This window comes from Cupriavidus phytohabitans (assembly GCF_017815025.1).
Classification (GTDB): Bacteria; Pseudomonadota; Gammaproteobacteria; order Burkholderiales; family Burkholderiaceae; genus Cupriavidus.
Genome location: NZ_JAGIQB010000033.1, coordinates 1 through 57671 on the forward strand (window position 1 = coordinate 1; position 57671 = coordinate 57671).

The 57671-nt window shown below is 57.7% G+C and carries 51 protein-coding genes; 24 read left to right on the forward strand and 27 right to left on the reverse strand.

Annotated features, from left to right (window positions below; translation table 11 throughout):
- Window positions 1–1081: 1081 nt before the first annotated feature.
- On the forward strand, window positions 1082–1525 hold the full coding sequence (locus tag J8I34_RS21625) for a GNAT family N-acetyltransferase (RefSeq protein WP_209806967.1): 444 nt from the start codon (window positions 1082–1084) through the stop codon (window positions 1523–1525).
- A gap of 271 nt (window positions 1526–1796) precedes the next feature.
- A complete protein-coding gene (locus J8I34_RS21630) occupies window positions 1797–3539 on the forward strand; it encodes an SNIPE associated domain-containing protein (RefSeq protein WP_245176057.1) in 1743 nt (580 codons plus the stop codon).
- Window positions 3540–4053: 514 nt separating this feature from the next.
- Here J8I34_RS21630 and J8I34_RS21635 read toward each other — a convergent pair.
- Window positions 4054–4494 (reverse strand): GNAT family N-acetyltransferase, encoded by a 441-nt coding sequence (locus tag J8I34_RS21635; protein WP_209806968.1) that lies wholly within the window; start codon window positions 4492–4494, stop codon window positions 4054–4056.
- 430 nt (window positions 4495–4924) lie between these two features.
- Between J8I34_RS21635 and J8I34_RS21640 the strand changes: the two genes are divergently transcribed.
- The 4 genes from J8I34_RS21640 (at window position 4925) to J8I34_RS21655 (ending at window position 6887) form a co-directional block, all read left to right on the forward strand.
- Window positions 4925–5365, forward strand: a complete 441-nt coding sequence (locus J8I34_RS21640) for an Hsp20/alpha crystallin family protein (RefSeq protein WP_209806969.1) — start codon at window positions 4925–4927, stop codon at window positions 5363–5365.
- A gap of 16 nt (window positions 5366–5381) precedes the next feature.
- A complete protein-coding gene (locus tag J8I34_RS21645) occupies window positions 5382–5789 on the forward strand; it encodes an Hsp20/alpha crystallin family protein (RefSeq protein ID WP_209806970.1) in 408 nt (135 codons plus the stop codon).
- A gap of 107 nt (window positions 5790–5896) precedes the next feature.
- On the forward strand, window positions 5897–6463 hold the full coding sequence (locus J8I34_RS21650) for an Hsp20/alpha crystallin family protein (RefSeq protein WP_209806971.1): 567 nt from the start codon (window positions 5897–5899) through the stop codon (window positions 6461–6463).
- Between the two features lie 40 nt (window positions 6464–6503).
- On the forward strand, window positions 6504–6887 hold the full coding sequence (locus tag J8I34_RS21655) for a hypothetical protein (RefSeq protein WP_209806972.1): 384 nt from the start codon (window positions 6504–6506) through the stop codon (window positions 6885–6887).
- Window positions 6888–8479: 1592 nt separating this feature from the next.
- Here J8I34_RS21655 and J8I34_RS21660 read toward each other — a convergent pair.
- The 7 genes from J8I34_RS21660 to J8I34_RS21690 all read right to left on the reverse strand — a co-directional run bounded on the left by J8I34_RS21660 (window position 8480) and on the right by J8I34_RS21690 (window position 16331).
- A complete protein-coding gene (locus J8I34_RS21660; RefSeq protein WP_245176058.1) occupies window positions 8480–9175 on the reverse strand; it encodes a type IV toxin-antitoxin system AbiEi family antitoxin in 696 nt (231 codons plus the stop codon).
- Window positions 9176–9593: 418 nt separating this feature from the next.
- A complete protein-coding gene (locus J8I34_RS21665; RefSeq protein WP_209806974.1) occupies window positions 9594–10301 on the reverse strand; it encodes a haloacid dehalogenase type II in 708 nt (235 codons plus the stop codon).
- Between the two features lie 4 nt (window positions 10302–10305).
- Window positions 10306–11646 (reverse strand): MFS transporter, encoded by a 1341-nt coding sequence (locus tag J8I34_RS21670; protein WP_209806975.1) that lies wholly within the window; start codon window positions 11644–11646, stop codon window positions 10306–10308.
- Between the two features lie 184 nt (window positions 11647–11830).
- Window positions 11831–12709, reverse strand: a complete 879-nt coding sequence (locus J8I34_RS21675) for an NAD(P)-dependent oxidoreductase (RefSeq protein WP_209806976.1) — start codon at window positions 12707–12709, stop codon at window positions 11831–11833.
- Between the two features lie 104 nt (window positions 12710–12813).
- Window positions 12814–14193 carry a 3-oxo-isoapionate kinase OiaK gene (gene oiaK, locus J8I34_RS21680; protein ID WP_209806977.1) on the reverse strand — a complete coding sequence of 460 codons (1380 nt, stop codon included), beginning with the start codon at window positions 14191–14193 and terminating at the stop codon, window positions 12814–12816.
- The gene (locus J8I34_RS21685) at window positions 14190–15434 is read right to left on the reverse strand and encodes a ribulose-bisphosphate carboxylase large subunit family protein (protein ID WP_209806978.1); all 1245 of its coding nucleotides are present in this window, start codon (window positions 15432–15434) and stop codon (window positions 14190–14192) included. The genes oiaK and J8I34_RS21685 overlap by 4 nt, the downstream gene beginning before the upstream one ends.
- Window positions 15435–15500: 66 nt before the next feature.
- Window positions 15501–16331, reverse strand: a complete 831-nt coding sequence (locus J8I34_RS21690; protein WP_209806979.1) for a phosphogluconate dehydrogenase C-terminal domain-containing protein — start codon at window positions 16329–16331, stop codon at window positions 15501–15503.
- Between the two features lie 487 nt (window positions 16332–16818).
- Here J8I34_RS21690 and J8I34_RS21695 point away from each other — a divergent pair, with 487 nt between their 5' ends.
- From J8I34_RS21695 to J8I34_RS21705, 3 genes are all read left to right on the forward strand, one after another.
- On the forward strand, window positions 16819–17121 hold the full coding sequence (locus J8I34_RS21695; protein WP_209806980.1) for a hypothetical protein: 303 nt from the start codon (window positions 16819–16821) through the stop codon (window positions 17119–17121).
- Between the two features lie 76 nt (window positions 17122–17197).
- Window positions 17198–18640 carry a hypothetical protein gene (locus J8I34_RS21700; RefSeq protein ID WP_209806981.1) on the forward strand — a complete coding sequence of 481 codons (1443 nt, stop codon included), beginning with the start codon at window positions 17198–17200 and terminating at the stop codon, window positions 18638–18640.
- A gap of 327 nt (window positions 18641–18967) precedes the next feature.
- Window positions 18968–19354, forward strand: a complete 387-nt coding sequence (locus J8I34_RS21705) for a hypothetical protein (RefSeq protein ID WP_209806982.1) — start codon at window positions 18968–18970, stop codon at window positions 19352–19354.
- Between the two features lie 185 nt (window positions 19355–19539).
- On the opposite strand, the gene J8I34_RS21710 is transcribed toward J8I34_RS21705, so the two are convergent.
- The 6 genes from J8I34_RS21710 to J8I34_RS21735 form a co-directional block, all read right to left on the reverse strand.
- Complete coding sequence (locus tag J8I34_RS21710) at window positions 19540–20268, reverse strand: transcriptional regulator NanR (RefSeq protein WP_209806983.1); 729 nt, start codon at window positions 20266–20268, stop codon at window positions 19540–19542.
- Between the two features lie 160 nt (window positions 20269–20428).
- Complete coding sequence (eno, locus tag J8I34_RS21715) at window positions 20429–21718, reverse strand: phosphopyruvate hydratase (RefSeq protein ID WP_209806984.1); 1290 nt, start codon at window positions 21716–21718, stop codon at window positions 20429–20431.
- A gap of 140 nt (window positions 21719–21858) precedes the next feature.
- A complete protein-coding gene (gene pyk / locus J8I34_RS21720) occupies window positions 21859–23283 on the reverse strand; it encodes a pyruvate kinase (protein WP_209807029.1) in 1425 nt (474 codons plus the stop codon).
- A gap of 424 nt (window positions 23284–23707) precedes the next feature.
- Window positions 23708–24661: a D-2-hydroxyacid dehydrogenase gene (locus J8I34_RS21725; RefSeq protein ID WP_209806985.1), complete on the reverse strand. Its 954-nt coding sequence runs from the start codon at window positions 24659–24661 to the stop codon at window positions 23708–23710.
- Window positions 24662–24663: 2 nt separating this feature from the next.
- Window positions 24664–26661, reverse strand: a complete 1998-nt coding sequence (tkt, locus tag J8I34_RS21730) for a transketolase (RefSeq protein ID WP_209806986.1) — start codon at window positions 26659–26661, stop codon at window positions 24664–24666.
- A gap of 160 nt (window positions 26662–26821) precedes the next feature.
- Window positions 26822–27709 (reverse strand): LysR substrate-binding domain-containing protein, encoded by an 888-nt coding sequence (locus J8I34_RS21735; protein ID WP_209806987.1) that lies wholly within the window; start codon window positions 27707–27709, stop codon window positions 26822–26824.
- Window positions 27710–27918: 209 nt separating this feature from the next.
- Here J8I34_RS21735 and J8I34_RS21740 point away from each other — a divergent pair, with 209 nt between their 5' ends.
- Complete coding sequence (locus J8I34_RS21740; protein WP_209806988.1) at window positions 27919–29217, forward strand: glycerate kinase type-2 family protein; 1299 nt, start codon at window positions 27919–27921, stop codon at window positions 29215–29217.
- A gap of 42 nt (window positions 29218–29259) precedes the next feature.
- On the opposite strand, the gene J8I34_RS21745 is transcribed toward J8I34_RS21740, so the two are convergent.
- Window positions 29260–30222, reverse strand: coding sequence for a LysR substrate-binding domain-containing protein (locus J8I34_RS21745; protein ID WP_209806989.1), 963 nt, complete (start codon window positions 30220–30222; stop codon window positions 29260–29262).
- 672 nt (window positions 30223–30894) lie between these two features.
- Between J8I34_RS21745 and J8I34_RS21750 the strand changes: the two genes are divergently transcribed.
- From J8I34_RS21750 to J8I34_RS21765, 4 genes are all read left to right on the forward strand, one after another.
- Entirely contained in the window at window positions 30895–31740 is an 846-nt protein-coding gene (locus J8I34_RS21750; RefSeq protein ID WP_209806990.1) for an alpha/beta fold hydrolase, read from the forward strand.
- A gap of 44 nt (window positions 31741–31784) precedes the next feature.
- Complete coding sequence (locus J8I34_RS21755) at window positions 31785–32801, forward strand: TRAP transporter substrate-binding protein (RefSeq protein ID WP_209806991.1); 1017 nt, start codon at window positions 31785–31787, stop codon at window positions 32799–32801.
- 22 nt (window positions 32802–32823) lie between these two features.
- Window positions 32824–34683 carry a TRAP transporter large permease gene (locus J8I34_RS21760; protein WP_209806992.1) on the forward strand — a complete coding sequence of 620 codons (1860 nt, stop codon included), beginning with the start codon at window positions 32824–32826 and terminating at the stop codon, window positions 34681–34683.
- 233 nt (window positions 34684–34916) lie between these two features.
- On the forward strand, window positions 34917–35618 hold the full coding sequence (locus J8I34_RS21765) for a GntR family transcriptional regulator (protein WP_209806993.1): 702 nt from the start codon (window positions 34917–34919) through the stop codon (window positions 35616–35618).
- Window positions 35619–35635: 17 nt separating this feature from the next.
- Here J8I34_RS21765 and J8I34_RS21770 read toward each other — a convergent pair whose 3' ends face one another.
- From J8I34_RS21770 to J8I34_RS21780, 3 genes are read right to left on the reverse strand one after another with little or no spacing between them, the layout of a single operon-like run.
- A complete protein-coding gene (locus J8I34_RS21770) occupies window positions 35636–36478 on the reverse strand; it encodes an ImmA/IrrE family metallo-endopeptidase (RefSeq protein WP_209806994.1) in 843 nt (280 codons plus the stop codon).
- A complete protein-coding gene (locus J8I34_RS21775) occupies window positions 36475–36867 on the reverse strand; it encodes a hypothetical protein (RefSeq protein WP_209806995.1) in 393 nt (130 codons plus the stop codon). Before J8I34_RS21775 ends, J8I34_RS21770 begins: the two co-directional genes overlap by 4 nt.
- Window positions 36864–37448 carry an RNA polymerase sigma factor gene (locus J8I34_RS21780; RefSeq protein ID WP_209806996.1) on the reverse strand — a complete coding sequence of 195 codons (585 nt, stop codon included), beginning with the start codon at window positions 37446–37448 and terminating at the stop codon, window positions 36864–36866. The genes J8I34_RS21775 and J8I34_RS21780 overlap by 4 nt, the downstream gene beginning before the upstream one ends.
- Window positions 37449–37612: 164 nt before the next feature.
- Here J8I34_RS21780 and J8I34_RS21785 point away from each other — a divergent pair, with 164 nt between their 5' ends.
- The 7 genes from J8I34_RS21785 (at window position 37613) to J8I34_RS21815 (ending at window position 44349) form a co-directional block, all read left to right on the forward strand.
- Window positions 37613–38557, forward strand: coding sequence for a hypothetical protein (locus tag J8I34_RS21785; RefSeq protein ID WP_209806997.1), 945 nt, complete (start codon window positions 37613–37615; stop codon window positions 38555–38557).
- 352 nt (window positions 38558–38909) lie between these two features.
- A complete protein-coding gene (locus J8I34_RS21790) occupies window positions 38910–40031 on the forward strand; it encodes an isocitrate/isopropylmalate dehydrogenase family protein (RefSeq protein WP_209806998.1) in 1122 nt (373 codons plus the stop codon).
- Between the two features lie 20 nt (window positions 40032–40051).
- A complete protein-coding gene (locus J8I34_RS21795; RefSeq protein ID WP_209806999.1) occupies window positions 40052–40378 on the forward strand; it encodes a putative quinol monooxygenase in 327 nt (108 codons plus the stop codon).
- Between the two features lies 1 nt (window position 40379).
- On the forward strand, window positions 40380–41099 hold the full coding sequence (locus J8I34_RS21800; protein ID WP_209807000.1) for a haloacid dehalogenase type II: 720 nt from the start codon (window positions 40380–40382) through the stop codon (window positions 41097–41099).
- Between the two features lie 28 nt (window positions 41100–41127).
- Window positions 41128–42102 (forward strand): Bug family tripartite tricarboxylate transporter substrate binding protein, encoded by a 975-nt coding sequence (locus J8I34_RS21805; RefSeq protein ID WP_209807001.1) that lies wholly within the window; start codon window positions 41128–41130, stop codon window positions 42100–42102.
- A 289-nt stretch (window positions 42103–42391) separates the two neighbouring features.
- Window positions 42392–43696 (forward strand): 3-oxo-tetronate kinase, encoded by a 1305-nt coding sequence (gene otnK, locus J8I34_RS21810; protein WP_245176059.1) that lies wholly within the window; start codon window positions 42392–42394, stop codon window positions 43694–43696.
- Window positions 43693–44349: a class II aldolase/adducin family protein gene (locus J8I34_RS21815; protein WP_209807003.1), complete on the forward strand. Its 657-nt coding sequence runs from the start codon at window positions 43693–43695 to the stop codon at window positions 44347–44349. Before otnK ends, J8I34_RS21815 begins: the two co-directional genes overlap by 4 nt.
- Window positions 44350–44437: 88 nt before the next feature.
- Here the strand turns inward: J8I34_RS21815 and J8I34_RS21820 are convergent, their stop codons facing one another.
- The 5 genes from J8I34_RS21820 to J8I34_RS21840 all read right to left on the reverse strand — a co-directional run bounded on the left by J8I34_RS21820 (window position 44438) and on the right by J8I34_RS21840 (window position 49942).
- On the reverse strand, window positions 44438–45436 hold the full coding sequence (locus tag J8I34_RS21820) for an aldo/keto reductase (protein ID WP_209807030.1): 999 nt from the start codon (window positions 45434–45436) through the stop codon (window positions 44438–44440).
- Window positions 45437–45737: 301 nt separating this feature from the next.
- Window positions 45738–47060: an MFS transporter gene (locus J8I34_RS21825; RefSeq protein ID WP_209807004.1), complete on the reverse strand. Its 1323-nt coding sequence runs from the start codon at window positions 47058–47060 to the stop codon at window positions 45738–45740.
- Between the two features lie 103 nt (window positions 47061–47163).
- Window positions 47164–48012: an NAD(P)-dependent oxidoreductase gene (locus tag J8I34_RS21830; RefSeq protein ID WP_209807005.1), complete on the reverse strand. Its 849-nt coding sequence runs from the start codon at window positions 48010–48012 to the stop codon at window positions 47164–47166.
- 14 nt (window positions 48013–48026) lie between these two features.
- Window positions 48027–49058, reverse strand: a complete 1032-nt coding sequence (locus tag J8I34_RS21835) for a transketolase family protein (protein ID WP_209807006.1) — start codon at window positions 49056–49058, stop codon at window positions 48027–48029.
- Complete coding sequence (locus J8I34_RS21840) at window positions 49055–49942, reverse strand: transketolase (protein ID WP_209807031.1); 888 nt, start codon at window positions 49940–49942, stop codon at window positions 49055–49057. The genes J8I34_RS21835 and J8I34_RS21840 overlap by 4 nt, the downstream gene beginning before the upstream one ends.
- Before the next feature lie 1217 nt (window positions 49943–51159).
- Between J8I34_RS21840 and J8I34_RS21845 the strand changes: the two genes are divergently transcribed.
- The gene (locus J8I34_RS21845) at window positions 51160–52389 is read left to right on the forward strand and encodes an MFS transporter (protein ID WP_256441843.1); all 1230 of its coding nucleotides are present in this window, start codon (window positions 51160–51162) and stop codon (window positions 52387–52389) included.
- Window positions 52390–52425: 36 nt separating this feature from the next.
- Here the strand turns inward: J8I34_RS21845 and J8I34_RS21850 are convergent, their stop codons facing one another.
- From J8I34_RS21850 to J8I34_RS21860, 3 genes are all read right to left on the reverse strand, one after another.
- Window positions 52426–53343, reverse strand: a complete 918-nt coding sequence (locus tag J8I34_RS21850; RefSeq protein ID WP_245176061.1) for a LysR family transcriptional regulator — start codon at window positions 53341–53343, stop codon at window positions 52426–52428.
- Between the two features lie 277 nt (window positions 53344–53620).
- Window positions 53621–54301: a hypothetical protein gene (locus J8I34_RS21855; RefSeq protein ID WP_209807008.1), complete on the reverse strand. Its 681-nt coding sequence runs from the start codon at window positions 54299–54301 to the stop codon at window positions 53621–53623.
- The gene (locus J8I34_RS21860) at window positions 54298–54486 is read right to left on the reverse strand and encodes a hypothetical protein (RefSeq protein ID WP_209807009.1); all 189 of its coding nucleotides are present in this window, start codon (window positions 54484–54486) and stop codon (window positions 54298–54300) included. Before J8I34_RS21860 ends, J8I34_RS21855 begins: the two co-directional genes overlap by 4 nt.
- Window positions 54487–54897: 411 nt before the next feature.
- Here J8I34_RS21860 and J8I34_RS21865 point away from each other — a divergent pair, with 411 nt between their 5' ends.
- Window positions 54898–55260 carry a hypothetical protein gene (locus J8I34_RS21865; RefSeq protein ID WP_209807010.1) on the forward strand — a complete coding sequence of 121 codons (363 nt, stop codon included), beginning with the start codon at window positions 54898–54900 and terminating at the stop codon, window positions 55258–55260.
- 791 nt (window positions 55261–56051) lie between these two features.
- Here J8I34_RS21865 and J8I34_RS21870 read toward each other — a convergent pair.
- A complete protein-coding gene (locus tag J8I34_RS21870) occupies window positions 56052–56579 on the reverse strand; it encodes a DUF6471 domain-containing protein (protein ID WP_371748119.1) in 528 nt (175 codons plus the stop codon).
- Between the two features lie 186 nt (window positions 56580–56765).
- On the opposite strand from J8I34_RS21870, the gene J8I34_RS21875 reads away from it, so the two are divergent.
- Window positions 56766–57296, forward strand: a complete 531-nt coding sequence (locus tag J8I34_RS21875) for an HAD domain-containing protein (protein WP_209807011.1) — start codon at window positions 56766–56768, stop codon at window positions 57294–57296.
- Window positions 57297–57671 lie beyond the last annotated feature (375 nt).

Sequence of the window (57671 nt, forward strand, 5' to 3'; positions counted from 1 at the left end):
GAAAAATAGCGAGCCCTTCAGCCTTGTAGAGGCAAGCTTCGCTTTTTGCGCGGCTAGTACTTCAGCAGCCTGCTAAGAGGCGATATTTTTACTGCTCCTTTTTATCGGTTTTGGAGGTCCGTAGTGATGGGACGGCGCGCAAAGAAGCTTCGTCGGCTCAGCCGTTGCGGGTTCGGCGGCCACTAGCCTGGCACCGGCCCTCGAAAGTAGCGCTGTGCGCTCGCTGTTTCCAGGTTGGCGGAAGACCACCAAATGCATTCGTGTCATCCATCTTCACGCCCTGCCGGAATTGTCTGGCAGGGTGGTAAATGGGGACTGGCAGCGAGCCGCTCGGCACGACGGGCGCTGCACCGAGATGGTGGCCGACCTTGAGCTGCGCCGAACACGACGATAGAACTCCTGTGATTCGACACCGGTGTGCAATTCCAGGACAGCCCGTTTCCGACTTGCCGGCGGCTTGCGCAGCTGCGAGCATCGGCGTCAACTGTCGCTGCAGAGAGCTGAGGGGTCTCTCTCCAACCTGAGGCCCAGAGCTTTGACGTGTAGCTGCGCTCGCAGTGCTTACTCAGACGGGTAGGGATGCGAGCTTAGTTTCTGCGTTACTCGTGCGACACGCTGGATAATGAAATCAATCTCATTCTCAGTGAAGTCCCCATACTCGTACGCATCTCGCGCCTCGTTCAAGTAGGCCTCCCGTACGTATTCAGGTAGGCCCAAAGGCCAGGACAGAAGTGATTGTGCATGCCACTTCAGCCAGCGTTGTCTCCATGAGTTGCAAGCTTCGTTCACGGCTTTCCCCTACCCGCTCTGCTCTTGTCAGCACCGCTCACACCCGTAAGAGCGGTGCGTTTGAGCTTGAAAAAGCATCATACCGTGATTAAATTTGCCGCAGGCATGCGAGCCTTGCCCCCTTGGGGGGATGGCATGAACCCAACTCCATGCCAAAGAATCGCTGGCGGGGTGTTCCCTCGTAGAGTCCCGCGGGATTGCCCACAAGCCAGTTGATGAACTGGTATGTCGCATTGCAACATTCGTTCTCTAGACTGCTTGCTCTTGGGACAGTTGAGGTACCTGAAGAAAGATGCAAAAAGACTTGCGAATCCGAGCTGCAAACTTTGCCGACAAGCAGGCCGTCTCCGACGTGTTCCAGAATTGTGGTTTGCCGAGCAGCGATGTAGACCACTCGACTCGGCTTTACCATCTCGCGGTACATGGTGACGTAGTAATTGGCTGTGCCTGTGGTGAGCAATATGGCCGGACTATTGTGGTCCAGTCCGTTGCTGTGCTCCCTGAGTACAGGGAACAGCAGGTTGCCATGAATCTCGTTGGGGCTCTTCTGATTCGTGCCAGTTCCAACGGATGCACGAAGGCGGTATTGCTCACTGCTGATAATCCTACATTCTTCACTCGCTATGGATTCATACCCCCATCCCCGGATGACATGCCGCAGGAGGTGTCGATGTCGAAGGAATTTCTGCGACGCTTTGCGGCCAGGACTCATAGCCTGTGTAGTCGCTTAGAGTGACAGGCAACGATTGCGGAAAGGCGCCGTGGAGACCGCGCGTTCGCTGGCAGCGTCGGCGATTTTCGCTAACCCCTGTCTGGGTTCCTCAATTGCCGCATCTGGGACAGCTAACCGTCTGCTTGAGTCCGGCGAGCGCCGGTCAGGTTTCGCGCACCAGGTCCCTCTAAGGTGGGGTGTGAACACGAGGTGGTGCGAGCCACCCTCCGGTTAATATTCTCCCGCTGCTGGCACGGTACGTCGCCTGCGCAGATATAACATATAGGGAGAGAGTATGGAGCTGTTCGTCGTATTGTTGCTAGGTGCCGTCATGTTTCTGGCTTGGCAAGCCAAGAAGCTCGAGGCCTCTGTCAAGCAGTCAAAGACAGCACATGACGACGTGAGTCGCCGTTTTGAGGAGTTGCGTCTTGCAAAGGAGCAACTCGATTTGCAGAACGCAGAGGTCATCAACCGGCTCACCGAACGAGCCGAGGCGGCTGAACGCGAACGAGACTCCCTAGCGGCATTCTCCCACGTTCGTGATACGGCAGCGGAAGCCGAGCGACTCATCGCTGACGCGGCAGCCAAGGTCTCAGTGGCGAATCAGCAAGCTGCTGATGCCATAGAGAAAGCGAGACTCGAGGCATCAAGTCTTCTGTCGGATGCGGCCACCGACGCGAAGTCCAAACGTACTCAGTCCGAGCAGATGTTAGCCAGAGCGAGCGCGCAAGCCGCCAAAGTCATTGAGGACGCTCAAAGGCGCGCGCAAGAGGTGGCGGGCGACGCGATGCGGGCAGTCCAGGAGGCAGACAAGCTGGAAGCCATCAGCGTTGCCATGCGCAACGTTATCGAGGGCTACGGCGACCAGTACATGATTCCAAGTCATAGCCTTCTCGACGAGCTGGCGGAAGAATACTCCTTCACAGAGGCAGGAAAGCGACTGAAGGTTGTACGCGAGTATTCGAAGGTTATGGTATCGCAAGGGCGCGCTGCAGCTTGCGACTATGTCGAGAATAATCGGCGAGTTACGGCTATCCGGTTTGTGGTGGATGCGTTCAACGGCAAAGTCGATTCCATTCTTTCCCGCGTGAAGGTCGACAACTTTGGCATCTTGCAACAGGAAATCAAGGATGCAGCTGCACTCGTGGACCACAATGGCACGGCGTTTCGCAATGCGCGAATTCTGAAGGAGTATATCGATGCGCGCATTGACGAGCTCGTTTGGGCGGTGCGAGCGATAGAGCTTCGAGAGAAGGAGAGGGAAGAGCAGCGCCGGATTCGCGAGCAGATGCGTGAAGAGGAGCGCGCTCGCCGCGAATACGAGCGAGCCATCCGAGACGCGGAGAAGGAGGAGGCTCTCCTTCGCAAGGCGATGGAGAAGGCGCAGCAACAGGTGGCACGCGCTTCAGACGAGCAACGTGCCCAATTCGAGCAGCAACTGGCGGAGCTTGCCCAGAAGCTCCAAGATGCCGAAGACAAGAATCAGCGTGCTCTTTCTATGGCACAGCAGACCAAGGCCGGCCATGTGTACGTCATTTCGAACGTCGGGTCATTTGGTGAGCACGTCTACAAGGTTGGCATGACGCGCCGTCTCGACCCGCACGACCGTGTGCGGGAACTTGGAGACGCCAGCGTGCCATTCGCTTTCGATGTGCACGCGATGATTTGGTCCGATAACGCTCCAGCACTAGAGACCCTGCTGCACCGCAAGTTTGTGGAGGCACAGGTGAATAAGATTAACCCCCGCAAAGAATTCTTTCGTGTTGGAATCGCCGACCTGAGACAGACGGTTGAGGAGTTGGGCTTGCAGGTCGCCTGGACCATGTCAGCTGCGGCTGCAGAATACCGTGAGACACAGGCTATTGAACGGCAGCTCCAGGCTGACCCGGTCATGCGCGACAAGTGGTTCCGTCAGCAACTGGCGTACGAGGCGGGCTTGGCATCGGAGAGCGAAGCTGGTGTTGAAGAGGTCGCCAACATGGACGTGGCGAGAAATGCCAGCGCGGTGGCGGACGAGGCGGAAGCGTCCGCGGTCTAGAAGGATGCGGCGGAGCCCTCTCCTTGCACATCAGGCGGCTCCGTCGAGGATGCCAGCTGTCTATGCCAACTTGTACGTCCCTGGAAAGACGACAGGGGAGGACGTGATGGTCTACCTCATCGATGTTCAGGTGACCTACATCGAGGACGATATCGGAGTTGATTTCCATTAGCAGGCTGGAGGATTCGACCGAGCGTTTGTCGTTAGCCAGGAGGCCTTGGTGGACCACTTTGGTCTGACGTTGAGAGGTCTCAAATGCGGCGCTCCTACAGGCATTTGCCAGCGGGTGGGAGCTATCCGGAGCGCTGCCGCGAGAAATTGCCATGTTCCGACCGGCTCGCGCATCGTCCTAGAGAGCCAGGAATTTTAACGCCCCGCCGCGGCTCGAATATTCGGTGCCAGCCGGCCCACCCACGATTTCTGTGCCGTGTTCGTCGGCCGGCGCGTTTGGCTCTTATTCAGCTTGGCGAGGCCCTCCGTCCTCCGGCAAAGCAGGTCTCTCGCATCTGTATGCCTACAGATGACGGCACATGTAGTGAGAGCGTGCGCCGAATCGACGGAGAAAATCTATTGACAACTGCATCTCTCGAATGACGTCATCGGTCGGAGTCAATGAGAAGCCGTATCGAGCGAAGAAGGTTGGGTTTACGTCAGTCAGAACGGTGGCCTTCGTACAGCCATTGGCACGCGCTCTTGTCAAAAGCACACTCACGAGATGAGTGGCAAGTCGGTGCCCGCGATAGTCGGGCAAGACAGCAACCGTGTGGACTACAAAGGTGCGAGACCGTTGTTCGCCACAAGCGCAACCAACAATACTGTTCTCGACAAATGCTACGTGAATGAACGGTGGAGCCTCGGCGGACTCAGGAAGCGACAGTCCGCACCGCGTCAAGAGCTGGCTCACTGCCTCCAAGTCCTCCGCATTCGCAGCTCGGAGTCTGGCATTTCTTATCATTCTGCTTCTCACGTCATGGCACCTCGCCACAACTATCGTCGCCCCTCTGCGACACTCCGTGAGCAAGTACACCGAAAAAACAAAACTATGCACGGAAGAAATCCCTGGCGCTATCACCCAAGCGAGCTATGCCCCCGAAGCGCGCCTGCCATAACGTGCAGCGTCATTCACATAGAAGCGATTTGATACAAAAGGATGCTGCGTCAAGTCGGGCGGTATCACCAACGAGGTCCCAAAGGGGGCCGGAGGCCAGTCTGATTGAGTGCTCTATTATCCTCTTGAAATTGGGCCGGCTGCTTACTATTTTATTTCTGCTCAAAGCAGTCGCGACATCGCGCTGCGTGTTTCTGTTTGTTTGCGGCCAGCATGGCAGGCGAATGGGAGCGCGTAAGCCCCTTCGCCTCCTTGCAGTTTGAAGGAGGATACGACCATGAGTGACGCAGTTTTTGGAGCCGACCTCTTCAGCGAACTGGACAGCCTGCAAAGGCAGATGGCGGGCCTATTCGGCGGCTTCCCTTCCAGCATTCGTTCCGGGCGCTTTGGTGCGTTTCCACCGGTCAACATAGGCTCGACGGATGACTCCATCGAAATCGTTGCATTCGCGCCAGGCCTGAAGCCAGAAGACCTGGAGGTCTCTATAGATAAGGGGCTGTTGACTATCGGTGGGGAACGCGGCGCTACATTCGGGGACGACTCTCCTGATAGTAGGCGGTATGCCCGCGAACGGTTCGTTGGAGCGTTCAGGCGTGTCATTGAGCTGCCACAAAGCTGCGACCCTGACAAAGTTCAGGCACGCTATGCGAATGGCTGCCTTTCGATTAGCGTCGGTAAACGCGAAGCCTCGAAGCCTCGCGCGATTGCAGTCGAGTAAACCCAAGGAGACTGCCATGTCCGAGATGACTCAAGTCGTTGAGCACCCTCAAAGCGCTGTGGCATCACCTCAGGAAGATAAGGCGGCGCGGAACCTCATGGTGCTCCCGCCAGTAGACATTGTTGAGGACGCCAATGGAGTCACCCTGTGGGCAGACCTGCCAGGTGTGCCTCGCGACAAGTTAGACGTCAGCGTCCATGACGGCAATCTGCGCATTGAAGCGGAAGCAGTGGTGCCAATGCCTGCTGGCCTTCGCGTGCAACACGCGGAAATCCGGCAGCCCCATTTCGCTCGCGCCTTCTCGCTGAGCCCGGACCTCGATGCGACCAAGATTGAGGCGAATCTGCAGGATGGCGTACTGAGGCTGACGATTCCGCGCCGCGAGGAAGCGCGTCCGCGACGCATCGCCATCAACGTCGGCTGAGCTCAGCTGTTATTTGCCAAGGCGGAACGTGTCATGCCGCTTAGCCTCCGGCGTCGGCACTGGCGCGTTCTCCGTTGACCTGTTTCCTCGTCTGTTGGGAGAGCGACATGAAAACGGAACTCGGTAAGTGGAATCCTTTCAAGTTCTTGAGGAAGACGACGGAGGATAAGTCGCCCGCGGACAATCCCTCGAGCGGCGTTTCAACGAGACATAGGGGGCCGGAGTGGCATGACGTCTCGCGATTCTTCGGCGGCGACCCGTGGCGTGCGATGGGCGACTTCCTGCACGAACCGTTTGCCAACTTCGGTGGTCTGGATAGATGGTTTGGCGACTTCAGCTCATCACGTTTCCAACCCCGGATTGATGTTGTTGATGATGGTGCTGCATTGCGTGTTACCGTTGAATTGCCAGGTCTTGACCGAGAGGATGTGCAGACCACCATCGAGGATGGTGCACTGGTGCTAAGAGGCGAGAAGCGACAGGACGTTCAATCCGAGGAGAATGGTTGTTATCGGCTCGAGCGTTCATATGGCGCCTTCATGCGTAGTGTTCCTTTGCCGGACGGACTTGACCTGGACCGTGTCGATGCCAAGTTTGAACGGGGTGTCTTGAGCCTACGCTTTCCAAAGACCGGCTCGCCGACGCCTGCAGCTCAGAAAATTGAAATCAAATGATGCTCCGCGAAAATGGTGTGTTTGCTAGAGGAGATGGCTGATGGAGTTCGATTCCGACTGGGTAACTCTCGGCATGCACCGCGTGCGACTCAGGTGCGTTCGCGGCTTCCCGACAGATAAAACACGAAGTGTCGCCGAGCTGGCCAAGATTGCCATAGAAAACAATCTCAGTGCCGCAGCGCGCTTAGTAGAGGTGCTGGCTGAGCGTGAAAAGACTTACACGATTAGCGTTGGCACAACCTTTGCGAAGGATAAGGATGCTGCTCCTCAACTTGAGGTCGCGTTGGCCACCATGTTTGGGCTCAAATCGGACCAGCTCAACGTCGAGGTTGTGGTCGTCAGTCAAGCAGAGGTCGACCTGCACTTCGGCGTCTATGAGCGAATGCTGGCCGAAAAGCTCGGAATAGTGCCGCCTATTCAGTGAGCGCCACATCCGGAGCAGACATGCCAAGGCATGGCATGTCTGTGCTCCGGCTATCGAACCCTTGATGGTGCTCCAGAAGTTCGGCTTCGGGCGAGTTGGTTCATTTGCACCGTGAGGTTGCAAACCAGTTCGTCGCCTTATGGGGGCTTCTTCGATTGTGCCGGGAGACAATCGGGATACGGTTTCACATGTTCATCCAGCAGTGCCACGCGCTACGAGGCTCCAAGCACTATCTTCCCGAGGAACGAGCCTCGATTTGCGGCGTACCCGTTTCTGCGGGCTTTGGCGCAAGCAACATTCCCGCCCATCGAGTTCCCCGCACATGTCTTAGGAAAGACCTGAGCGAACTGTAGGGGCGCCGCAGTTAGCGCCGCAGGCTTTGATGTTGCGGGCGGCAGCTTGGGGGGGCGGCCAGCTCGGCAGTGCTTACTGTGATGTGTGGCGGCAGTCTCGCAGCGGGCGGCGCAGGTATGACGCCACCTTCCCGGTCCGTCAACAAGATGACGCCAATCCGGTCACGGAATGCGCAACGGCCCTGGAACAGCAGCAGGAGGGTCCACGAGCCCGTCACTGCCGTAGGAGTTGGGCTGTTGGGCCGAAGCGGTTCTGCGACTTGCGATTGCGGGTTAGAACCTGACCTGCGCGCCATCGCACTCCAGTTCGACAATCGGCACTACACAGAAAGCAGGATGCTCGTTCTGTATGCCTTGTAGAAGGCCGCGACGTAGTTTGCCGGGAGCCCCCTGCTGATAGGACGAACGACCAGGCTCCATCGTGGCTCGCATCGTGAGGCGACAGCATATGACCGGGCAAACCAGATATAAAGAACCAGCCGGGATGTGAGGCTCTAGGCGGGCCATGACTTCGTGCCGTCTGATGCTGTCAGCGACTCGAGCTAAGACCAGCACCCGCCTGAGCGATGCTTCCTTGGCTGCCTCCCTGCCGTGCGGGCTCGGCACTAGTCCTGACGAACATCCATATGGCGCCGGCGGAGTGCGAACTCGCATGCGGCTCACCATGACCTCCACCCACGCCTTGTTTGACCCCCACCCACGTTTTACTTGACCTGCACCCACAATTTGCTTGACCCATACCCACGGTTATTGGGTATCCACGTCGAAAACTGACGGTGCTCAAGGCCGTTTTTGCTAGCGGGCGCGCTTGTAATCTAGTAATCCGTAATCTACGTAATCACAACCCGCAGCACTGAGTCTTCCCGTCGCTACGTCAGCCCGCCATCCAAAGCGCGACTTTGGAATATGCGATACCGTCTGGACGTAAGCCCCAGGTTTCCGTGGAAAACAGCAATAGGGCTATGACAGCAGCTTACACCCACACGAGACCAGACGAGATGCGCGCCGCCATATCGCCGGCCCTGGCTGCCCACGTCGTCTTTGCTGAATCGTCTCCTACCAGCTGTAGTGACTATCCGTGAGCACGCTCTCCGGAACATGTTCGGGCTAAGTTCCCACGACTGAGAGCCAAGCTTGTGTTCTGGCAGCCAGGGTCTAGTGTCAAAGCGGCTGCGATGCTCATGGCTGTGGACCAAGCATTCGTGATTATTTTCCCAGAGCTAAAGCCGGCGCGGTAGCTCATCGGGAGTTGTCGACCAGCGGCTGGAAAATGATTGTTCGCGTATCCCTCAAGACGCTTAGTAGCTGCGCCTGGTCGTCGCTATACTGAATCAGCCATTTTCTGTCGACACGCATTTTCACCCCGTTGGGACCCTGCTGTGGTTCCAATGGTTGGACGGTACGTCGTTGTCGTCGCTGCAGCAACCAAGTTTCGACAGATGCTGCCAGTAGTTCGTATCCGAGTCTATCGAGAATGAAGGACAGACGCTGCGCAGCGGAACTTTGTCCAAGCGCTCGCAAGGCATCTCTGAGTCCTGTTGACGTCATTTCCGCAGCTAGGTCACAGACGACGCGCGCCACTACTTCTAAGCCACCATAGGTGGTTTGGTGGCGAATTAGGTCAAGGACCGTGGCTTCCCGCGTGCTCACCCGAAACGGAGCGGCAGAGCTACGTTCAAGTACGACCGGTGTGTTGCCAATGGTCTTTTTTACGATAAAGTCGACATGAAACTTGCCGATACTCAGCGTCCTGCGCGGCCTACTTACGATGACCTGCGCGTGGTGGCCTTCGTAATGGTATGAGCCCCAGAAGCGAGCGGCGGAAAGTAGCGCTAAGTAGTAGCTTGGCTCTTGCTCCCCCATCAGGTCGTTGAGCCACCAATCCACCGGCGGAGCGCCATAGCTGCCATGCTCCGGTGGAATGATTAGCCACATCGACGGCCGTCTTTGCGCTATCACGATTTCGCCGCTCCTTGCCAAACGAAGCAGGGCCACTCGGGACGCGGCACTTCCTGGCTCACGACCAGTGCGTAAGGCGAACTCCCGCTCCTTGAACACGTACCGCGAACCACCTCTAACTGAGCTGAGCATCTCTCTGGTCCGCTTCGCAGTGGCGGGTGGGTGAGACTTGGCGGCGTTACCCACGGGACTGGCAGCCGTGTAAGCAGTGGTCCATGTGTCGGCTCTCGTCTAGTTTTTCAAATGACTCTGCACCGGAATCACGTTCAAAGATGCCCGCTGCAAGCCAAATCGGTGGGGCTCGAATAAAAGCGCCCGCCAATTGGCGGGCACGATTCAATCCGGAGAAGCCTGATTGCAAGGGTATCGGACCGCCAGCGGGCGGTTCGCTGTCCTAACATCCGAGCTTGTCAGCGAGCTCTTCAAGGCTGTTGGCGCAGACGTCCCAATCGGCTTCCGGTTCCAGGTCAATCTTCTGCCCAGGACCGTGCTCGGTGGGGCGCGTGACGAACATGGTTCGCAGACCGCAGTCCCGTGCTGCGAGCAAGTCGTCATTGTGGGCTGCGACGAGTGCGACTTCCTGAGGCTCCAGTGCGAGGACCTTAGCCGTCTCGATGTAGGATGCAGGCTCCGGCTTATAGGCGCGCGATACATCTGCCCCCAGAATCGCATCCCATGGGAGTCCGCCCCACTTTGCGAGCCCCACCATCAGTGCGATGTTGCCGTTAGACAGGGTTCCAATAATGAACTTGCTCTTCAGTCGGTGCAGGCCTGGAACCGAATCAGGCCAGGGTTGCAGGCGACGCCACGCGTGATTCAGGTGCTGCCGCTTTTCCTCGGATACGTTTTGGATGTCCCAAGCCTTCAGCACTTTGTCGAGATTCTCACGGTGGAGGTCGTCGAGTCGCGTGTACGGCCGCTCTCCGCTGCGGCAAGCCTGCATGGCCGGCTGGTAGAGATTGCGCCAGTCGTCCGCGAACTTGTAGCCATCACCAGAGATGCCGTGTTGCCCAAAGAACGCTTCGGCTTCCTTCGCGATGCTGGTTCTCCAATCGACCACCGTGCCGAAGACATCGAACACCAGGGCTTTGATTTCTTGCATCTCCTTACTCCGTTGGTTTATTGCTCGTGGTCAGGTTCGCAGGAACTTTGTAGATGAGTACCGCTGCGATAACCCAAAGCGTTGACAAGATATACAGTGCAGTATTCGGACTCTTGGTCAGGTCGCGGAGATATCCCACCATATAGGGCGCGACGAAGCCGGCAGTCACCCCAAGGGAGTTGATGAGGGCGATTCCAGCCGCGGCTGCCGCACCTTTGAACATGGCGGTCGGCAACGTCCAGAAGAGAGGAAGAATCGCCATGACTGCGGCCGTCGCGAGGGTGAGAGCGAAGAGAAGCCTGGCGGTATCGTTTTGCCACGTTACACAGAGCAGGAAGCCTGCAGCGCCCATCATGCAAAGACAAATCATATGCATCCGCCGCTCACCATGCTTGTCCGAGTGCCGGCCCATGAGCATCATCGTAGGAATAGCAGCAGCGTAGGGAATTGCAGACAGCAGGCCCACGAGCAACGGGCTCTTGATACCCGATTCGTTCACCAGCGTGGGCATCCAGAAAAACACGCCGTACATTGCCATCACGATGAGGAAGAGAATCGAACTCAGATGCCAGGTGCGCAGGTTCTTGAAGGCGCTTCCTGCGGACGTCGGCGCTGCGTGGTACTGCTCCATTTCAAGCGCTTGATGCAATGCAGCCTTTTCATCAGCGGTAAGCCATTTTGCGTTATCGATTCGGTCATCGAGATACATGAAAACGACTGCACCGAGCAGAACTGCAGGTAGGCCCTCCAAGAGAAACATCCACTGCCAACCGGTAAGGGGGGGCGTGTCGGCCATTGCGGTCATGATGTAGCCAGAAACCGGACCACCAAAGACACCGGACAGCGGAGCTGCAAGGTAAAAGATGGCCAGAATGGCACCACGCCGGGACGACGGATACCAGTGCATCAGGTAATAGATGATGCCGGGGAAGAAGCCAGCCTCAGCGACGCCAAGCAAGAAGCGCAGAACGTAGAAGGTGGTCGGAGAGTTCACGAACAGCATTGCCGCCGAAAGCAAGCCCCAAGTGACGAGGATTCGGGCAATCCATTTCCGCGCGCCAAGCCGGTGAAGTATGAGGTTGCTCGGTACTTCGGCCAGCACGTAGCCGAGGAAAAAAATTCCGGCACCCAGACCATAGACGGTATCGCTGAATTTCAAGTCCGCAGCCATTTGCAACTTGGCGAAGCCGACGTTCACTCGGTCCAGATAAGCAAACGCGTAGCAGAGGACCAACAAGGGCAGAAGCCGCCAAGTCACCTTCTTGTAGACGCTTGCGAGCTCCGAATGCGATGCAAGGGCAGTATCGCGCCCTGCGGCGGTAACCGCCTGGACTGTCTGGGACATAGTCTCCATCCTTTGCCTCTGAGGGCAGATTGGTGTAATGGTATAATCAGTACATCATTAGCAAAGGCTAACGCAACGGGGTTGATTAGCCTGCTAGGGAATCCCCTAGTTCGAGCTCGGCCACAGAGGACTTTCAGAGAACCTGTGGACCTTCAGTTAAGGGGATAGCGAACGGGGACGGCGGTTAGGCCTGTCCCGCCCGGCGCGCCGCAGCCCGTGATAGGGCCGCCCAGTCCATGTCTCCCTCCCCATGCGCAAGGCTGTCGATATGGGCGTCTCGCAGAACGCTTGCCATGAGCAGCGGGACGTTGACCTCTTCGGCGGCGCTCATGGCGAGCTTCACGTCCTTGAGACCGAGCGCAAGCTTGAAGCCAGGTGGCTCAAAGCTTTCTCGCGCGATTGCATGACCATAGTTGCGATAGGCTGGCGCATCGAACACGGTGCTTGTTATGAGCTCCATGAAGTCAATTTTCGACACACCATAGCCAGCCGCGAGTGTGACTGCCTCGCCCATTGTCGCGATGGCGCTTCCAATCATGAAATTAGCAGCCAGCTTTGCCACGTTTGCCTGTTCGGGCCTCTCGCCGAAGTGCCAAATGCGCTGGCCCATCACTTCGAACAGTGGCTTGATAGTTAGCAACACATCAGCAGCGCCGGCGGCTAGGATGTTCAACTGACCCGCTTCGGCAGCATTGACCCTGCCGAGCACCGGCGCCGCAACGTAGTGCCCGTAGTGCTCCCGATGCAGCTGGGTTAGCTCGCGAGCAAGCGCGACCGACACCGTCCCCATGTTGATATGAATTGCCCCCTGGACCAATTCCGCGATGGCGCCTGAGTCGACGATAGCCGACCTAGTCGTCGCATCGTCCGGGAGCATCGTAATCACGACGTCTGCGCCGCGGACTGCAACGGAAGGAGTGGTCGCGGGCAGGCCTCCGACAGCTACGAGGCGATTGAGTTGCTCGATGGACCTATCAAAGCCTGTCACTTGGTAGCCGGCTTTGACCAGGTTGATTGCCATAGGAAGGCCCATCGTACCAAGGCCAAAGAATGCGATTTTCATTAGTGTCTCCGTTGCCCCCACTGCGTCGCCGATGTCGACGGCGTGGCCAGGGCCCTTTGGTGGAAAGTCAGCGCTCTTCGTTCATGCTGTTGGTCTGAGCCAACTCAGGAACCCGCGAGGACGCTTCCGAAAAACTGCTCGTTACCCATCTGACCGCCCTTCAGCACAATCTCCAGGCCATCACGCTGCGGTGATTCGGACCAGGCTTGGCATAACGGGGCGCCAGGTGTGAGTGGCGCTTTAACCGTTAGCGCTGTGATGTCCAGAGCGCTGGCGACGTCGCCGGAGCTATCACCGCCGGCAACTGCCACGCGGCGCAGCTTGGTGCGGTTGGTCGCATCCAGAACACGACGCATGCTTTGAGCAAGCGCATCGCTGACGCGATTGGCCGCTTCCAGACGAGCGAGTCCTGCTTGACTGGCCATCTCGCTGAACTGCAGTACTGCCGGGTCGTCTGGCCCCCTGGCGCTATAGATGATGGGGCTGACATTGATGGACAAGGCATGAATTGCAGCCGCCGACACACGCTCTATCTCTTGCTTCGCGCGGGTTTTATCCAACACCTTCTGCACTTCAAGTCTGATTGTGGCGAAGCCGTTCTTCTCCGCCCATTCCAGTTGCTTTGCGGTGACGGGGGAGCAACTCCCACTGACGCCAGCAATAACAGGCACCGGCCGGGCCTTCTCCAACTTGTGTTCGCTTGGAATCCAACCTCGGCTACGCCAATACGCAGTCAGCGCGTACTGCAGTCCGGATGACGACGCTGTGAAGATGCCTTTGCCTCGACCTTCCCAAACCAATTCACCGGCCGCCCGCGAAGTAGATTCGTCCACTACGTCGATGAAGACGGCGGGCGCGGTCTGACCATCGCGAGATGTACGGGGCACTGCCTTGCCCGATGTCAGTTGGACCAGGTCAACCAAATCAATCGGACGCTGCGTCTGCTGGGCGAGGTGCACTCTAAGGTCTGACTCTGCCATCGGGGTGACGGGATGCCGCGACATGGTCGGATGTCGGTCCAAGCGATGGCATTGCCCATCCACGGCAGCGAACAGATTCCCAAACGCCTGGTAACGCTTCAGTTGCGGAACTCCGACGACGATGGGTATCCATGCTCCGTCCACTGTCGCTGCACCCAAATCGATTGCCTTCCCTATTGAACCGACAGCGGGGGAGGAGTCGAACGTCGAACAAACTTTGTATTGCAGAATAGGCGCACCGAGCTTTTGCAAGCTATCGAAGGCCTGAGTAAGCTCTGCCTCCATCCATGCAGGCTCTTTGCCACGAGACGCCCCGGCAAGCCCAACACACCGAACGCTGGGGAACCGCGCGAGCATTTCAGGAGTCGGGCTCTGGAAGAACAGCATGGTTGGAATACCGGCGACAGTCATGGCCTCCATGGCATCTGTCGAGCCCGTAAAGTCGTCGCCGTAGTAGGCGAGCAGCAGCCCCGGTGGAAGCTGGGAAGACGCCGCGGATGTCATTTCCAGAACTCCAGAGCCTGGCGCAAGACAGCGGAACCTCGAGCTTGCTGAGCCAAGGGCGTACCGTTCATGGCCGCTGACCAAGCTTCGCGCAGAGCTTGCACGCCAGGTGCGACACCGCCTGGATGCCCAAAAATGCCTCCGCCAACTGTGTGAATCAGGTCAGCGCAGCCCAGCGCGGCGAACGTGTCGGCGGCCTGCAGGCCTGTCTGACCTGAACTGAACACAGGCATTGCAGGCATCGGTGCTTCAGGCATGACAGGCGCCAAGACAGATTTGGCAGCAGCGATTACGCTTTCATCGGGCTCGCTGAATTTATTCCGCAACCCATTGACATGAAGATGGTCTGCTCCAGCGAGGCGCCAGATTTTTTGCCACGGCGCGTACTCCCAACCCAAAACTGGGCTGCGCGTCAGATAGCCCCAGCCTGCACGGTGAGCATGAATGGGTAGTTGCGAATGCTTGCGCAGTTCGTGTAGCCCAATGATGCCCACAGAGTTTAAGCACACCATGACGCACGTTCCGCCTTGCGCGAGGACATGGTCGTGTCTCCGCTTCATCTGGTCGAGGTCGCCAGTGAGATTGAACGCAACCATGGCTTTTCGGCCGGTTCGGTCGGCAGCTTTGTTAATGACGCGCATGACGGCTGACACGCGCTCGTCAAAGGGGCAATAGCTGCCATCGCCCTGCAATTCATCATCCTTGATGAAATCGATGCCGCCGTCGACGAGCAGTTCCACCTGCTGAGCGGTTTCCTTAACCGACAAGCCAACGCTGGGCTTGATGATGGTGCCAATAAGGGGGCCGTCAGAGACACTAGCCAGCTCGCGCGTGCCTTTGATACCGAAGGCCGGGCCCGGATAGGCTTGTGCGAATTCAGGCGGCAGCTGCAAGTCGAGAATTCGAAGGCCCGAAACCTGCTTAAGCTCAAACAGGTTGCCTGCGATGGTCGACATGAGATTGGGCAAAGAAGCACCCAGGTTTTCGAGTGGCCATGAGATTGTTAGCCGGCAACGTCGGTATTGGTCGCCCTTCATGCCGCCCGGTAGGCTCGGCGAAGACACGCTCTCCAGTACCTCGATACTTTCGACTCGTGCTCCCGAGCGTTCTTTTAGTTCAGCAGTTTCCGTGGGCAATGCCACAAAGGTTCCACTGGACTGCTCTCCAGCAATGGCTTCGGCCGCCCGCTTTGGGTCGTCTGCGGTTTCCAGCCAATAGGTGGCGTAGATGCGATTGCCCACGTTGACTCCTATAAATTTGGGGGGCTGTCAGGGGACTGACAGCGCTCGGAAATTGCGAGTCGCGCCTCAGGTGATACGGCGGATACTGTCGGCGATTTCGTGACGGTCAAAGACCTTCAGCCAGTCGTCGCGCATCAGGCGGGGCTTTCCGAATTCAATGGCCTTGTTGCAAGCATCCGAGAAAGCGCCGGGAATTTCGTTGAAGATGACCGCGCCCAGGATGTTCATGTGACCGAGCAGGAAATCGCGAGCAGCTTCGTGGGGTACGCCGCGGCGAACCGTCTCATCCATCGCTTCGCGCATGACTTGGAGCAGCGTCGCGCAGATGGTTTCGGAAAGACCAGGCTCCAGGATTGCCATCTGTTCGACGGTCAGGCGGTAGGAGCGCAGGATAGGTGCGTAGATGACCTTTGCCACTGCCTCGCCAAGGTCGAAAGCCTCTTCCGGTCCTTGCATCAGTGCGCTCGTAATCGACTGCTTCGCAGCGCCCCCTCCGAAGTAGTCCCGGCGTGCTTCAGGTTCCGTTTCATCGTTGTAGATGGGCGGATGGCAGGGGTGAGCTACGAAGTAGGTGAGGTCCGGGCGGTTGGGCAGATGCCCTGCAAAGGGAGCTGCGGCATCCAGCGTCATGACCATGGTGCCGGGCTTCAGCTGCGGAGCGATTTGAGCGGCGACCTTTCCGATGATGGTGTCGGGAATCGCCAGGATTACGACATCGACGCCGTCGAGTGCCTCGTCCGCGCTTACGCAGTTGATGCCCAACTCGTCGCGCAGGCGCTTCTGGCCCGCCTCGCCCAGCTCGACGTGGCTGACGCGGTAGTCGGATTTAAGAAGGTTCTTCGCCAGGCGCACGCCCATCTTGCCGCCGGCGCCAAACAACGCAATTTTCTCTTTCATTTCAAATCTCCAATGAGGTCCACCGTGTCAATCAATGCTCGTAGCTCCACACGGCTTCGTAGCGGAATCACATGTTCAAGTGGCGTGATGGCATAATGGTATGATGAGTAGGCCAGTAGGACAAGTGGCAATCGTTCGGCGTTAACCCGTAGAGGTGGGAAGCACACTAGGGAAAAGCGCGGCTAAGAAGGGCGTGGCCGCCGCTTTGAGCGGAGCCCCGAGACCAACTTCATCCCTCTTTGACGGCGGCTGAATCGTATGCTCATCAAAGGGAAGCCTTCGCAACCAAGCCGACAGGTCGGCGATACCCCTCATAAAGAAGGGTTCCAACCTAGCGAAAGCAGCCGATAAGACTTTTTGTGGCGGTGAAGGCAATTGCTTACTTGCCCTGCCAAAATTGGGGCACCGCGTGATTTTCATGAGCCCAACGGCTTATGAACTTGGGACACTCAGGTTGTCTTCCACCCGCCACATCAAGGAGCACTCCATGGCGAAGAAACAACCGATTGACTGCGGATTCTTCACTGCAGGCAACGACCAGTATCACGGTGTTCAGTCCATCAAAGAAAACGGTGCACTGGAGCATGCCAACCGACTTGCGCGCATCCTGCTGCGCGAGAAGAAGGTCGCCACGGAAGAGGAAGCGCTCTCCTTGGCGAGCCGCGAAGTCCAGCGTTTGCGCTGGAATATTGACGGGTTCCAAGCGAACCGAATGGCGCGCGAAGAGCTGCGACGAGAGCTGGGGTCACAGCGGTCGCAATCCCCGCGTGGTCGCTTTGCAGTCTCTTGAGTAGCCACCCTTCATGTTTGGCGTGCCGGGCACCCAATGTGCCCGACCGCTGCTTCATTTATCAGGAAGAAATCCAATGGCACAGTACAGTACTGACGAGCTCGAATACCTCAAACGCCATCTTCCCGACATTCTGAGTGTTGAGAAGGATGTTGTAGTAGACCTTCTGCGCCGGCATCCTGGCGAGGTTCGAGCGGCCTACGATGCGTTCACATCCGTTGCAGAGAACTTATCGAACCGCAAGTGGCAAGATGCGGTGCTGGCAAAGGTGCCCATGGCATCATGGGCACTTGGGCCAGGAAGTGAACCGCGCATCGAAGCGAGTCGCACTTCGTCTATGCGCTATCTCGCGCGAGAGGCACAGCCCGACGAGGTCTCCATCAATTTGGTAAAGGCACGTAAGCTTCTTCTTGAGGGCTTGTTGAATCGAATGAATCCAGCAAGCAGTTCGGCCTATCGGTCAATGCTAAGCTGGGTGGACGCGGCTGCTTTCGGCTCCGCTGAGGTTGCAAGGCATCCGCTGAGCTCCGATACCGTCTTCGGTTACAACCTACTGTTTCTTGAAGACTTATTGGCAGAGCAAATTTTCACCTATGACCGAGGCTGGCGTAACGAGGAAAGGTTGCCTGTCGACGAAACTACGCCCTTCGTGGTCACGCATGCATCTTCCTCAATGGCCTTGGAGCATCTCGTCCCGATAGTCGACAGATGGCTGTCCGAGGCGGACACCTTGCCGAGCACGGTGCCCGAGAGCCTCCTTGCGCGTATCAGCGGCAATCTTTCGGTGAATCGTTCACTGTTAGAGCTTGCCGCGAGTGAAGCGCTTGGTATGAAGGCGGCCGAGATGAACTTGCCGTTCCTGACTAACCTGAATTGTTGTGGGGTAACGTCAGTTCCATCCGCGATTCTCGACTGCACGGCCGACGACATCGAGTACCGCTTACGCGACCTCCTCACCACTTGGTTCGCGTACGGTGGCTCTATGGTCGGCTCTAGTGACTTCTTCAAGCGACACATGACTGCCTCGGACGTCGAGGTGGTTGTGCGTTGGAGTAAAGAGCTACAGCAGCAGTATGTGTCCTCGCGTGGCGCCCAGGGAGGGGCCGGGTGCGGACAAGTAGCTCATGGCAATCCAAGCAATCGTTTCATTTTTGCGATGGCTATAGTTGCCGCATTTTACCGCAACGAAACTCGGGTGAAACATGAGGTAACGGGCAATAGCAACGCCACGTACGCAGTGTTTCCGGCGCGGGTAACCACGGCCAAAGACAAAGAACATCAGCCACCAACGCATGCTGCGCATCTTCTTATGCAATCCTATGGTCAGATGTTTTTTTCCAATTCCGACTGGGGCCTTCGTGCTGAGCGAGTGCGAGAATACGCAAAAACCATGAGCATTAAGCGCTCCCATGTTCAGCAGTTTCTGACCTTTGCCGTAAAGAATCGGACATCGAGGCAGCTTTACGCACTGCAAGCAAATTTACAACGCGCCAAAGAGTCAGCTTCGACCGCAAAGTGACATTTGACTCCGAGCTACAGGAGAGAGAGGTAATTAATTCTCCTATAGCGCAGCTTTGATATTCTGCGAGCAATATATATGTGTATTACTGATACAGAGATTCGCTGCTCTCTGGAGAGCCTCATCGCCTCACATGCGTCTCTTCGCACCAACAGAGTCCATGAGTCAGATTTCTACAACCGTACATATCCGTTGCAAATAGCTGAGTTCGCCAAGCTCCGGAAGAGAGGAGCATGGACAGTCGACGATGTACTTATGCGATTCTGTAGCGTCTACGGCTGGATGCCCCGTGGCATTCAGCGATGGAATGTAGCGGCTCTCCCCCAATTGGTTTCACTGCTCAACGAAGACGAACCAGACGGTGATAAGCTCATAAAAACCGCTAGCCGGTGCATCAACAATTCGATGGTCGGCGCCTCGAAGTTTCTGCATTTCTTCGACCCGGATTGCTTCCCAATCTTCGACTCAGTTGTCGCATCATTATGGTGGAAGTGGGATGCTACAAAGGCAGTCTCCCGCTATGAGCTCTATTGGGCAGGCGTCATAATGGTCAGCGACGAAGCTGCGAAAGATGCTCGGGAGTGGGCAAAGCACTGGATGGGATACGAGGTCTCCAGCATTAGAGCCATCGAAGCATTGGCCTTTTATACCCAGCGCGTGGGAAGGAAGGGGCAGGCTCCCGCAACGGTGACACAGTCCGACGACGACGAATAGCTTGCTTGGTTAGATGCCAATGTCATCGTCGTTTGTTGCGCCCCGGGGGAGGCCATGTCCGCCAGTCCCTCAAGCGTGGACGTCGTTGCTGGGCCGGTCTGCAACAACGACGTTCACGGTGACGGTGGGTATGACCCCGTAAGCTTGCATCGGCAGCGATTGGAGTGATTCCTGTCGCGGCGTTGTCAACTGACGTCTACAGAGGTGCCTGTCATCGATTTGTACAGTGCATTAGCCCGGGTCAGGTGGTCTTGCATTGCTTGGGCAGCAGCGTCCCCGTCATGCTTTGCAATGGCGTCGACAACCCTCTGATGCTCCTCCAGGGTGAGGTTTTCAACACCTGGCGCGCGAACAATTCCCCGGTAGTACTCGCGGGCCCATTCAAAGAGTGCCTGCACGATGGCGGGAAAAATCGGATTCCCGCTTATCCGTGCCACCTCACGGTGGAATGCCATGTCGCGCGTGAGGAACTCTTCCGGATTGCTTCTTGCCGCGCGCTGGTCTTCGATGCGAGTTTGGAGAATCTCGATGTCGCGCTCGGTCGCATTTGCTGCGGCAAGGCGAGCCAGTCCACATTCGAGGAATAAGCGCGCATCCTTGAGATGCGAGAGGGAATTTGGACTCGACCTAAGCAGGTGTTGAGCACCGGCTCCAACTTGCCGTATTAGGTGGTCGGCGGTGGGAATTACGACACGCGCGCGCTCGCCGTGCGCAATCTCAATAATGCCTGCTCGTTCGAGAGACTGAAGAGCCTCGCGAATGGCGGGCCGACCGACGCCGTAGTACTCCATGAGGTCGCGTTCAGCTGGCAATTGTTCACCGGGAGGAATTTCCCCACTTCGAATCCTCTCCGTCAGTCGCTCGAGTACATCCTCAAACAGCCGCCTACGTTGGATGGGTTCAGCATTGGCCATAGGGACGCTCACCTTTCATGTCATCATGCCAGAAGATGAGATGATAACAGTTCGACGATTCCTTTCTGAAGGGCAGAGAGCGACACACGATGTGCGCTTTGGTACTCTCCATGTTGTCTGACTTTGCGGCTGGCAGGCGACAGCCCGCCGGCCGGGCCTATTACAGGACGTTGTAAAGGGAGCTCTTACCGGGATAGCTCCCCACTTCGCCCAAGTCTTCCTCAATCCGCAACAACTGGTTGTACTTGGCGATTCGGTCCGAACGCGACAGCGAGCCGGTCTTAATCTGGCCGGCATTGGTGCCCACTGCGATGTCAGCAATGGTGCTGTCCTCCGTCTCCCCCGACCGATGCGAAATCACGGCAGTGTAGCCGGCGCGCTTGGCCATCTCGATGGCAGCAAACGTTTCGGTAAGAGTGCCAATCTGGTTGATTTTGATGAGGATTGAGTTGCCGATGCCCTTCTCAATGCCTTCCTTCAGGATTTTGGTGTTGGTGACGAACAGGTCGTCGCCCACCAGTTGCACACGGTTGCCCAGCTTCTCGGTCAGCGTCTTCCACCCGTCCCAATCCCCCTCGGCCATGCCGTCCTCGATTGAGACGATGGGGAACTTGTCGCACAAGTTCGCAAGGTAGTCGGCAAACTGCGTCGACGTCAGCTTCAGGCCTTCGCCTTCCAAGTGGTAGACGCCTTCGCCTTCGTGGTAGAACTCGCTGGCGGCGCAGTCCATGGCCAGCAGGACGTCTTCACCCATGCGGTAGCCCGCTTTCTCGACAGCTTGGACGATGGTGTTGAGGCACTCCTCGTTGGACGAGAAGTTGGGTGCAAAGCCGCCCTCGTCGCCCACGGCGGTTGACATGCCATGGTCGGCGAGAATCTTCTTCAGTGCGTGGAAGACTTCGGCGCCGCAACGTAGGGCTTCACGGAAGCTCTTCGCAGACACCGGCATTATCATGAATTCCTGGACATCCAGGCTATTGTTCGCGTGCGCACCGCCGTTGACGATGTTCATCATCGGCACCGGCAAGTGCATTGCGCCCGAGCCGCCAAAGTAACGGTATAGCGGCAAGCCGGTTTCTTCGGCCGCGGCTTTGGCCACGGCCATCGAGACCGCCAGCATGGCGTTGGCTCCCAGGCGGCTCTTGTTTTCTGTACCGTCCAGGTCAATCAGCGTGCGGTCCACGAACGCCTGCTCCGAGGCCTCCAAGCCCATGATGGCTTCGGCGATTTCGGTGTTGATGTGCTCAACGGCCTTCAGCACCCCTTTACCTAGGTAACGGCTTTTGTCGCCGTCACGTAGCTCGATAGCCTCTCGCGAGCCAGTGGAGGCGCCCGACGGAACGGCGGCACGGCCCATGACGCCCGATTCCAGCAGCACGTCACACTCGACTGTGGGGTTGCCGCGCGAGTCCAGAACTTCGCGACCAACGATATCTACGATTGCACTCATTGTTTAGCGAGAAAAATGCGTTAGAGGGCGCCGCGTAGGTGCAGATGTCTACGCAAGCGCTATGTCCATAATTTGCATCCTGCAGCCGACGCTTTGGTGGGCCAAGACCCTGAACCTAAGCCTCGCGCTGGCAGTAAGCTTTACTTCGGCTGCGTCGGCAACACAAATCGAAGAAAGTTCGTGGAACCTGGCGTTCCAAACGGCATTCCGGCCACAATCGCGAACGGGCGAGATTCCGGTTCGAATCCTTCCGCACGAACAACATCGGTGGCGTGCACAACCATGTCTTCAACGCTCTTGGCATCATCGCCATGGACGGCATGGACGCCCCAAACAACGGCCAACCGGCGCGCGGTCTCGATTTTGGGAGTCATGCCGACGATGGGCACGTTGGGGCGTTCATGGGCAACACGCAGCGCACTGGAGCCAGACAGCGTGTACGTTACGCACGCCGACAGTGGCAGGATGTCGGCTGCTGTGCGAATCGCAGCGCCAATCGCATCCGGTGCGTCAGCGCGACGAGTAGCAGCGATGGCACCCATTGTGTCTCGCTGCAGCCTGTCCCGTTCGGTGTTTCGGATGATTCGCGACATCATCTGCACTGCCTCAACGGGATAGTCACCGCTGGCAGACTCTGCAGACAGCATCACGGCATCGACACCGTCATACACAGCAGTCGCGACGTCCGAGGCTTCAGCACGGGTGGGCGCGGGCGAACTCACCATCGAATCAAGCATCTGCGTCGCTACCACGATGGGCTTGCCGGCCTCGCGACAGAGTCGGGTCAAACGCTTCTGAATTGCGGGTACTTCTTCCGGAGGCATTTCGACCCCCAAGTCGCCGCGCGCAACCATAATCGCGTCGGTCGCAGCAACAATCGCCTCGATATCGGCAATGGCGGCAGGCTTTTCAATCTTCGCCATAATCCCGACGCTTGAGCCGACAATTTCCCGAAGTTCTTCGATGTCCTGAGCCGTCTGTACAAATGACAACGCCACCCAGTCGACGCCGAGTTGGAGCCCAAACTTCAGGTCTCGATGGTCTTTCTCCGTCAACGCGGACAGTTGGAGGGCGCAGTCAGGGACATTCACGCCCTTTCTATCGGAAACCTTTCCTCCCGTTTCAACCACCGTCTCGGCGAAATCCGGCCCGCACGAAGTCACCCGAAGGCGGACGCGGCCGTCATCAATGAGAAGCGCGTTGCCTGGCGACAGTGCCTCGAAGATTTCGGGATGCGGTAGCTGTGCGACTTGCCAGTTTCCGGCCACAGGAGCCAGTTGAAGACGAAAGTCTTGTCCGGCATTGAGCTTTACCGGGCCGTCTGCAAACGTGCCAAGGCGCAGTTTCGGTCCCTGCAAATCCAGCAGCACGCCGATAGGCCTGCCCACGACGGACTCCACCTGCCGAATCACGCGAAGGCGTGCCGCATGGTCTTCATGCGTGCCATGACTGAAGTTCAGGCGAAAGGTATCGGCGCCCGCTTGGACAAGTTGCAGAATCTTTTCTGCATCCGACGAAGCAGGACCCAAAGTTGCCACAATCTTTGTATGGCGCTCGCGGCGCAGGCTCATGAAAATCTCCGATGCTGATAACTGCAACGCCCGGGTGGGAGGGCGAAAAAACATCGACTTACATTGCGGTCCTCTGAACGCGTCTGGTTGAGAGGCGACGACGTCTGTGTCGACACGATGAGGACGGCGAAGATTGCCCTCGCACGCCCGACCAATAGAAAAGGGGACGCGGCCGGGTTGGCGGCGCGCATCCAAAACCACCGAGCAAGAGGAACCTAAGGAGATGTGTACCCTGGCTTGGCGGGGAATCGTGAGTTACGTCTTTCAGTGGTCTAATGGTATGATGAGTAGACCTTGACGGCAAGACACCATTGATGGGGGTTAACCCGTGATGTGAGGGCGGGAGGCTGGCCCAATGGGCCAGCAGAGTTCGCACGTCAGCTTTAACCTACGACGTGCGTACGGATGCGTGGGATGTTCAGCCGACTTGATTGACGGGCTTACCGGCAACAAAGGCTTCGATGTTGTCGACGAGCTGGTCCGCCAGGCCTTGGGTCGCTTCTTCGCTTGCCCAGGCCACGTGTGGGGTAAGGATGAAGTCCGGACGCTCCAGCAACGCGCTGAACGGGTGGTTCGGCGGGGGCGGTTCCACACTAACCACGTCGAATGCCGCTCCGGAAATCTGGCCAGCATCAAGTGCCGGCCCGACAGCTGACTCATCAACGAGACCGCCACGAGCCGTATTAATCAGGAGCGGCTTGCGCGACATCAGGGCAAACTCGTTGGCGCCAATCAGGTTGCGAGTCGACGGCATCAGGGGACAGTGGAGCGAGACAATGTCCGACTTAGCCAGAAGTTCCTCGAAAGGCGTGTACAACGGCCCCATGTCGCTCCGACCTTTGTACGTTGAATACAGAATCTTCATGCCCAAGGCTCGGCCCATTGCGGCCACCGACTGCCCGAGCACGCCATCGCCGATGATGCCAAGAGTCGAGCCGGCGAGGTCGCGAATGGGGTAGTCGAAGAAACAGAACTGGCCAGACTCCTGCCACCGGCCCTTGCGCACTGCATCCTGATACGCGCAGATGCTTCGACGCAACGCGAAGATGAGCGCGAAGGTGTGCTCTGGAACGGTGTGAATCGCGTAGTTGCGAATATTGCTGACGACAATGCCACGCGCGGTACAGGCCCGCACGTCTACGTTGTCGAAGCCGGTCGCAGCTACCGCGACGAGTTTGAGTTTCGGGGCGTCAGCAATCGCCCCTTCCGTCAGCTTCGACTTATTTAGGATGACGATGTCGGCGTCGGCGATGCGAGACGATACGTCCCCAGTAGCCGTCCTCTCATACACCTCTAAAGTATGCGGGAAGCTCGGTGTCCGCAGAGTAGTCTTCGGCGGAAGGGTAGCGCTGTCGAGAAAGACGATTTTCATGATTACTGGACTCCAGCAGTTTCGAGAAGACGCTGTGCTTCGAGAACTACGGCGTCAGGCGTGATGTTGAAAAGGCGGTAGAGAGCGTCCGCGGGTCCTGGGGCGCCAAAGCCTTTCATGCCGACAAATCCGCCATCAATCCCGAGATATTGGTCCCATCCAAATCGGACCGCGGCTTCCACGCCAATTCGGACTCCATCCCTGCCAAGTACCGATGCCTTGTACTGTTTATCCTGAAGCTCGAAGAGTTCCCAGCAAGGCAGAGAGACAACTGCTGTGCCAATGCCGAGCGCTTCAAGGCGTTTCTGCGCCTCGACGGCAATCGACACCTCAGAGCCCGTTGCGATAAGCGTGACTTTCCGCTCGCCGCTTTTGGCCTCCGAAAGCACGTAACCACCTTTCTGACTGAGATTCTCATCAGAGTGAGCTCGCCGGACACGGGGCAACGCTTGGCGCGCAAACACCAAGCTCACCGGTCCCTCGCGATGAGCCATCGCCACCTCCCAGCACTCCGCGGCTTCGGTTGCGTCTGCGGGGCGCATAACCAGCATGTTAGGCATGGCGCGAAGCGAGGCAAGAATCTCCACCGGCTGATGAGTGGGCCCGTTCTTGCCGATGCCGATGGAATCGTGGCTGAACACGAACTTCACCGGGAGGCCCATTAGCGCGGCCATCCGCATTGCAGGACGCTCATAGTCAGAGAAAGCGAGATACGTAACGCTCAGCGGGATAATGCCGCCATGTGCGGCCATACCATTCGCCATGGCGCCCATCAGGTGCTCGCGAACACCGCAATGGACATACGAGCCGCTGCGATTGTTCACAGTGAACGCCTCAAGCGGGCCCTTATGGCCGGTCGGGCCTTCCAGGTCGGCACATCCGACCATGCGTTCTGGCACAATCTCAGCAAGCGCTTGGTTGATGGCTGCCGAAATCTGGATGCCGCCGGGGAAGTCATCAGAGTCGATGCACTTGCGCTTGAAGTCGTGGAGGACCTTTTCCCATCCCTGAGGCAGCTCGCCGCGCATAATGCGCTCGAATTCAGCCCGCTTCTCCGCTGGAAGGGCCGCCACTCCGGCCTTCCAGCTCTCATAGGCGTTCTGGTTGCGCGCTCCGAATCCGCGCCAGCCCGAGAGGACATGGTCAGGAATCTCGAAGTTGCCATACGGCCAGTCGAGCAACTCCCGCGCGGCTTTAGCGTCCTCGTCGTACAGACGCGCACTATGGCCGCCTCGCTGACCTTGCAGTCGCGGGATGCCTTTGCCAATCACAGTGCGGGCGGCAATTATAGAGGGGCGTGGGTCGGCCTGGGCCAGCTCCAGCGCCTCCGATACCTCCGCAATGCTATGACCGTCGACTTCAATGACTTGCCACCCTGCCACGCGGAACCGTTCTGCAACGTTCTCGCTAATGGACAGCTCAGTCTTGCCGTCGTCAGTGATTTGATTGTCGTCCCACAACAGAGTCAGCTTTGACAACTTCAAGTGACCGGCCAAGGAAATCATCTCCTGGCCGATACCCTCTTGCAGGCAACCATCGCCTACAAAGGCGTAAGTTCGGTGGTTGACCAGTTCGTCGCCAAATCGCGCGTTGAGGAATGCCTCGGCCACGGCCATGCCGAATGCATTCGCGATTCCTTGACCGAGAGGGCCAGTCGTCACCTCGATACCAAGCTCGGGGTCAAACTCCGGATGGCCGGCGCAGTGAGAGCCAAGTTCGCGGAAACTCTTAACCTGGTCCAGGCTGATGTGATGGTAGCCAGTCAGATACAGGAGGGAGTACAACAGCATCGAGCCATGGCCGTTCGAAAGAACGACACGGTCGCGGTCCCACCAGGTGGGGTCTTGGGGATTGAATTTGAGCTGCTTGGCGTAGAGAGCGGTGGCAATCTCTGCCATGCCTAGAGGCACGCCTTGATGCCCCTCTGTTGCGCGGACAATCGCGTCGATGGACAGAAATCGAATGGCATGCGCCAGTGGCTGAAGTTCATGTGCGGTCATAGCTTGAGGCACGCCGAGCGGACTTACTCGGCCGCTTTGTCTCCGTTGTCGTTTGCGGAAGAGGACTTCATTCTTCGCGACAGACTCAACGTGAGGCAAGCGATGAAAATTCAGGGATTAATGAATGTGTGTCATGTAAGGCGTCCGCGATGAAAAGATGTCATGGCGCCACCGTCAGACGGCTCTCCTCCCGCAGCCAGTCGAGAAAGCTCACCACCTCGGGTCGTGACGCGTGGCGAGCGGGATAGACGACATAGTGCTGCACGATATCGAGTCCAAGCTCATCGTCAAACACGCGGCAAAGGCGCCCGGCTTTAAGATGTTCGGCAGCCAGCTTTGTGCTCTCAAGCGCAATTCCCAACCCCTGGACCGCCGCGTCAATGCTCATCATTGAGCGGTCGAATCGAAGCGGAATTCTTTCGGCGTGCAGGTCAGGAGCGTAATCCGCAAACCACTCCGGCCACTGTACGAGACTAATACGAGACTGAATAAGGGGAACCTGGACTAGGTCTTCTGGAGCCTGGACCGGATGTCGGCTGAGGAAATCGGGGCTGGCAAGCGGAACCACCCGCTCGGAGAAGACTGGCTCGACCTCCAAATCCGGCCAGTTAGGCAAACCATAGCGGATGTCGATGTCGACCTGTCCGATTTCGAAGTCCGAATGTTCCGGAGAAGCCGAAAGACCGAGCGAGATTTCGGGATGCCGGCCCGCAAATTTGGCGATTCTGGGCATCAGCCAGAGGCTCGCGAAGCTGGGACTAGAGTGAATGTAGAGGGAGTCCTCAACGCCGTGGCGCAAGTCTTCGGTGGCGGAGTTGATGGCTCCAAGCGCCCCAGCCACACGTGAAAGATAGGTTTGCCCTGCAGGCGTAAGCACTACCCCTCGCGTGGAGCGCTCAAAGAGCCTTAGACCAATCAGCTTTTCTAATCGAGCGACCTGATGGCTGACTGCCGATGGCGTTAGGTGCAACTCCGTTGCGGCAAGAGAAAAGCTCTTCCGGCGTGCGATGACCTCGAAGGCGAGCAGAGATGTCAGCGGAGGAATCATGGCAGCCGGGCTGGTAAAGGTGTGTTGCGACGCAACATGCAGGGGCTTAAAGAACGCGTGACATTTTATCGTTTGCTCCGCAGATTGCAGTAACTCAGAATCGTTGCCTCACAGCGCATGTGCACCCAAGTGCTTGGTGTTGGCACTGCCGTTTCACCGCCAGGTTGACTGGCGATACCTTCTTTCTGACGCTCTGTGTGCCTCAAGCTATGATTGACCCGCGAGATTTCCTTCAACAACTGTTCGATAGCGCGGTTCGCAGCGCCCAGCCAGCAGGTGTCCTAGGCAAGTATCTACCGCAGCCTCCACGTGGCCGCACCATTGTGGTCGGGGCAGGCAAGGCCAGCGGTGCGATGGCACAGGTTTTCGATTCCCTGTGGCCGGCCGACGCCGCGCTTGACGGATTGGTCGTGACCCGCTATGGCCATACGCCGCCTCGCGTGACTACCGCCCCACAGCGAATCGAGATTGTCGAGGCCTCGCATCCGGTGCCGGATGAAGCCGGTCGGGTCGCAGCCGGACGGATGGTGGAGCTGGTAAAGGGTCTGACAAAAGACGACCTCGTCGTTTGCCTCATCTCGGGAGGTGGGTCGTCGCTACTGACGCTTCCCGCTGATGGCCTCGACTTCGCGGAAAAGCAGCGCATCAACCAGGAGTTGCTACTGTCCGGCGCCAATATCTCCGAGATGAACTGCGTCCGAAAGCACATCTCTTCAATCAAAGGGGGGCGTCTTGCCGCTGCTTGCAGTCCGGCAAAGGTTGTCACCTTGGCAATCAGCGATGTCCCCGGAGACGATGTATCGACCATCGCGAGCGGCCCAACGGTCCCGGACGAGAGCACGTGTGAGCAGGCGCTCGAAATACTACGGCGCTACGGCATCGCTGTGCCGCCGGCCATCGAATCGGCACTCAAGGCACGCTCCTTAGAGACGCCGAAGCAGGGAGACCCTTGCTTCAGCAGTAATGAGACCTATCTGATTGCGACGCCACTACGTTCCTTGGAAGCGGCCGCGAACGCGGCGCGGGCCGCCGGCGTCGAGGCCCATATTCTTTCTGATGAGATTGAAGGGGAGTCGCGGGACGTGGGGATGGTGCACGCCGCACTTGCCCGGTCGGTGGCCAAGCAAGGTAAGCCATTCTCTCGGCCTTGCGTCATTCTGTCCGGTGGCGAAACCACCGTGACTGTCAGGCCGTCGGAGTCTGGACAGATTAGGGGGCGAGGAGGTCGAGCCGGTGAATTCTGTATGGGTCTCGCGCAAGCACTACAGGGGTGTCCCGGCGTCTGGGCGCTAGCAGCCGACACCGATGGCATTGACGGTGTCGAGGACAACGCCGGTGCGTTCGTGACCCCTGACACCTTGGTCCGAGGCCAGGCAGCAGGGCGAAAGCTTGCGGACCATCTGAACCGCAATGACGCTTATGGGTACTTCAGCGCCATTAGCGATTTGCTCATTACTGGGCCGACCTACACCAACGTGAATGATTTCCGCGCAATCTTGATAGTGTGACCGAAGCAAGGAGGTCCTTGAGCAACGGCTTGCGCTGGGGCGTCAGCCGCTATTCAGACTTGGACTTTCCGCCAATGATTGCATGAGCCACTCGCGGAACAGACGCATTTTTGGGAGATGGCCACGGCTGGAAAGGTAATTAAGGCTGTGGCATTCGATTCGAGGCCCTTCTTTTCCAAAGGGGAGTACCAGGCTGCCTGACGCGAGCTGCCGCTCCACGAGCAGCATGCTCTCCAGGCACACGCCGACACTATCGATTGCTGCAAAAATCGACATAAACGAGCGGTCGAACCGCGGGCCACGTTCTAAGTTCAACTGTACACCCGGGTGGTCTGCTTCCCAATCGCGCCACGTGTAGAGGTTGACCTCCGAATGGATAAGCATCTGATTTGCAAGGTCCCTTGGGCTGTGAAGGCCCGGATTCCCCTCGACGAGATTCGGTGAACAAAGTGCCACGATGGGTTCCGGCGGGAACATTTCCGTCTCTATCCCTGCTCGCGCAAGCCCCGCCCCGTAGCGAATATCAAAGTCCACCATGCCGTCATCAAGGTCGACCTTATCGCCCGAGGCCGTAATACGCACGTCTACGTCTGGGTACAGCGTCGTGAAGCGCGCAATGCGTGGCATCAACCACTGGGCACCCAAGCTTGGTACAACGTGCACATTAATGAGGTCGCTCTTTCCAGCTCGCGAAATCTCTTGAACGCCTGATTCAATCAGACCGAACGCATCACCGACATTTTTTGCAAGTTTCCGCCCGGCATCTGTAAGGATGACAGAGCGTTGAATGCGGTGGAAAAGCTGAATGCCGAGAAAGCGCTCCAGTTCTCGAATTCGGTGGCTTACAGCTGAAGGCGTTAGATGCAGTTCTTCGGCGGCTCGGATGAACGAGCCTAACCGAGACGCTGCTTCAAAGGCTTGAAGGGTGGCGAGGGGTGGAATTTTGCGCACAAACAAGAATGAATACACATCACCGATAAGGCGTTTTAATTCTCTTCGGCGCATGGGTCAAGCAAAATTGCGGCACACTCGGCACTCTAGGGTAAACGCTTACGCTGCCGAAGTAAGGCATCAGGCTCGCGCACGACCGCTTTAGGCGCAGGGTGGTCAGCTCGCAAAGTTCACACTTTTAGCAAGATGCGGCGACTGCGCATCGTGGCGAGAGCATCGGCACTTGCTGAAGCAAAGGAAACAATACTTTGGCCTTGGGTTTACCTCAATGCCTCCAATCTGAGTTCTACAAGCGACGTCCGGAAAGGTGAGGACATTTCATCTATTCCATGATTTTATTCGCTTGACCGCATCATTCCCGTGAACCAACATACCGTCACCGGGCAACAACAACGCCCTATAAATAGAAGCACGTCCACTGCTGCGTGCTCTGGAGACAGGCATGAAAACGTCAAAACGCCTTTTTCAATTTTTCAGCGCGAGATTGAGCTTTATTTAAAGCGAGATATCAGGCGCGAATGTCTCCTCCTTTGATTCTTATTGAGTCGCCACACGGTTTTGAAAGAGGTGCGCAATGAGGATTCGCCGTACCGCTTTCGCAGTAGTTGCGTCTTCCTTGCTGGCAGTGGCCCAGGGCAAGGGACGATGGGGGTGACTCTGCTGTTCTGTGCCACTTCGCGGCTGGCCACTCGCCAATGCCAGCCTGCTGCCTTCTAAGGAAATGAAATGACCCAAGTTTCAAGTCACTATGCCGACCTGGATGACGTCACCCTGCACTACCTCAAGGCCGGCGAGGGGTTTCCGGTTGTGCTGCTGCACGGGATTCCGCAGACCTCTTACGAATGGCGCTTCATTATTCCCGAGCTCACCAAGAAGTACTCGGTGATTGCTCCGGACCTGCGTGGTCTTGGTGATTCCTCCCGTCCCGGCTCCGGTTACGACAAGAAAACGGTCTCCAACGATGTCTGGCAATTGCTGCAAAAGCTGAATATCAAGGAATTCTTTCTGGTTGGCCATGACTGGGGCGGTCCGACGGCGTTCTCGCTGGCCGCACAGCATCCTGAGGCGGTGCGGAAGCTGGCGATTCTCGATGTCGCAATTCCGGGCGACGGTCATGACTTCTCCCAGAATGGCCGCCGTTGGCACCACGCGCTTTTCCGCACACCGGACTTCCCTGAGGTGCTGTTCCAGGACCGCGAGCACCTGATTCTCAATTGGCTGTTCGAGAACTATGGGTATCGCCCGACTTGCATTTCCGAGGAAGACAAGAAGGAATACCTGCGCACCTACACCAAGCCGGGTGCCATGCGCGCGATGTACTCGTTCTATCGCGCTTTGCCTCGGGATGCCGAAGACAACAAGTCAATGCTGGAAGCCAACGGCAAGCTCAAGATGCCGGTTCTCGCCTTGGGCGGAAGCAAGAGCTTCGGTCGCGGCATGGACACGATTGAGTCCGTGAAGCGCGTGGCAGAGGATGTTCGCGGCGGCCTGATTCCAGATTGCGGACACTGGGTCACCGAGGAGCAGCCGGAGTTCATTTCGCAGGAACTGATGAAGTTCTTCGGCGAATAAGCGCATCGTCGCGTAACAGATTCAGAACAGACTAAGGAGACAACATGGTCAACTCTACCCGTCGCAGGCTCGTGCTCAGCGGAGCAGCGGCCGCCGGTGCCTCAATGGCGTTCCCGGGTCTCGTCTTCGGCCAGGCAAAGTACAAGCTGAAGTGCGCGAATATTATGCCGGTCGACCATCCTCTGAACGTTCGCTTGCGTGAAGCAAGCACGAAAATCAAGGAGCAGACCAACGGCGCGGTCGACATCCAAATTTTCCCGGCAAGCCAGCTTGGCACTGACGCGGATATGCTAGCTCAAGTGCGCGCGGGTGGTATTGACCTGTTTGTCCAAACCGGGCTTGTCCTGGCGACGCTCGTCCCTGTTGCGTCCATCAATGGAATCGGATTCGCCTTCTCCGACTACAGCAAGGTGTGGGCCGCAATGGACGGGGCGCTGGGCAAGCATGTCATCAATGCTTTTTCTAAAGCAAACCTTATCGCCTTCGACAAGATGTGGGATAACGGATTCCGCCAGACGCTGTCTTCGAACAAGCCTATTCGCACTCCGGATGACATCAAGGCATTCAAAATTCGCGTTCCCCCAAGCCCCCTGTGGACGTCCATGTTCAAGGCGATTGGCGCTTCGCCGGTCTCCATCCCTTGGGGCGAGACATATTCGGCGCTGCAAACGAAGGTCGCTGACGGCCTAGAGAACCCGCTGGCTGGCATCTACTTTGCCAAGATGTATGAGGTGGGCAAATACATCTCGAATACCAACCACATGTGGGATGGCTTCTGGATGGTCGCCAATCGGCGCTCGTTCGAGGGCATGCCGGCGTCGACACGGGACATCATCACTAAGGTGATGAACGAAAGTGCACTGAAGCAGCGCGCCGATGTCGAGAAGCTGAACAAGGAGCTCAAGGCAGATTTGACTGCAAAGGGCATTCAGTTCTCTGATGTTGACACCAATGCTTTCCGCGCAAAGCTCCAGCAATCCGGCTTCTACGCGGAATGGCGCAAGAGGATGGGCGACGAAGCCTGGGGACTACTTGAAGCGACAGCAGGCAAGCTAGCGTAATCGGCCAATTGTGAGGTTTGTGATGGACACTTTATCATCGACTATTCCTATGGGGCGTCGAACATTTGCCGATTCATGTGAAGCAGTCCTGGTCCGTTGCGTAGAAATCGTTGCGTCGATTATTCTCGTTGCGGAAATCGGGATTCTCTTCACAGGTGTGGTTGCACGCTATGTTCTCAACACACCGATTACTTGGTCCGACGAGTTAGCCTCGATACTGTTCATTTGGCTGTCGATGCTTGGGGCGTCCATTGCATTCCAGCGAGGGCAGCACATGCGGATGACTGCGCTTGTGGGTAAGGCAAACACGACCAATCGGAGGATTTTAGAAGTAGCTGCCGTGGCCGTGCCACTAGCGTTCATGGTTGCCATCTTGCATCCGGCGATTGACTACGCCCTGGAAGAAAGCATCGTGACGACGCCGGCGCTGGAGATATCTAACCTGTGGCGCGCCGCAGCACTCCCGACGGGCGTGGCCCTTATGATTGTCTTTGCCGCCTTCCGCATTATCAAGGAAGGGATGTTCCGCAGCATCATCGTCGCGGCAGTCATTGCGGTAGCAGTCTACGGGCTGCTGACGGTGGCAAAGCCAGTCTTTACTGACTTGGGAAATTGGAATCTGCTGATTTTCTTCGTCGGGATGATTGGACTGGGCGTGGCCTTGGGTGTACCCATCGCGTTCGTTTTCGCGCTCTCGGCATTGACCTACATGTTCACCTCGACGACGACGCCGGCCATTGTGCTTGCCGGCCGAATCGACGAGGGGATGAGCCACCTTATCCTGCTGGCGGTCCCGCTCTTCGTCTTCCTTGGGCTGCAGATTGAGTCGAACGGGATGGCGCGAGCGATGGTGGGGTTCCTCGCAACATTGCTAGGTCACGTTCGGGGCGGGCTCTCCTATGTGCTGGTTGGAGCCATGTACCTGGTCTCCGGCATCTCTGGCTCAAAGACCGCGGACATGGCAGCTGTGGCACCTGCACTTTTCCCAGAGATGCAAAAGCGTGGTGCGAAGCCTGGCGACCTTGTGGCGCTTTTGGCTGCAACAGGCGCCCAGACCGAAACGATTCCTCCCAGCATCGTACTGATTACGATTGGCTCCGTGACGGGAGTTTCGATTGCAGCCTTGTTCACGGGCGGTCTGTTGCCTGGCGTGGTGCTTGGCATCACGCTGTGCATCGTGGTGTGGTGGCGCTACCGGCATGAGGACCTCTCCTCAGTTAAGAAGACGTCCAAGGGTGAGATTGCAAAGGCATTCCTCGTAGCCCTGCCGGCGCTTGCCCTACCATTCGTGATTCGCTCGGCAGTGGTAGAAGGAATGGCCACTGCAACGGAAGTTTCTACGATTGGCATCATCTATTCCTTGGTAGTTGGGTTGCTGGTGTATCGCCATTTCGACATCAAGCGTATGGGTCAGATGCTTGTGGAGACGGCTTCCCTGTCAGGCGCAATTCTCTTCATCATTGGAGCTGCAACGGCAGTTGCTTGGGCGCTGACCCAGTCCGGCTTCTCCCGCGACCTGGCAGCAATTATGAATAGCCTGCCGGGTGGGGCGCCGATGTTCATCGCGGTCTCCATCATCGCCTTCGTGATTCTGGGTAGCGTTCTGGAAGGCATTCCGGCAATTGTTCTCTTTGCACCGCTCGTCTTCCCCATCGCAAAAAGCCTGGGCGTAAATGAAGTGCACTACGCCATGATTGTTGTACTGGCCATGGGCATGGGTCTCTTCATGCCGCCGGTGGGTGTTGGTTACTACGCGGCGTGTGCTGTCGGACGAGTAGAGCCGAGTGCCGGGCTACGACCCATCTGGGGCTACATGATTGCCCTCTTAGTGGGCCTTGTGCTGGTCGCAATGATTCCTTGGTTGTCTATCGGCTTCCTGTAAGCAGCATGCTTGTCTCTTCCCGGCCTCTATCTTCGTGATAGAGGCTTTTTTTCTATTGGGGCTTCACGAAGAGGCTCACCTATCCTCGCAGCGGTGTGGGGGCGAAAGATTCGCTGAGACTCCTTTACTGCCGGCGCGAAGTACAATGGGAATACGTTAACGTATTCATTGCCATAAAGTGTGCTATAAGCCACTATTCGGCAGTTCCCGGCGGCGCCGGTTGAGAGGCAAGTATGAGTTCTTTGCGCAAGGAGCGCGTTCTCCACGACGAGGCTGAATCTCTGACATTGCCGGAGTCTGCGTACCGAATGGTCCGGGGCAACATACTGGATAATCGGTGGCCGCCAGGTTTCCAGGCCACCGAGCAGGAGGTGGCGAGTCAGCTCAACATGAGTCGAACGCCCGTGCGGGAGGCGTTGCTGAGACTGCAGCAGGAAGGGCTGGTCGAGGTCGTGCCTCGCCATGGCATGCACGTCCTTCCCGTATCCCCGGCAGACATGAAGGAAATCTACGAGGTATTGACCTCGCTCGAGTCGACGGCGGCAGAACTTGCTGCCGCTAGGCGCCTGAGCTCGGAGGAACTGCGACCTTTGGAGGAGGCTTCCGATGCAATGGACGCGGCGCTGAAGCGAGACGACCTGGATGGGTGGGCGCGCGCAGATGAAGCCTTCCACGCTCAATTGCTCAGCCTCAGCGGCAATCGGATGCTCAAGCAGATGGTGCTCAATACTTGGGACAGAGCACACCGGGCACGGATGGTGACGCTGCGCCTGCGGGCCAAGCCGGTTCACTCGACACGCGAACACCGGGACCTTCTGAAAGCAATTCGCAATGGAGACCCCGCGGCAGCTCGGGAGGTGCAACGAGCGCATCGAGAGCGAGCGGGAAAGGAGTTGCTCGAACTGCTGCAAAGGCTCGGTCTTCAGCACTTGTAGCGGGAGCAGCGGCGTTGTTATCGTTTGAGGATGCCTTGCCGAGAAACGTAGGAGCCTCGTTCGGTGTAACGGCGACCGACATTCCAGTCGGCGCCGGCATCCATCATGGCAGATTCCAAGTATAGAAGTATGAGAGCTGTGCCGCCCGTACTACCTATACATTGCTCAAGCACTTCATAGTTACCGGCATCATCGTTCTCGAACCAGGCATCTGCCGGCTGTTTCCTCAGCCCGTTGCACTCCTTTCCACTATGGAGAAGGTCATAGGTGAAAGTGTCCTCATCAAGCTTGTTTTTAAGAAACCAGCGCTTAGGGATATGGGCCGCTGGCAAACTCCAACGTTTTCTGTCCCTACTATAGCTGGCAATGACGACCGGCAGAGTGTCGATGTTCGCCAAACGCAGCGCTGTAGCCATAAGGCTCGTCTCAAATTCGGCAGCAATCTTTGTGAGCTGCTGAAAGCTAGGCTGCTTAAGCTGTGCAATCAGTGGCTTGAAGAGCGGGCCGGGCAACAAGAGGTGAGATGCGAATCTGTCTGCTTCTTTTTCCAGTGCCCGGTCGGAAGACAAGTTGGCACTCGGGTCATCGACGCGGCACTGAAAAGACCGCCCTCTATGAAGATGCCAGTGTCCTAACTCGTGGGCGACGGAAAACCGCTCGCGCCCACGTGTTGCCGATGGATTTATCGTCGCGATTGCGCGGTCACGATAGCCGACCAGCGACGCCTCGCAACCCGTCATTGCTTCGTAGACCACTTCGACTCCGGAGTCAAAGGCAACTGCTTCGATATCCAAATCCTGAGGACTTGTGATACCAAGCTCCGCAATCAATGACTCGGCGCGTTCTCCTTCAGAAGTCATTTAGCCTCTCCATGAGGGCCTGCCTGGAGAGACCTGATTCTGCTGTACAGCTTAAGCACTTCTTCGTCCGACAGCTCGCCAAGACTTCGAGCTGCTAAGGTATATCTGCCATCGTTTGCGGCTTGGGCTATGAACCGCCGGGCTTCCGCGGCGGATACCTCTGCGGGCGCCGCGACAGGGCGCTTTTGTAGGGACGCATAGCCGGCCTTTGCGGCAGCAAGTCGAGAACGCCCAGCTCTGGCTTTTGCGGATTGGAGCGAGCGCAGAGCATCCGCCTGCACGGCGGTTGGGTCAAGGCCCTCGAGCACTTGGTCGTCGGGCATCGCAATCAGCTCATCCACCAAGCTGTCGATGAAGTTATCGAATTCGTTTGTTGGCTTGGTCGTCATTTCGGTCTCCGGTCGGGGTCCACCGCCGCAAGTTTGCGCAGTAGCCGTTTTCGAGCCGCGTCATACGTTTTCTCGTCCCAACCTAGCTCATCGCGGGCCTCCGCCCCCCGAATACCATCTGCCCACGCCATTGCCAGCAGCTCCAGGTCGGCATCGCCGTCGAGCGCCTCATATAGGGCGACCATCTGCTGTTTGCCCGAGGCTTCGTCTTCCGGCGTTACCGCTACTCTGCCGTGCGCCTGCGGTGTGTGGTCATCGTCTTCGGCTTCGAACGCGTCAAGGACCACGTTTTCGTCGATGGGGCTAGCATCGTTGTGCTTGCGCTCATTGCTGGCGATGCTATGCAAGACGTTCTTCAGAACAACCAAGGGATGAACGTCTCGCGGCCATACACGCGTGCCATCAAGCAGCTTGACCATAGCTTCCTGCAACAAATCATCGGGCTTCCAGCCGGTCAGGCCCCCGCAGAAGGCAGCGGCAAGGTACCGGGCACGCTGCCACTCGGCTGCTTGGAAAGCTTCGAGGGCGGCCTCCACTTCAGCCTTGGTCAGGCGCTCTTCGGATTCTGGGACAGCCGACATAAGCGGTGTCTCCCTCCCTTAGACTCCCCGGCAGGTCACCGTGGACGCGCCTGCCGAGAAAAAATTTTGTTCGACTGGCGTCCACGGCGCCGTCTTGGGGAGTCTTTATAGGTAAGGGGCCGAGCAGTTTCGCCCGTCCCTCAACTCTATAAGGATTCATAACCATGCAGATTAACCGAAAAACCCGCAATATCACCAAGTACCTCAAACACCTGCAGCCGTCCGAACTGTATATGCTCGGCTTGCCCGTCGACGATGAAATCGCGAAGCGGCTTGCAGAAATGGGCTTCGATATCCCTCTTGTCCCCGGCCAGCGCTTGCTGCCCGCCGCACGCAAAGGTCCGGCTTGCCGCCGAAATGCTGAGGGCTACCACATCGTTCATCGCGACCAGCCTAAAGAGACGGCGTACCGTCAGGTGGAGTGGACTTGGACCCAATTCGTCGGACGCTACGACACCGAGGAGAAGTCGAGGATTGTGGACGTGCCTTACCAGCGTTATCCCCGGACTCACGTCGCACCGTACAGCATCGAGTTGGAAATCAAGGTTCGCGCCGACAACCAAGTCTTTGTCGTGGCCGGCCCTTTTTCCAATGAGGAGCCGCAAGCTGTTGTCGCCACGAACACCGCAAATATGCTCCGTGAGACACTTGGAGGATTTGAAGTGCTCGATAAGGACCTCGCCAGCTGGGTGAGTGCGCCGGTGCGTCGCCTGAACTGGAAACTGCTTCCCCCCGGCAAGAATCCTTGGGAGTCGGCCTTACCTGTACTGGAAGAAATGGTCGAACGTGCCCCAAGGGGGAACCAGTGCGTACTCCGTGCCCGTCTCGCGGCCGTGGGGGGGAAGAACCCAGACTTTGTCGCCATCGGCATGGGCGGCTTCGACGGCTATACCGTGTTTGGCTTTGTGAAACAGAAGGTGTGCGTGCTGGAGAGCCCGCAGGTGAACAACGCAACCTACGTGTTGCCGATGGACTCCTGGGAAGCCGTGTCTCAGATGACCAAAGCGCAAATCTTGGATGCCAAGGCTCATAAGGCCCGTATCGTGCATACCCGCTCTTGGTTTGACTCCTTGGAAAAAGCCCTGGGTTCTGACCGTAAGGCAGCATGATATGGATGGGGCGGGTTGGCGCGACCTGCGCGCTTTGCCGCGCTGACCCGACCCGTTACCACTCCGCGGAGTCGGTCCAGTAGACGGCTCGCCCTGCAAAGAACCCTTCGGGAAGGGGCGAACCCATAGAAGTCCGGCGAGCCGTACCCCATTGTTGCAACCGTCCAGCGTCCTCGCCGCGGACGAAGTGCACTCCCCGTGCGGTGCCTACTCAGCTTCCGTCGCTCTCCGGAAAGCTCCCTGGCAGCAATCACCCTAGCGATTACACAAAGAACCATTTGACACCGCGCTGGCGCGTGCTATAACGTATCCATTAACGTATGCATTAACGCATCCACTGATGGAGACGAGGATGAGCAAAGGAACGACGCAGACACTAGAAATTGCCGTGCTGCCGGGGGATGGGATTGGTCGGGAAGTCATGAGCGCCTGCCTGCAGGTACTCGAAGCGGCACAAGCACTGTGTCGGGGACCAGCGCTGCGGTGTACCACCTACAACGCAGGCGCCCAGTACTACGCCGAATCCGGCGTCGCGCTGCCGGACGAGACGCTCAAGGCGTGCAAAGAATCCAGTGCGATTCTGTTTGGTGCAATGGGATGGCCGGACATCCGCCACGCAGACGGAACCGAAATCATCCCGCAGCTTGACCTCCGGATGGAACTGGGACTCTATGCAGGTGTCCGACCGATTCGCTGGTTCCCAGGCCTTCCGCAAGTTCTCACCGACGAGCGCGCCAAGCAGATTGATTTCGTACTGGTGCGGGAGCAAACCGAAGGCCTCTTCTATGCGCGTGGGCGTGGGCGAGTCGAGAACGACGAAGAGGCCTACGACACCATGCAGATTACCCGCACGGGAAGTACGCGGGTCAGCGAGTTCGCCTTCCGACTTGCTGAGCAGCGCAAGGCCAGAGGGAAGTCCTCGCGGGTGACCTGCGTTGACAAGGCGAACGTGTTCGCTTCCATGGCCTTCTTCCGCAAGGTCTTTGACGAGGTCGCATCCACGCATCCGAACATCGAAAAAGACCACGCCTATGTCGACGCGATGGCCCTGACCATGGTCAAGAAGCCTTGGACCCTCGATGTGATGGTCACCGAGAACATGTTCGGCGACATCCTGTCCGACCTTGCCGCGGGCCTAATTGGCGGAATGGGCATGGCATCCTCCGCCGATATTGGTGACAAGCACGGCCTGTTTCAGCCCGCCCACGGTACTGCCCCTGACATCGCCGGCCAGGGAAAAGCGAATCCGTGCGCCATGCTGTTGTCAGCGGCGATGATGTTGGAGTGGCTAGCCTTCCGGTACGACGAACCGCAACTGGCAATTCGCGGCGCTCTCATCGAAAAGGCGGTGGAGGAAGCCTTGGCGACCGGGGACGTTGTTCCCATGGAATACGGCGGCTCTGCTGGTACAGCAGAAATGACCAAGGCTGTCATCGACGCGCTTCCCATCGCGCAGCGCGCGTTGCCGCAATGAGCGCCGTACAAGCATCACGGATGAAAGACGGCCATGTCGTGACCGTCTGCTTCAAAGTCCGGCCGGAGCATGTGGACGACTTCCGGCATGCCATTGTGGAGAACGCTCACGCGTCCCTTTGCCTGGAGTTCGGCTGCCTTGTGTTCGACGTCTGCGAGGATGTGACGCGACAGGAGTTCTATCTTTACGAGGTATACGCGAGTCCCGATGCGTTCGCTGAGCACCTTGCCAGCGGTCATTTCAAATCGTTCGATGCAGCGAGTTCGCAATGGATTACCGACAAGAAGGTCGCACAGTACACGCGGCTGACCGTCGGGGTCCCGGAGAGAAACCATCTCGAGGTCTGACATGGCGACAAATACGGCAACAGTAAAGGCGATTGTCTTCGATACTTTCGGAACCGTCGTCGATTGGCGCGGAAGCATAATTGCGGACCTCAGCCAGTGGGGCGATGCCAACGGAGTTCATGCCGATTGGGCGAGTTTGGTCGATGCATGGCGCGGGAGGTACGAGCCCCAGAAGGACCGAGTACGTCGCGGCGAGATTGCCTGGACCAATATTGACGACTTGCACTTCGAGGCGCTTTGCAGCCTGCTTCCCGAGTTCGGTTTGTCAAATCTCGGCGAGGCCCAACGCATGCACGTGAACCGCGTGTGGCACCGGCTCAATGCATGGCCGGATGCCGTGGCTGGCCTGAATCGCCTAAAAAAGCGATACGTCATTGGGCCGCTCTCAAACGGAAATATCGCCCTCCTGGTCAACATGGCCAAACATGCTGAGCTTCCCTGGGACTCCATCTTCTCCTGCGAACATTTCCAGCGCTACAAGCCCCATCCGGATACGTACCTGGGCGTCTGCAGGCAAATGTACCTGGAGCCAAATGAGGTAATGATGTGCGCCGCGCACAACTATGACCTAGCTGCTGCAAGGGCGGTGGGATTGCGCACTGCGTTCATACCCCGGCCGACCGAATACGGGCCGGGGCAAACAACCGACCTGGTTCCCAAGGAAGACTGGGACGTGGTGGCGAGTGACCTGCAGGATTTTGCTACCAGGATGGGCGCTTAAGTAGCGTACCGCTGGAGGAGACATAGAAATGAAAAGCTTAGTAAAGAAAGTGGTAGTCGTCGGTGTGGCCGCTCTGGCAAATGTTGCTTACGCACAAGGCAACTGGCCTAGCAAACCAATTACGTTCGTGGTGCCGAGCGCGCCCGGTGGCTCGACCGATTTCATCGCACGACAGATTTCGGACCCCCTTTCTAAGGCACTTGGACAGGCTGTCATCATCGAGAACCGGCCCGGTGGTGCAGGCAACATCGGTGCGGAGGTCGCCCTCCGAAACGGCGGCGATGGTTATACGTTCCTGGTTCAGTACTCTGGATACCATGTCGGCAATCCTGCGCTGTTCCCCGGCAAGATGCGATGGAACCCCGAACGGGACTATAAGGGCGTTGCGATGCTGATGCGTGCCCCGCATGTCATCGTAGTCGGAAAAGGCATTCCTGTAAGCAACCTCAAGGAACTGATTGACTACGGTAAGAAAAAGCCTCAAGGGCTATCTTACGCGTCCTCCGGACCTGGTTCGATTCAGCATATTGCCGGGGAAGTGTTCCATGAGAAGACCAAGCTGCCGATGACGCATGTAGCATACAAAGGCTCCGCACCTGCAATGACAGACGTTATCAGCGGCCAAGTGGATGTGTTCATCACCACTCCCCCTACGGTGATGGGGCACCTCCAATCGGGAAACGTCAAGGTTCTCGCCTATACCGCCCCTAAGCGGCATCCGGCGCTGCCTAACATCCCGACTTCCGCGGAGGCCGGGCTTCCCGGCTACGAGGTCGAGTCCTGGTTCGCGCTGTACGCGCCTGCCGCAACGCCGAAGCCCGTTATTGACAAGCTGTCTGAAGCGGTCAAAAAGGTGCTCGAGAGTGACCCGGTCCGCTCGACAGTCAATGCACAAGGCGCATATGCGGAATACATGAATCCAGCGCAACTTGATGCATTCACCAAGAAGGAACTGGCCGTATGGGCAGAGGTGATTCAAACCGCAAAGATTAAGCCCGAATAGCCTCACACACTCCGATGCTCCCATACGTTAAGGAGCAGGCCATGCCGGCGACTGTGCGACGCCAGTCGCCCGGCTGAATCTAAACATCTCTCGGCCTCGCGCTTCTCGGTCAATCGACGTTCGAAGCGCAAGGTCCTCTGACTAGTCCATTGCGTCATTGAAACGGCATCCTCGTTCGACTGTGCCTCGACATCTTCCTGGCGCGATTCTTCTGATGCAGTGGTCTAGTGATTTCCCTGATTGGTGCATTCGCACCACGGGTTCCCTACGCACTAATGGAGCCGGAAAATTGAGCTCACACAGCAAGAAGCCGCTACTTGGGTGCATCGCGGACGATTTCACCGGTGCAACCGACCTTGCGAATAACCTGGTCCGCGCAGGTATGCGCGTGGTTCAAACAATCGGGGTTCCGACTCAAGCGGACGGCACGAAAACCGCGTCAACCCTGCCAGATGCGGACGCCATCGTTGTCGCGCTGAAGTCGCGCACAGCGCCCGTAGTCGAGGCCGTTGAGCAGTCGCTTGGCGCAGCAAGGTGGCTGCAGCAACTAGGTGTAGAGCAACTCTACTTCAAGGTGTGTTCGACCTTCGATTCCACTGACCGCGGAAACATTGGTCCGGTGGCCGAAGCATTGGCCGACACCTTGCAAGCCGGCATCGTTCCGGTCTGCCCCGCGTTCCCAGAGACCAATCGTACTGTCTACAATGGTCATCTATACGTAGGAGACGTACTGCTAAGCGACAGCAGCATGCGTCATCATCCGCTCACACCGATGACGAACTCGAACCTGACCCAAGTACTCAGACGACAGAGCAAGAGCGAGGTTGGACTTGTCGACCACGCCTATGTACGCCGAGGCCCCGGAGCAATCCGCGACCGACTGGAGCATCTCCGCTCTGATGGGAAGCGTTTTGTGGTGGTTGACGCCATCGCAAATGAGGACCTCATGACGATGGGAAAGGCCTTCAAGGGACTCCCATTGGTTGTGGCCGGCTCTGGTGTGGCGATTGGCCTACCACAGAACTTCGGTATTACCCCCAGCGCGGGTTCAGCTCAGCTTCCGGTTGTGCGTGGACCGCGCGCTATTGTTTCGGGGAGCTGCTCAGCTGCGTCAAACGCTCAGGTGGTCGACTTCATCAAGCGCGGCGGTGAAGCATTTTCGGTGGACCCCCTACGCCTCGCGGCGGGAAATGATATCGTTGCCGAGGCATTGCATTGGGCAGCCGCCCGACTCACCGAAGCTCCGGTTCTTTTCTATGCCACGGCTCAACCTGACGCGGTGAAGTCCATTCAAGCTCAACTTGGTGTCGAGCAAGCCGGCGAGCTCGTAGAGCGGGCGCTGTCTGAAATAGCCATCGGCTTGGTCGAACGGGGCGTTCGCCAACTCATTGTCGCCGGTGGTGAAACGTCTGGGGCTTGTGTACAAGGCCTACAAGTGCAGCAGATGCGCATCGGTCCTCAAATCGACCCTGGTGTGCCATGGTGCTACGCGCCATCCCCTGCCGCCGGAAGCGACGGGGTGATGCTCGCGCTGAAGTCAGGCAACTTCGGCACGGTGGACTTCTTCACCAAAGCCTTTGGGATGCTGATGTGACCGAGCAGGAACTTCGACTTGAGATTTGCCGGGTTGGCCGCAGTCTCTTCGAGCGCGGTTACGTGCATGCAAGTGCGGGAAACATCAGCGTTCGAATCGAGGACGGATACCTCATCACGCCTACGGATGCCTGCTTGGGCTTCCTCGAGCCGGGCCGACTTGCCAAGGTAGACAGCCACGGTGAACAGGTTGCGGGCGACCGCGCGAGCAAGACTTTAGCGCTGCACCGGCGAATCTACGAATCGGACCCGGACGCGCGTTGTGTTATTCACACCCATTCCACCCACTTGGTAGCTTTGACATTGTCCGGTGCATGGTCAACCGAGGACATTCTGCCGCCCATCACGCCATACTTCGTCATGAAGGTCGGGCATGTCCCCCTCATTGAGTATCACCGACCTGGTGACCCGCGTGCTGCTGAGCTAGTTGCCAAAGCCATTGCGGTCCAGCGGGCTCGGGGCGGGCGGCTTCGCGCCGTGATGCTGGACCGCCTGGGGCCGAATGTATGGGGCACGACGCCGGCCGTGGTCATGGCCACCTTGGAGGAGCTGGAAGAGACAGCGCGTCTCTGGCTGATGTCTCATCCGAAACCCTGTCCCTTGGATGACGACGCGCTTAATGAACTTCGTCAGAGCTTTGGTGCTATTTGGTAAGCCCCCGTCTTCATCGATTCCCTGAGCGCAGTTGCATGGCACTTTATGGGTACCATGCAACTGCTAGCGTTGGCTAGCGGAGGCCGCGTTATTGATGGCCCGCGACCTCGTGAGGCACGTATTCCGCTTCGATGCTTTGCTTTTCTTCATTTGTGAGTTCGAGAGATAGCGCGCTGATAGAATCAGTCAACTGTGACGCCTTCGAGACGCCGATAATTGGGGCAGAAACACCTCGTTTGGCCAATACCCAGGCAAGCGCAACCTGTGCCATGGGGACCTCACGGGCATCCGCGACCCGCTGCACTGCTTCGATTACCGTCCCATCAGCCGCCTGAGTTCTATCGTACAGCGCGGTCCCAACGCTGTCCTTCTCGATTCGGCTTGTTTGAGCCCCAAATGGTCTGCTCAGTCGACCACGGGCAAGCGGACTCCAAGGCATCAGACCGACACCTTGGTCGAGGCACAACGGAATCATCTCTCGCTCCTCCTCGCGATACAGAAGATTGACGTGATTCTGCATCGAGACGAATTTCGTCCAGCCGTTCCGAGCGGCGACTTCTTGTGCCTTGGCGAACTGCCATGCGAACATCGAGGAGGCACCAATGTAGCGCGCCTTACCAGCCTTTACGACGTCGTGCAGCGCCTCCATTGTCTCTGCGATGGGAGTGTTGTAGTCCCACCGGTGGATTTGATAGAGGTCGACGTAATCCGTACCCAGTCTGGAGAGGCTTGCATCGATAGCACTCATTATGGCTTTCCGCGACAGGCCGCGGTCATTGGGCTTTGCTTCCGAAGGAGACGAACCATTGGGGGGGAAGTACACCTTGGTCGCAAGAACGACGTCCTCCCGTTTCGCGAATTCACGTATCAACTTTCCGACGATGACTTCGGACGTGCCCGCAGAATAGCTGTTAGCGGTATCGAAGAAGTTGATTCCCTGTTCAATCGCGCTCCGGAAAATGGGACGTGAATCGGCTTCACCGAGCGTCCAGGGATGAGCGCCTGCGTCTGGGTCACCAAACGTCATGCAACCCAAGCACAGGCGGGAGATATCCAGGCCGGTCGAGCCAAGTTTTGTGTAGTCCATGTCGATGTCTTCGTTGTCAGTGTTCAGTTTGAAAGTCAAATGCTTTCTCGAATCTAACCACCTCGAAGTGAGCCATCCCCGCGACGCATCCTCCGTGCAAGCACTCTCGTCTTGGAATTGGTTTCCGAATGGGGCATCGGATATTGGTAAGCCCTTCTCAGCCACACATCGGAATCTCTCACTTTACCGCGTCGTCATTTCGAGTCAACGAGCCTTGGCTTCCGGATATGGCCTTGCCGCGACTCGTACAAAAGAGCCCGTCGTGATTGCACGACGGGCTCTGCTGCTTCCAGGGAGTGTATTAATGCAACGCAGGCTGCCGTGTTTGGTGCGGAGCTGGTTCGAGGCCTACCACTGCGGGTGCGGTCTCACGCATCGAGAGCGCGCACAGTGTCGAGATGACACCCAGCAGCGAGAACAGGATTGCCGGTCCAATCCAGCCCACGATGCCGTAGAGACCCGTGGCGACGAAGGGAACCAACCCAGCCACCAGCGAAGCACCGTTGTAGCCCAGCGAGATGCCCGACGAGCGAACATTTGCCGGGAACTGTTCCGAAAACCAAGACGGCTCGACTGCAAAGATGGGGTCGTGGCTCAGCAGCAGCGACAGGGAGATGGCAGTCACGACCATGACGCCGGCCCCGGTGTTGATAAGCATGAACATCGGGATGCCGAAAAGGATGGTGAAGACGGCACCCAACATATACACGGGACGGCGGCCGATGCGGTCGCTCCAAGCGCCGTAGATAAGATGGCTGACAAGGCCAATGGCCGAGCCAATCATGGTGCCCCACAGCACATTTTCCTTGGTCGTGATGTTCGCCAGCACTACGTATGACAGCATGAAGCTGGTCGTGACGTAGTAGCCGCCAGTTTCCGCCAGGCGCAGTCCGATGATGCGCAGCACCTTGCGCCAGTCGTTCCGCAGCACGTCCAGTGCAGGCTGCTTGACGATAGTGTTTTTCTCCTTCATGGCCTCGAAATCAGGCGATTCCTTGACGCTCAGACGGATGAATAGCCCGATGCCAACCATGACGATGGAAACGAGGAACGGCATGCGCCATACCCAATCACCTTCAAAGAGGACGGCCGACAGCAGAAAGGCGCCATTCGCCATCAGCAGTCCTAGCGGGATGCCCACCTGCGGCACTGCGCCGAAGAAGCCACGCCGTTTCGGTGGCGAGTGTTCGCACGCCATTAGCACCGCGCCGCCCCATTCCGCACCGAAGCCCACCCCTTGAATCATGCGTAGCAGAATCAGGAGAATTGGAGCGATTACGCCGGCTTGTTCGTAGGTTGGTAGCGCGCCAATCAGCACGGTAGCGCCGCCCATGGCAAGCAAGGACCAGAACAGCACGGACTTGCGGCCAATGCGGTCACCGTAATGACCGGCTAGATAGCCGCCCAGCGGCCGCATCAGGAAGCCCACGGCCAGTGTCGCGAAGGAGGCAAGAATGCCAACAATAGGTTCGGTTGTGTGAAAGAAGATTTTCCCGAACCAGCCTGCGGCAGCCGTACCGTAAATGAAGAAATCGTAGCTCTCAACCGCCGAGCCAATCATCGATGCGACGGATACCTTGACCGCGCCGTCCTTTTGCGGCGCGTGAGCCGTGGTAGTTGTCATATTGTCTTTGTCTCCAGACGTTTATCGTCGTGATTTTTGCCGGACATGCGCTTGTGACGTCAGGTCCGGCACAAATAGGCCTTCTTAGGGCATTGCTGCTTACTTACTTCTGCCAGGTCTCGATGACTCGGCTATCGTCACGCTGGCCAAGACCGGCCTGGGCGGCCTGGCAGTAACGAGCATGGGCGAGGTCAAGCAACGGTACGTCGGCACCACAGCCTTGGGCGGCATCCACCACCAGGCCGCTGTCCTTCACGAAGATGTTGATGGAACTGGTGACTTCAACATCGGTACCCTTGAGCATGCGGGGGCCACGGTCCGACAGCATCCACGAACCGGCAGCGCCTTTCTCAATCAGTCCGAGAACCTGTGCGGGGTCCAGGCCAAGCGAGCGTGCCAGGTTCAGCGCCTCGGCAGCGGCCACAATGTGAACTGAGCACAAGTGCTGGTTGACCACTTTGATGGCTTGACCATCGCCAAGCTTTTCGCCGGTGACGCGCACTTCGCCCATGGTCTGCAGGACCGGGCGCACCGCCTCGATGTCGGTGGCATTACCGGCGGCGAAGATGACCAGTTGACCGGTACGGGCTCGGGCCACACCGCCGGTGACCGGAGCATCCACCACGCGCACGCCGGCGGCACGCAGGCGCTCGCCTTGTTCGCGCACGCTGGCCGGGCCGACTGTAGACATGATGACCCAGGTCGTAGCGATGGGCTTGTCGATGGCGTCGTCGACAAGTTTTGCGAGCTGGTCCGGCGTGGCGACCATCACCACGGCCACGTCCGCTGTCGGCAGGTCCGACACGCGGTTGACGGCCTCAATGTTCTGAGCTTGCGCGTTGGCACAAGCGGCGGGTACCACATCGAGGCCCCCGACGGTGTGCCCCGCATTGCGAATCTGGAGGGCCATCGGCAGTCCAATGGCGCCCAGGCCGATGAAATTGACCTTCATGCTTTTCTCCCTCCTTACTTCAGCCATTTTTTGATGCGTTCGACGATGACTTCCGTCGAGATACCGTAGCGGTCATGCAGCGTCGGCAGCGCCCCAGCGTCGAGGAACTGGTCGGGCAGGGCCACCACTTCGAGCGCGGGGTAGACGCGTGCCTGCATCAGCGTCATGGCGACGGCTTCGCTCAGCCCGCCCACGGTGCTGTGGTTCTCCGCCACCACGACCAAACGTCCGCTGCGGCGGCACTGTTCAACGATGGTCTCTACGTCCAGCGGCTTGATGGTTGGCACATGTAGCACGCCTACGTCGGCAGTACCGCCGGCCATGGCCTGCGCTACTTCCAGGGCACGCATCGTCATCAGGCCTGACGAGATAATCAGGACGTCACGGCCGTCGCGCAGCAGCTTGGCCTTGCCCAGTTCGAACTTGTAGTCGTACTCGTCCAGCACCAGTGGCACCTTGCCGCGCAGCAGGCGCATGTAGACGGGGCCCTTGTATTCCGCGATGGCGGCAACGGCCTGCTCGGTGTCGAGCGCATCGCACGGGTCGACCACGGTCATGCCGGGCACAGCGCGCATCAGCGCCAGGTCCTCGGCGGCTTGGTGGCTCGGGCCGTAGCCGGTGGTCAGGCCAGGCAGGGCCGCACAAATCTTGACGTTGAGGTTTTCCTCTGCGATGACCTGGTGGATGAAGTCATACGCGCGACGGGTGGCAAACACGGCGTACGTGGTCGCGAACGGCGTGAAGCCTTCCTTGGCCATACCGCCGGCAGCGGCCATCAGCAACTGCTCGGCCATGCCCATCTGGATGTGGCGCTCGGGGAACGCCTGGCCAAAGATATGGAGGTCGGTGTACTTACCCAGGTCGGCTGTCATGCCGACGATTTCCGGCCGCTTTTCGGCCTCGGCGACCAGAGCATGGCCGAACGGGGCGCTGCGGGTACGCTGGCCCTCAGAGGCAATGGACGCAATCATCGCCGAGGTGGTCAGACGGGGCTTAGCCGTGGCTTGGGGCTGGGTCTGAGTCTGGTTTTGAACAGCGTTGCTCATTGCTCGGCTCCGTTGGCTTGGGTGGCGGCGTAGTTGGCATCCAGGACAGAAATGGCGTGCTGCCATTCGTCAGCTTCCACCCGGATGAAGTGGTTCTTCTCGCGGGTTTCGAGGAAGGGCACGCCCTTGCCCATCAGCGTGTCAAACAGAATCACGCGGGGGACCGGCTCCTTCAGTGCGCGAGCGCGGTCGAAGGCCTCAATCACGGCAGGCAGGTCATTGCCGTTCACGCGCTGCACGTACCAGCCAAAGCTCTGCCATTTTTCGGGCAGCGGCTCGAAGCCCAGCACTTCGTGCGACACGCCGTCGGCCTGCTGGCGGTTGATGTCGACCAGGCAAATCAGGTTGCCCAGCTTGTGGTGCGCGGCGGACAGCGCGGCTTCCCACGTGGACCCCTCGTCCAGCTCGCCGTCAGACATCGAGTTGTAGACGAAGGCCGAACTGCCCTTCATCTTGAGGCCCAGTGCCATGCCCACGCCGATGGGGAGGCCTTGTCCAAGCGAGCCGCCCGAAATTTCCATGCCTGGGGTGTAAGTGGCCATACCGGACATCGGCAGGCGGCTGTCGTCCGAGCCGTAGGTTTCCAACTCGGCCTCATCGATGAGGCCGGCTTCAATCAGCGCGGCGTACAGGGCAATGGCATAGTGGCCATGAGACAGCAGGAAGCGGTCGCGGCCCTCCCACTCCGGTTCACCCGGACGAAAGCTCATCGCATGACAATATGCCGTGGCGAGCACGTCCGCATAGCCAAGTGCTTGGCCGATATAGCCCTGGCCCTGGACTTCGCCCATCCGAAGTGCGAACCGGCGGATGCGCCACGCGTGGTGGGCCACCGCGGCCTGCGGCGAAATGTTGCTCGCCTCTTGTGCCGTATTTGCAGTCATCGTCTCCATTCCTATTTGGTAGAACACGTTCATTGCCCTTCTGGCTTGGTGACGCGAAATCCTTCACGTGACCGGATACAGCAGGGGATGGCGGAAAGGCTATCATCGGGTTTTGACGACGACAAACGAAACATTCTGGCGAATAGGTGAGCTGGTGTCATCTATCCTTTAGTCCTGGCCTTCGGTCGGACTGAGGCGTATTGGCGAGCCGGGCCACCCATCTTCAACCTCAGGGGCGAGTTCGATGTTGGACGTGGGTGCTGACTACCGTGGCAAGCCGATGGCGTTTCCTCGGGTCCTTCCCCGGTGTGCATCGATTGCTCCGTTGGCGCGTCTCAATTAGCGCGGCAGCCACCAAGCCGAGGGTTGTTAGGCTAGCCGTTCCAAAGATGAATTGGATTCAATGGACCATGTTGGCTTGCTCAGTCAACAAGCGGCGGCCAACGTGTAGCATTCGTCGGCGTGGACAAGAGTCCAAGTCATGAGGCCCTCAGACGAATAGGCTTTCCCCTTTCCTTCCCGAATGAAATTCCCATGAGCTGGTCGGTTATGAGAACGGCCGTTCATTTCTTCACTCCGGTCGCTACAGGCATATCCTCGCGCACAGTCTCCTCTGCCGCGTTGGCCTGCGCTGTGCAATGCCGGACGATATTCAAGCCTCTATGCAAGCAACAGAAACTCCACGAGGCACGGCCGGCCAGCCATTGCTGCCCCTTGACATCAAGCGCGCCAGAATCGCTGCTATGTCCGTTCTCTTTTGCAACGGGTTGCTCTACTCGACTTGGGGCGTCTCTGTACCGCTAATCAAACAAAAGTTTGGCCTCTCAGATGGCATGCTCTCGCTCGCCATGGCGGCGGTTGCGCTCGGAGGAATCGCCACAATAGCTCACGCCGGGCGGTGGATTGCTCGCAGAGGAAGCGGGCGGGCGAGTGTCGAGTCTGGGTTATTGATGGCCCTCGCTGCCGCTCCGATTTTGGCAACGTTGGAATACTCCCTGCTACTACTGCTCCTTTTTGCGTACGGCGTTGGCAAACCTCGTCGGTCTGCGATGGTCGCTGTTCTGTTTGGCACTTGCTATCGGTGCGACATGCCTTGGGTGGCTTTATCTCAGTTGGTCGACTGGCGGTACACCGTGGGCGATTGGAGCAGAGGGAACTCTGCATCGCGCGAAGCCTTCGCCTGAACCGTGCAACGCTGAAACCATGGCCTAACCGTAATGCTAAGAAATACTGAAAGACTTCATTCATCTACTGAGGTAAGTTGTCCTCCGCCGTATGGACTCTTTGCGGCAATCCTGAGTCTGGCGTTGGGTGGGTTATTCATCGGAACCGGAGAGTTCGTCTCCATGAGCCTGCTACCAGGAATGGCCCAGAGCACTCAAGTCACGATTCCGGCTGCTGGGAGCTACATCAGCGCTTATGCGCTAGGCGTTGTGGTAGGCGCGCCCCTCATCGCCATCCTGGCAGCGAGGTGGAGCCGAAAGGCTCTCTTGTTAGCCTTGCTGGGTCTGGTCATTGCAGGATATGCTGCCAGCGCTCTTGCTTGGAATCACACCAGCTTGCTCGCTGGCCGCTTTTTCTCGGGACTTCCTCACGGGGCATATTACGGAGTAGCTTCGCTGGTCGCCGCTGCAATGAGCCGCCCTGGCCGTCGTGTGCAAGCCGTCGGCTATGTCATGCTTGGCCTCGCCGCAGCCAACGTGGTTGGCGTGCCTGTGGCTACCTGGATAGGACAGGTGTTCGGATGGCGCGCGGCATTCGCGGCGGTCGCATTGGGAGGAACCCTTGCCGCGGCAATGCTCCGCCTTTTCGTCCCCGCCATTCCCAACCAGGCGGGCGCCAGTCCAGCATCCGAGCTTGATGGCCTTCGACAGCCTACGGTGTGGCTCACGCTGGCCGTTGCCTCCATTGGATTCGGAGGAATGTTTGCAGTCTACAGCTTCATCACGCCGACGTTGACCATGGTTACCGGGTTGTCGGCTGAGCAGGTACCGTTTGCCTTGGCCGTCTGGGGTGTCGGTATGGTTGTCGGCAATCTTGCTGGCGGATGGCTCGCGGACCGAGCGTTGGTGCCCTCCATTTTTGGCATGCTTGCCTGGAACGCTGCATTCCTGTCTGCGTTCTCTATGGTCGCCGACTCTCCGTTATTAACCTTGCTCGTGCTCTTTCTTATTGGTAATGGATTTGCCTTGGTGCCAGCCCTTCAAGCCCGTCTGATGAGCATCGCTGGCAAAGCCCAAACACTTGCGGCGGCGCTCAACCACAGCGCTTTCAACGTTGCCAACGCCATTGGTGCGACGCTCGGCGGTGTTGCGATTGCGAACAATCTTGGATGGGTATCGACCGGGTGGGTGGGCGCGCTGCTCGCCGTTGCTGGTGTAGGGCTTATGGCTATCTCAACCCATCAGGCAACGCAGAGCGCGAGCCTCTTTTCAGAAGAGCACTAGGAACCAATCCGAATGCGACGTCGGCCCACTAGCCGCTCAAGCTGCGTGTGCTCGGAAATGGTCTATCAGCTCACGCAGCCCTGGAGGCATTTGCCGCCGGCTGGGGTAGTAGAGATGAAATGCCGGTTCCATTGGCGCCCAGTCGCCCAAGACAACTTGCAGTTCGCCTCGTTCCAGATGCTCCGCTATTCGAGCCTGTAGACAATATGTGATGCCGACCCCCGCCAAGGCCATCTCTACCCCAAGGGTCGTCTCGTTGACGCAAAGTTGCCCCGGAACGTCAATGGTCCTTCGGTCGCCACCCTTCTGAAAGTCCCAGCGATAGATAACACCCTGTCCCGTTCGAATCTGGATGCAGGTGTGCGTTCTCAAATCCTCCGGAACCCTAGGTGGCTTGTGCCGCTTCAAGTAGCGGGGCGAAGCCGCAGCGACCCATTTGAGATTCTCTCCAAGAGGGACGGCGACAAAGTCTTCAGGGATGGTCCCGCCAAAGCGAATGCCAGCATCGAATCCTGCCGCAAGTATTTCTACAACCTTGTCCTCGACGGCGACCTCGACCTCCACATCTGGGTAATCGTGCAGGAAGGAAGGCAGAAGCTTGGCAAGGACGAGTCGGGCACCATCGCTTAACACATTCAACCGAAGCCTTCCGACAGGTCGGTCGCGATGCTTGTTCACTTCCTCAAGCGCATCCCCAATCTCTTGAAAGCCCAGTTCGAGCCTGTTGGCTAGATTCGCACCTGCTTCAGTAAGGGCAACAGCGCGCGTCGTGCGGTTCAGTAATCGAACGCCAAGTCGCGCTTCCAGATTACGAATGGCGTGGCTCAGGGCAGAAGACGAAACTCCAAGCTCCACAGCAGCTTGCTTAAAGCTGAGCAGCCTTGCCACGATGCGGAAGGAATTCAAATCGGCAAGTTCTGCGCGGGAGACTTTCGCTATTGGTCGTACTGGCATTACTGAAATGAAGAGCTTCTGAAGGGCCGTGGTCTCTGCAGAGACATCTAAGCTGGATATGATAGGCCGGATTGGTACTGGAAAAGTATCCCACCTTTGTTGGCGTTAGTGCTCTGCACGGGCCACGAACGACAAGCCTGATGCGGTGGGTGTCGCCTCACGCGGTCAAGGGGGTCCATGTGCCGGCCAGCCACTATTCGCATTCATCGATGGAGCAAGGACAAAGCAAAACGGTAGAGTTCTTTATTTGGGGAACATGGTTTAATATTGAACCGCCTCACGAAAAAAGCTTTCCGCCGGTGTATAGCGCAACGGCGGTTGTCGAAGTCCACCCCGCGAGCTTCCAAAGTCGCTCGGACTCATTGGATGCAAAGCGAATATCGCGTAGACGCAGACTTAACCTGAATAGGTATGAAGAAGCGTCAAAGTTTCCATGAACGCTTGTTGTTGCACAATATCGAAAAAATTTCGCAAAATAATTCTTCACCTGTCTCTCGGAAATGTCGGTAGCCCATCTATGCCTTCCTAAGATAAAGTTTCTCTCGCTCATCTTCATTACTTCAGATTTGTAAGGTGCAACAAAAATCGTCACTGCTCCTGTAGCGTCCTGGTTGAACCAAAGGGACGCGCCCACTTCCTCGACAACCTTTGAAATAGGCGCCGCTTCGCCTTGGCTTTGAGATGGTCTGCTAACGCCCATAAACCTAAATCCCGTCGAGATTTGCAGCTGGTTGGTGATGTTCGTCACGTCGAAGGTAGATTTGTCGAAGGGCGGATAGTCCCGATTAGTGGTCAGATACAGCATCCCGAGTTCCTGCGTGGCCGCTTCATTTACCTGTACTTCGCCAAAGGCCTTGCGGACCATCAGTTCAAGGTCTAGCCATGCGACTCGACTTACGTAAGCTCGCTGTCGATTGCGCGCCAAGACGGTGGCGGCCCGTTCAAGCTGCTTCTTCAATTCGCATCCCTCGACAAGTCCTCGAGCAACCGTCTGGTCTGGTCGTATCCCTGGATGTCCGTGCGAAGTGTTCCTGCTAGTGCATCCGTGACAAGCCCGGCGGAACCGCCGGCGGCCGGCAGCGCTTCTGATGGCTTGTAGACGACGACTTTCCCGTTTTTCGAATACTTTCCTTTCTTGCTCACTTATAACCCCTCGGCGTGCCAATGCTTTTTCCGTATTCTATCGCCCGCCGGCGCCGAGCCCTCCTTGCAGGTCGAAGAATTCCTCGTGGCCGCCGCTTTCCCTGTCGCGCGACCGATTGCGGAGGGCTTCTGCGAGACATACGTTTGCCTTGAAACCCCGTCTGAAGCGGCTAGACTGAAGTTGAGCGACCGTAAGATTGCTCCTTGGTGGCCCATCAGAAACAGAATTAGACGTCTAGGGCTACTTTCCTCCTACCTACCGCGTTTCGCCAACGTCCAGAACCAGGGCGGATTCTTCGTTCCGAACGTTCCAACGCCTTGCCTACAGCTCCTTGAGGACTGGGCAGCATCGGCGCGTCACAGGAACGAGTGCTTGGTCTCCCAGGCGGGTGAGATGGAGAGGAGTCGGAAATGCCAATTTGGAAAGTGCCATCCGTAGAAGCAGACCCGGAGATAGTTCTTCGGAAGTGGCGCGTCTTTGCGACCGAGCGCGGCGAACACCATTTCGTCGGCCAGAACGTGGAGAGTTCGAACGGAAGAGTCAGCTCAGCAATTATCAAGTTCGACAGAGAGACGAGAATCGGCACCACGCGAAGTGGTCGGAGATACGTTCTGCAGGGGCCCTCAGGCCGCGATGAGGATGCGATGCATACGTGGACAGTTTGGAAGATGCTCAATGATGTGAAGTCCGCGAAAAACATCAGCTCAGAATACGAAGACGGACACGACGAGCCGGTATCGGAAGCCAAGCAGCCAGGGCGTCCGGCGCTGTAGACGCCGCAACCTGGTTCCCCACCAGGAGCCGTCTTGCTGCCTCACAAATTGAACGATATTCCGCAGCTGACCCCATCACTGCAAGACGCCCACCGAGTCGGGCAACCCTCTTGCAGAGCAAGTCAAAGGAGATGGTCATGGACAGCCATGTACCACGTCAATGCCGGCACACGTTGAGCGCGCACAGGCCAAGACACCTCACGCTCGTCGGCAAAGAAAGAGCAAACTCGTTTAGAGAGCAGTACACAACTATCCGAGATTGGCGTCTACTCCGTACCTACCGCGGGAAACTTCACTTGGTAGGCCTCATAGGCCCGCGTAGGGAGGTTTGGGCAACTCCGCCACTCATTCGAATCGACCCAACCTTGCAGGTCGCCGTCGCCAGCAACGGCTCTCGCTACCTGATGCAAGGCGAGCCAGGAGAACCGTCTGCCGCGGCGCATCTAGTCGTTCTCTCAGCAGTGTTTGATGAGAGGCTTCTGGCGACAGAGGATGTCACCCATGCGCTTACCAATCGGCTCCATACAGCAGCACTCTACCTCGATTCACTGGCCGCTCTGCGAGCTCGAATATCGCCTAAGTCACAGAAGAATCCGCTTGATTTTTCGTCGTGACGACCTACAGTGATGGTACGTAATGTAACGTACCCAGCAAGGTTACCAAGCAGAACTCCTTCCGACCTTGCATTCCCTTCGGCGGCATTTTGTCTCGCTGACCTCAGCAACCAGTCGTTGTCGCAGACAAACGCCTTATCTTGCCATCACAACGTTGACCAATTCTGGAGCCGCTGACTATCGGCCGCTCTTCTTTGAGGTCATTGTGCTGAATTTGTCAGCTGCCTCAGCAAGGTCGTTTTGGTCTACAAACCGGATGAGTTCCGGGATTGGTGCGACCGAGGCTGTTTGCAATAACAGCGTGAAAGGGAATCCACCACCTTCAATATGAGCAGTGAGCTTCTCTGGGCGAGTATGGACGGCGATTGTCTCGAGTCTTTGGCACAGCTCTTCGATGCTAAGTGCTTGGCGCTTTAGCTCATAGAGGAAAACATGACTAGCAGCGGATTCCCATGACTCATCCGAGTCAATAAATTTCGCCCACTCCCTTGGGTACTCTGAGTTTGCTGCGTGTAGTAGCAAGAGGAAGTAAGCGAGGCTATAGGTCCCGCGCTGAAACTTGCTCTCCGCACCTCGGAAAGTCTCGGGCACGCCCATAGCGGAAATTCTGTTGGCGAATTCATCGACTGACACGTCTTTGCGCGTAAGAATTGCGCGCGCAGTCCGTGCCGCCAATCGAGACCATGGCGTGCTCGTGTGGCCCAATTTTTAACTTCCCTCTGTATGCAGCCGAGGAGACGATGCGATGAAATCAAGACGGTGCGGAATTCAATTTCATCGCGCGCCGGCTTCCGGATTTGATGAATCGTCTAGGCAATTCCATTGTAGTCGCTCTGCGTTGTCCTTGATGCTTCGAGCGGCTACGTGTGGGTCTGGGAAAGAGGAGTCGCCATGAGCAACAGCGCAACTCTCTATCTAGGCTTCGAAGGCGTTTTGCATCCGAACCTGGTGTCGTTCTATGGACAACGATTGCCGCGTTTGCGCGCTGCCGGCCACGCGCTTTTTGAAAATAACAGCATTTTGAAGTCAGTCATGGACGCACATCCCGACACATCAATCGTTCTTCACAACTGGTGGGTACCGCTGGTGGGGTATCGCGCTGCCATAGAGATGCTTCCGGCGTCGGTACGCCCCAAAATCATTGGGGCTACTTGGAGAAGCATCAAAGGTCCGCGTTCCCGCTTGAGGATGGCAAGAACGCGGAGGGCTTGGCTTGAAGAGGACCTCTGGCGACGATGCCCAGACCATCCAGTCTTGCTCGACTGTGACTTCGGTCAGGCAGTGGCAGCGTTAGCAGATTGTTCGTGCATCGTGGACGAACTGCATGGCTTGGCTGCGGTTGGCGCCAGCGATAGGTTAGCGAGGCTGTTGAAAGTGAGTGTAGCGGAAGGCGAGGTTCTCGCTATAGCGAGCGCGTCTTGAGGCGGCACCGCGTGCCGAATTGTGCCGGCGATTTGCATAGCACGAATCCACGACCTAGACTAGTAGCATAGGATAACCGTTTAGTATAGCGTGTAATAAGGAAAATTCAACCTCCCGCTTACGAGAGCCGATTTCGGTACTTTTTGCAAGGTCGTAAAGTGTGCTGCGAGTTGGAGGTACGAAACTAATGAATCGGACACATTTAAGGTTCACCGTTCGGTGATGTCGTGCAGCCGAAAGCTGCAGGGGGACGGGCAGCATAGAGTCGGCACTCTATGCCGCCCCGGAGCGTGCGCATACCAACATCGGAAGCACACCGCAACCGCTTCCAGTTTCTGTGCTCACCCCCCCGTTGTCAACCCAATCCCGACAGGG

Bases quoted from the DNA above. Each gene is read 5' to 3' on its own strand.
- J8I34_RS21625 (WP_209806967.1), top strand. From the start codon at position 1,082: ATGCAAAAAGACTTGCGAATCCGAGCTGCAAACTTTGCCGACAAGCAG.
- J8I34_RS21630 (WP_245176057.1), top strand. From the start codon at position 1,797: ATGGAGCTGTTCGTCGTATTGTTGCTAGGTGCCGTCATGTTTCTGGCT.
- J8I34_RS21635 (WP_209806968.1), bottom strand. From the start codon at position 4,494: ATGATAAGAAATGCCAGACTCCGAGCTGCGAATGCGGAGGACTTGGAG.
- J8I34_RS21640 (WP_209806969.1), top strand. From the start codon at position 4,925: ATGAGTGACGCAGTTTTTGGAGCCGACCTCTTCAGCGAACTGGACAGC.
- J8I34_RS21645 (WP_209806970.1), top strand. From the start codon at position 5,382: ATGTCCGAGATGACTCAAGTCGTTGAGCACCCTCAAAGCGCTGTGGCA.
- J8I34_RS21650 (WP_209806971.1), top strand. From the start codon at position 5,897: ATGAAAACGGAACTCGGTAAGTGGAATCCTTTCAAGTTCTTGAGGAAG.
- J8I34_RS21655 (WP_209806972.1), top strand. From the start codon at position 6,504: ATGGAGTTCGATTCCGACTGGGTAACTCTCGGCATGCACCGCGTGCGA.
- J8I34_RS21660 (WP_245176058.1), bottom strand. From the start codon at position 9,175: ATGTGGCTAATCATTCCACCGGAGCATGGCAGCTATGGCGCTCCGCCG.
- J8I34_RS21665 (WP_209806974.1), bottom strand. From the start codon at position 10,301: ATGCAAGAAATCAAAGCCCTGGTGTTCGATGTCTTCGGCACGGTGGTC.
- J8I34_RS21670 (WP_209806975.1), bottom strand. From the start codon at position 11,646: ATGTCCCAGACAGTCCAGGCGGTTACCGCCGCAGGGCGCGATACTGCC.
- J8I34_RS21675 (WP_209806976.1), bottom strand. From the start codon at position 12,709: ATGAAAATCGCATTCTTTGGCCTTGGTACGATGGGCCTTCCTATGGCA.
- oiaK (WP_209806977.1), bottom strand. From the start codon at position 14,193: ATGACATCCGCGGCGTCTTCCCAGCTTCCACCGGGGCTGCTGCTCGCC.
- J8I34_RS21690 (WP_209806979.1), bottom strand. From the start codon at position 16,331: ATGAAAGAGAAAATTGCGTTGTTTGGCGCCGGCGGCAAGATGGGCGTG.
- J8I34_RS21695 (WP_209806980.1), top strand. From the start codon at position 16,819: ATGGCGAAGAAACAACCGATTGACTGCGGATTCTTCACTGCAGGCAAC.
- J8I34_RS21700 (WP_209806981.1), top strand. From the start codon at position 17,198: ATGGCACAGTACAGTACTGACGAGCTCGAATACCTCAAACGCCATCTT.
- J8I34_RS21710 (WP_209806983.1), bottom strand. From the start codon at position 20,268: ATGGCCAATGCTGAACCCATCCAACGTAGGCGGCTGTTTGAGGATGTA.
- eno (WP_209806984.1), bottom strand. From the start codon at position 21,718: ATGAGTGCAATCGTAGATATCGTTGGTCGCGAAGTTCTGGACTCGCGC.
- J8I34_RS21725 (WP_209806985.1), bottom strand. From the start codon at position 24,661: ATGAAAATCGTCTTTCTCGACAGCGCTACCCTTCCGCCGAAGACTACT.
- tkt (WP_209806986.1), bottom strand. From the start codon at position 26,661: ATGACCGCACATGAACTTCAGCCACTGGCGCATGCCATTCGATTTCTG.
- J8I34_RS21735 (WP_209806987.1), bottom strand. From the start codon at position 27,709: ATGATTCCTCCGCTGACATCTCTGCTCGCCTTCGAGGTCATCGCACGC.
- J8I34_RS21740 (WP_209806988.1), top strand. From the start codon at position 27,919: ATGATTGACCCGCGAGATTTCCTTCAACAACTGTTCGATAGCGCGGTT.
- J8I34_RS21745 (WP_209806989.1), bottom strand. From the start codon at position 30,222: ATGCGCCGAAGAGAATTAAAACGCCTTATCGGTGATGTGTATTCATTC.
- J8I34_RS21750 (WP_209806990.1), top strand. From the start codon at position 30,895: ATGACCCAAGTTTCAAGTCACTATGCCGACCTGGATGACGTCACCCTG.
- J8I34_RS21755 (WP_209806991.1), top strand. From the start codon at position 31,785: ATGGTCAACTCTACCCGTCGCAGGCTCGTGCTCAGCGGAGCAGCGGCC.
- J8I34_RS21760 (WP_209806992.1), top strand. From the start codon at position 32,824: ATGGACACTTTATCATCGACTATTCCTATGGGGCGTCGAACATTTGCC.
- J8I34_RS21765 (WP_209806993.1), top strand. From the start codon at position 34,917: ATGAGTTCTTTGCGCAAGGAGCGCGTTCTCCACGACGAGGCTGAATCT.
- J8I34_RS21770 (WP_209806994.1), bottom strand. From the start codon at position 36,478: ATGACTTCTGAAGGAGAACGCGCCGAGTCATTGATTGCGGAGCTTGGT.
- J8I34_RS21775 (WP_209806995.1), bottom strand. From the start codon at position 36,867: ATGACGACCAAGCCAACAAACGAATTCGATAACTTCATCGACAGCTTG.
- J8I34_RS21780 (WP_209806996.1), bottom strand. From the start codon at position 37,448: ATGTCGGCTGTCCCAGAATCCGAAGAGCGCCTGACCAAGGCTGAAGTG.
- J8I34_RS21785 (WP_209806997.1), top strand. From the start codon at position 37,613: ATGCAGATTAACCGAAAAACCCGCAATATCACCAAGTACCTCAAACAC.
- J8I34_RS21790 (WP_209806998.1), top strand. From the start codon at position 38,910: ATGAGCAAAGGAACGACGCAGACACTAGAAATTGCCGTGCTGCCGGGG.
- J8I34_RS21795 (WP_209806999.1), top strand. From the start codon at position 40,052: ATGAAAGACGGCCATGTCGTGACCGTCTGCTTCAAAGTCCGGCCGGAG.
- J8I34_RS21800 (WP_209807000.1), top strand. From the start codon at position 40,380: ATGGCGACAAATACGGCAACAGTAAAGGCGATTGTCTTCGATACTTTC.
- J8I34_RS21805 (WP_209807001.1), top strand. From the start codon at position 41,128: ATGAAAAGCTTAGTAAAGAAAGTGGTAGTCGTCGGTGTGGCCGCTCTG.
- J8I34_RS21820 (WP_209807030.1), bottom strand. From the start codon at position 45,436: ATGGACTACACAAAACTTGGCTCGACCGGCCTGGATATCTCCCGCCTG.
- J8I34_RS21825 (WP_209807004.1), bottom strand. From the start codon at position 47,060: ATGACAACTACCACGGCTCACGCGCCGCAAAAGGACGGCGCGGTCAAG.
- J8I34_RS21830 (WP_209807005.1), bottom strand. From the start codon at position 48,012: ATGAAGGTCAATTTCATCGGCCTGGGCGCCATTGGACTGCCGATGGCC.
- J8I34_RS21835 (WP_209807006.1), bottom strand. From the start codon at position 49,058: ATGAGCAACGCTGTTCAAAACCAGACTCAGACCCAGCCCCAAGCCACG.
- J8I34_RS21840 (WP_209807031.1), bottom strand. From the start codon at position 49,942: ATGACTGCAAATACGGCACAAGAGGCGAGCAACATTTCGCCGCAGGCC.
- J8I34_RS21845 (WP_256441843.1), top strand. From the start codon at position 51,160: ATGCTAAGAAATACTGAAAGACTTCATTCATCTACTGAGGTAAGTTGT.
- J8I34_RS21850 (WP_245176061.1), bottom strand. From the start codon at position 53,343: ATGCCAGTACGACCAATAGCGAAAGTCTCCCGCGCAGAACTTGCCGAT.
- J8I34_RS21865 (WP_209807010.1), top strand. From the start codon at position 54,898: ATGCCAATTTGGAAAGTGCCATCCGTAGAAGCAGACCCGGAGATAGTT.
- J8I34_RS21875 (WP_209807011.1), top strand. From the start codon at position 56,766: ATGAGCAACAGCGCAACTCTCTATCTAGGCTTCGAAGGCGTTTTGCAT.